Annotated in this window: 36 protein-coding genes, 1 tRNA gene and 2 pseudogenes; 31 read left to right on the top strand and 8 right to left on the bottom strand. The window is 62.8% G+C overall.

Annotation, left to right across the window (positions count from 1 at the left end; translation table 11 throughout):
• Positions 1–102: 102 nt before the first annotated feature.
• Entirely contained in the window at positions 103–321 is a 219-nt protein-coding gene (locus ACFDR9_RS10055; protein WP_409030903.1) for a hypothetical protein, read from the top strand.
• Positions 322–388: 67 nt separating this feature from the next.
• On the opposite strand, the gene ACFDR9_RS10060 is transcribed toward ACFDR9_RS10055, so the two are convergent.
• Complete coding sequence (locus tag ACFDR9_RS10060) at positions 389–1,447, bottom strand: LacI family DNA-binding transcriptional regulator (protein WP_017877138.1); 1,059 nt, start codon at positions 1,445–1,447, stop codon at positions 389–391.
• A 220-nt stretch (positions 1,448–1,667) separates the two neighbouring features.
• Here ACFDR9_RS10060 and ACFDR9_RS10065 point away from each other — a divergent pair.
• Positions 1,668–2,930: pseudogene (locus ACFDR9_RS10065) on the top strand (malic enzyme-like NAD(P)-binding protein); the annotation flags it as partial.
• Between the two features lie 338 nt (positions 2,931–3,268).
• Entirely contained in the window at positions 3,269–5,044 is a 1,776-nt protein-coding gene (locus ACFDR9_RS10070; RefSeq protein WP_409030904.1) for a methyl-accepting chemotaxis protein, read from the top strand.
• Positions 5,045–5,075: 31 nt separating this feature from the next.
• Here the strand turns inward: ACFDR9_RS10070 and ACFDR9_RS10075 are convergent, their stop codons facing one another.
• Entirely contained in the window at positions 5,076–6,611 is a 1,536-nt protein-coding gene (locus ACFDR9_RS10075) for a diguanylate cyclase (protein ID WP_409030905.1), read from the bottom strand.
• A 173-nt stretch (positions 6,612–6,784) separates the two neighbouring features.
• Here ACFDR9_RS10075 and ACFDR9_RS10080 point away from each other — a divergent pair, with 173 nt between their 5' ends.
• The 5 genes from ACFDR9_RS10080 (at position 6,785) to ACFDR9_RS10100 (ending at position 12,233) form a co-directional block, all read left to right on the top strand.
• Positions 6,785–8,005: an O-antigen ligase family protein gene (locus ACFDR9_RS10080; RefSeq protein ID WP_409030906.1), complete on the top strand. Its 1,221-nt coding sequence runs from the start codon at positions 6,785–6,787 to the stop codon at positions 8,003–8,005.
• Positions 8,006–8,028: 23 nt separating this feature from the next.
• A complete protein-coding gene (gene msbA / locus ACFDR9_RS10085; RefSeq protein WP_409030933.1) occupies positions 8,029–9,762 on the top strand; it encodes a lipid A export permease/ATP-binding protein MsbA in 1,734 nt (577 codons plus the stop codon).
• 38 nt (positions 9,763–9,800) lie between these two features.
• Positions 9,801–10,904 carry a glycosyltransferase family 9 protein gene (locus ACFDR9_RS10090; RefSeq protein WP_409030907.1) on the top strand — a complete coding sequence of 368 codons (1,104 nt, stop codon included), beginning with the start codon at positions 9,801–9,803 and terminating at the stop codon, positions 10,902–10,904.
• Positions 10,901–11,887 carry a glycosyltransferase family 8 protein gene (locus tag ACFDR9_RS10095; protein WP_409030908.1) on the top strand — a complete coding sequence of 329 codons (987 nt, stop codon included), beginning with the start codon at positions 10,901–10,903 and terminating at the stop codon, positions 11,885–11,887. The genes ACFDR9_RS10090 and ACFDR9_RS10095 overlap by 4 nt, the downstream gene beginning before the upstream one ends.
• Positions 11,888–12,002: 115 nt before the next feature.
• Positions 12,003–12,233, top strand: a complete 231-nt coding sequence (locus tag ACFDR9_RS10100) for a DUF6139 family protein (RefSeq protein ID WP_409030909.1) — start codon at positions 12,003–12,005, stop codon at positions 12,231–12,233.
• Between the two features lie 107 nt (positions 12,234–12,340).
• Here ACFDR9_RS10100 and dnaE read toward each other — a convergent pair whose 3' ends face one another.
• A complete protein-coding gene (gene dnaE, locus ACFDR9_RS10105) occupies positions 12,341–15,889 on the bottom strand; it encodes a DNA polymerase III subunit alpha (RefSeq protein ID WP_409030910.1) in 3,549 nt (1,182 codons plus the stop codon).
• Between the two features lie 122 nt (positions 15,890–16,011).
• Here dnaE and ACFDR9_RS10110 point away from each other — a divergent pair, with 122 nt between their 5' ends.
• From ACFDR9_RS10110 to ACFDR9_RS10150, 9 genes are all read left to right on the top strand, one after another.
• Positions 16,012–16,905, top strand: a complete 894-nt coding sequence (locus ACFDR9_RS10110) for a sulfurtransferase (protein ID WP_409030911.1) — start codon at positions 16,012–16,014, stop codon at positions 16,903–16,905.
• A gap of 368 nt (positions 16,906–17,273) precedes the next feature.
• Positions 17,274–18,629, top strand: coding sequence for a hypothetical protein (locus ACFDR9_RS10115; RefSeq protein ID WP_409030912.1), 1,356 nt, complete (start codon positions 17,274–17,276; stop codon positions 18,627–18,629).
• Entirely contained in the window at positions 18,610–19,827 is a 1,218-nt protein-coding gene (locus tag ACFDR9_RS10120) for an oligosaccharide flippase family protein (protein WP_409030913.1), read from the top strand. The genes ACFDR9_RS10115 and ACFDR9_RS10120 overlap by 20 nt, the downstream gene beginning before the upstream one ends.
• A gap of 104 nt (positions 19,828–19,931) precedes the next feature.
• Positions 19,932–20,720, top strand: coding sequence for a glycosyltransferase family 2 protein (locus ACFDR9_RS10125; protein WP_409030914.1), 789 nt, complete (start codon positions 19,932–19,934; stop codon positions 20,718–20,720).
• Positions 20,681–21,826, top strand: a complete 1,146-nt coding sequence (locus ACFDR9_RS10130; RefSeq protein WP_409030915.1) for a glycosyltransferase — start codon at positions 20,681–20,683, stop codon at positions 21,824–21,826. Before ACFDR9_RS10125 ends, ACFDR9_RS10130 begins: the two co-directional genes overlap by 40 nt.
• Positions 21,827–21,914: 88 nt before the next feature.
• Positions 21,915–23,066, top strand: coding sequence for a glycosyltransferase family 4 protein (locus ACFDR9_RS10135; protein WP_409030916.1), 1,152 nt, complete (start codon positions 21,915–21,917; stop codon positions 23,064–23,066).
• 144 nt (positions 23,067–23,210) lie between these two features.
• Positions 23,211–24,143, top strand: a complete 933-nt coding sequence (locus ACFDR9_RS10140; RefSeq protein ID WP_409030917.1) for a UDP-glucose 4-epimerase family protein — start codon at positions 23,211–23,213, stop codon at positions 24,141–24,143.
• Positions 24,144–24,151: 8 nt separating this feature from the next.
• Entirely contained in the window at positions 24,152–24,712 is a 561-nt protein-coding gene (locus ACFDR9_RS10145) for a sugar transferase (protein ID WP_409030918.1), read from the top strand.
• Positions 24,713–24,794: 82 nt separating this feature from the next.
• Positions 24,795–26,753, top strand: coding sequence for a polysaccharide biosynthesis protein (locus ACFDR9_RS10150; protein ID WP_409030934.1), 1,959 nt, complete (start codon positions 24,795–24,797; stop codon positions 26,751–26,753).
• A 513-nt stretch (positions 26,754–27,266) separates the two neighbouring features.
• Here ACFDR9_RS10150 and ACFDR9_RS10155 read toward each other — a convergent pair.
• Positions 27,267–28,934, bottom strand: coding sequence for a DEAD/DEAH box helicase (locus ACFDR9_RS10155; protein WP_409030919.1), 1,668 nt, complete (start codon positions 28,932–28,934; stop codon positions 27,267–27,269).
• Between the two features lie 393 nt (positions 28,935–29,327).
• Between ACFDR9_RS10155 and ACFDR9_RS10160 the strand changes: the two genes are divergently transcribed.
• Entirely contained in the window at positions 29,328–29,522 is a 195-nt protein-coding gene (locus tag ACFDR9_RS10160; protein ID WP_409030920.1) for an oxidoreductase-like domain-containing protein, read from the top strand.
• Here the strand turns inward: ACFDR9_RS10160 and ACFDR9_RS10165 are convergent.
• Positions 29,519–31,199, bottom strand: a pseudogene (locus ACFDR9_RS10165) (methyl-accepting chemotaxis protein). The gene ACFDR9_RS10160 and the pseudogene ACFDR9_RS10165 sit on opposite strands and share 4 nt — an antisense overlap.
• Before the next feature lie 202 nt (positions 31,200–31,401).
• Here ACFDR9_RS10165 and ACFDR9_RS10170 point away from each other — a divergent pair.
• From ACFDR9_RS10170 to ACFDR9_RS10180, 3 genes are all read left to right on the top strand, one after another.
• On the top strand, positions 31,402–31,785 hold the full coding sequence (locus ACFDR9_RS10170; RefSeq protein ID WP_409030921.1) for a nuclear transport factor 2 family protein: 384 nt from the start codon (positions 31,402–31,404) through the stop codon (positions 31,783–31,785).
• The gene (locus ACFDR9_RS10175) at positions 31,782–32,342 is read left to right on the top strand and encodes a GNAT family N-acetyltransferase (protein ID WP_409030922.1); all 561 of its coding nucleotides are present in this window, start codon (positions 31,782–31,784) and stop codon (positions 32,340–32,342) included. The genes ACFDR9_RS10170 and ACFDR9_RS10175 overlap by 4 nt, the downstream gene beginning before the upstream one ends.
• A gap of 176 nt (positions 32,343–32,518) precedes the next feature.
• The gene (locus ACFDR9_RS10180; RefSeq protein WP_409030923.1) at positions 32,519–33,190 is read left to right on the top strand and encodes a hypothetical protein; all 672 of its coding nucleotides are present in this window, start codon (positions 32,519–32,521) and stop codon (positions 33,188–33,190) included.
• Between the two features lie 51 nt (positions 33,191–33,241).
• Here the strand turns inward: ACFDR9_RS10180 and ACFDR9_RS10185 are convergent, their stop codons facing one another.
• The gene (locus ACFDR9_RS10185; protein WP_409030924.1) at positions 33,242–33,838 is read right to left on the bottom strand and encodes an IMPACT family protein; all 597 of its coding nucleotides are present in this window, start codon (positions 33,836–33,838) and stop codon (positions 33,242–33,244) included.
• Between the two features lie 217 nt (positions 33,839–34,055).
• Between ACFDR9_RS10185 and ACFDR9_RS10190 the strand changes: the two genes are divergently transcribed.
• The 10 genes from ACFDR9_RS10190 (at position 34,056) to ACFDR9_RS10235 (ending at position 41,606) form a co-directional block, all read left to right on the top strand.
• On the top strand, positions 34,056–34,229 hold the full coding sequence (locus tag ACFDR9_RS10190; RefSeq protein WP_157406645.1) for a hypothetical protein: 174 nt from the start codon (positions 34,056–34,058) through the stop codon (positions 34,227–34,229).
• A gap of 686 nt (positions 34,230–34,915) precedes the next feature.
• On the top strand, positions 34,916–36,307 hold the full coding sequence (locus tag ACFDR9_RS10195; protein ID WP_409030925.1) for a tyrosine-type recombinase/integrase: 1,392 nt from the start codon (positions 34,916–34,918) through the stop codon (positions 36,305–36,307).
• Between the two features lie 116 nt (positions 36,308–36,423).
• Positions 36,424–37,080 carry a hypothetical protein gene (locus ACFDR9_RS10200; RefSeq protein ID WP_409030926.1) on the top strand — a complete coding sequence of 219 codons (657 nt, stop codon included), beginning with the start codon at positions 36,424–36,426 and terminating at the stop codon, positions 37,078–37,080.
• A gap of 159 nt (positions 37,081–37,239) precedes the next feature.
• Positions 37,240–37,449 carry a DNA-binding protein gene (locus ACFDR9_RS10205; protein ID WP_409030927.1) on the top strand — a complete coding sequence of 70 codons (210 nt, stop codon included), beginning with the start codon at positions 37,240–37,242 and terminating at the stop codon, positions 37,447–37,449.
• Entirely contained in the window at positions 37,449–37,811 is a 363-nt protein-coding gene (locus tag ACFDR9_RS10210; protein ID WP_409030928.1) for a hypothetical protein, read from the top strand. The genes ACFDR9_RS10205 and ACFDR9_RS10210 overlap by 1 nt, the downstream gene beginning before the upstream one ends.
• Positions 37,747–40,272: a phage/plasmid primase, P4 family gene (locus ACFDR9_RS10215; protein ID WP_409030935.1), complete on the top strand. Its 2,526-nt coding sequence runs from the start codon at positions 37,747–37,749 to the stop codon at positions 40,270–40,272. The genes ACFDR9_RS10210 and ACFDR9_RS10215 overlap by 65 nt, the downstream gene beginning before the upstream one ends.
• Before the next feature lie 157 nt (positions 40,273–40,429).
• A complete protein-coding gene (locus ACFDR9_RS10220) occupies positions 40,430–40,825 on the top strand; it encodes a VRR-NUC domain-containing protein (protein ID WP_409030929.1) in 396 nt (131 codons plus the stop codon).
• On the top strand, positions 40,822–41,247 hold the full coding sequence (locus ACFDR9_RS10225) for a DUF5681 domain-containing protein (RefSeq protein ID WP_409030930.1): 426 nt from the start codon (positions 40,822–40,824) through the stop codon (positions 41,245–41,247). The genes ACFDR9_RS10220 and ACFDR9_RS10225 overlap by 4 nt, the downstream gene beginning before the upstream one ends.
• Positions 41,234–41,431, top strand: a complete 198-nt coding sequence (locus ACFDR9_RS10230) for a hypothetical protein (RefSeq protein WP_409030931.1) — start codon at positions 41,234–41,236, stop codon at positions 41,429–41,431. Before ACFDR9_RS10225 ends, ACFDR9_RS10230 begins: the two co-directional genes overlap by 14 nt.
• Positions 41,418–41,606 (top strand): hypothetical protein, encoded by a 189-nt coding sequence (locus tag ACFDR9_RS10235; RefSeq protein ID WP_409030932.1) that lies wholly within the window; start codon positions 41,418–41,420, stop codon positions 41,604–41,606. The genes ACFDR9_RS10230 and ACFDR9_RS10235 overlap by 14 nt, the downstream gene beginning before the upstream one ends.
• A 265-nt stretch (positions 41,607–41,871) precedes the next feature.
• Here ACFDR9_RS10235 and ACFDR9_RS10240 read toward each other — a convergent pair.
• Positions 41,872–41,950 (bottom strand) — tRNA-Ile (locus ACFDR9_RS10240).
• Positions 41,951–42,051: 101 nt separating this feature from the next.
• Complete coding sequence (gene rpoD, locus ACFDR9_RS10245; RefSeq protein WP_017877186.1) at positions 42,052–44,259, bottom strand: RNA polymerase sigma factor RpoD; 2,208 nt, start codon at positions 44,257–44,259, stop codon at positions 42,052–42,054.
• Positions 44,260–44,881: the final 622 nt, after the last annotated feature.

Consider the following 44,881-nt stretch of genomic DNA (forward strand, 5'->3'; position numbering starts at 1 on the left):
GGCGGGGCGGTTTTGGTGGCATGCACGCATGATGCGTTATCCACGATTCGTTTACAACAACTTTCTACGCTGTACGCTCAGGCTGAATAGTCACAGCAAAACTTGCGCTGCCTGATCAATGCGACCAAGGTATACAACATCCAGTTCGGCCATATCCCCGAGGAAGTGTGGCGGGGGGAGACGTTTTCCAGCGCGCAAGAGTTCCAGGAGTGCCATGTCCGCTGCATGCCAGATCAGGCGCTGAGCGATGATGTTCAGTTCACGACGCTGCATTTCGAACTGCGCGAGGTGTTGGCGGAAGCGGCAAAACGCGCGGGGTGAATGAAGCGGCCCGGCAACGCCGAAAAGCCGGCGGGGTAACGCCGAAGCCCCCTCCCCGTACCCTCCGCTACACCAGATGCGCGGCGGCCCGCTCGCCGCTGTCGAGCAGCGGCGCCGCGCTCGACTCGCGCACCACCAGCTCCGGCTTCAGGCGGATGTCGAGCACCGGCGCGTCGCGCGTCTCGATCCTCTGCAAGATCAGGCGCGCCGCCTCCACGCCCATGCCGTGGTGGCGGATGCGCACCGTCGTCAGCGGCGGGCGCACCATGTCCATGAAGGGCACGTCGTTGTGGCCGACCACCGAGACGTCCTGCGGACAGCGCAGGCCCAGTTCGGCGAGCGCGTCGTAGCAGCCGATCGCCAGCAGGTCGTTGCCGGTCACCACCGCCGTGGTCCGCGGCGCGCGCCGCATCAGCTCCAGCAGCGCCGCCTTGCCGCACTCGCGCGTGTGGCCGCTGCTCTCGCACACCGTCACCCCGGCCGCGTCGATGCCGCTGGCCTGCACCGCCGCGACGAAGCCGAGCCGGCGGAAATGCCCGGTCGACAAGGCGTCCAGCCCGGCGATATGGCCGATGTGGCGGTGCCCCAGCGCCAGCAGGTGCTGCACCGCCAGGCGCATGCCGTGGCCGTCGTCGCTGATGACGCAGGAGGCGATGCCGCTCTCGTCGCGCCGGTTCACCGTCACCAGCGGCACCCGCTGCTCGACGCACATCTTCACCACCGGGTCGTGGCGCCGCGCCGTTGCCAGGATCAGGCCGTCGACTTGCTGCCCCAGCAGCAGGTTGATGACGAAGCGCTGCTCTTCCTCGTCGGCGCCGACGTTGGCGACGATGGCCTGGTAACCGTGCTTGCGCAAGCCCTCCTCGATGCCGGTCAGGATGGGCGGGAAGACCGGGTTGGTGATGTCGGGCAGCACCACGCCGATGATGTTGGACTTGCGCGTAACCAGCGTCGAGGCGGCCCGGTTGGTGCGGTAGCCGAGCCGGCGCGCCTCCGCCAGGATGCGTTTTGCCACCTCGGCGCTGACCTTGCCGCGGGTCTCCGGATTCATCACCCGCGAGACGGTCGACAGGTGGACGCCGGTGGCCCGTGCTACATCGTTCAACGTGGCGGCTTTGGTTGTCATGTGCCTTTCAAACTGCAATAAAGTGGCCGGAACCGGCAAAAACGCCCCGGCCGCGCGGCGGCCGTCCAGGCAAGCGTTTGCGTAACACGCGGCAAAAAATGAATTTCTTTTCCGCCATTATCTGGTAAATTCCATGTTACACGGCGTGCAAACGCTTGCATAAAACGCTGCAAAACCATTCATTTTAACCCGGCCGCGCGCCGCTTACCAATATTCTCCTATGCCTACATCGAACACCCCGCTGCACGCCGTTCCCGCCGCCGACAAGCTGTCCCTGAAGGACGCCGCGCTGGCCTACCATGCGCTGCCGCGCGCCGGCAAGATCTCGGTGGTGCCGACCAAGCCGCTGGACGACGCGCGCGCGCTGACGCTGGCCTACTCGCCCGGCGTCGCCTACGCCTGCGAAGCCATCGTCGAAGACCCGCGCGCGGCCGGGCGCTATACCTCGCGCGGCAACCTGGTGGCGGTGATCACCAACGGCACCGCCGTGCTGGGCCTGGGCGACATCGGTCCGCTGGCCAGCAAGCCGGTGATGGAAGGCAAGGCCTGCCTGTTCAAGCAGTTCGCCGACGTCGACGTGTTCGACATCGAGCTGGCCGAGAACGACCCCGACCTGTTCATCGACACCGTCTGCCGCATGGAGCCGACCTTCGGCGGCATCAACCTGGAAGACATCAAGGCGCCGGACTGCTTCTATATTGAACAGCAGTTGCGACTGCGCATGAACATCCCGGTCTTCCACGACGACCAGCATGGCACCGCGATCATTGTCGCCGCCGGCATCCTGAACGGCCTGGAACTGGTCGGCAAGGAAATCGGCGCGGTGCGCGTGGCGGTCTCGGGCGCCGGCGCCGCGGCGATCGCCTGCCTCGACCTGCTGTGCTCGCTCGGCCTGAACAAGCAGTTGCTGAAGGTCTGCGACAGCCAGGGCGTCATCTACCCGGGCCGCGACGCCGACATGGAGCAGAACAAGGCGCGCTACGCCAACGACACCAGCGACCGCTCGCTGGCCGACGCCATGGTCGGCGCCGACGTCTTCATCGGCGTCTCCAAGGGCGGCGTGGTCAGCGCGGCGATGGTCGAGTCGATGGCCGGCCACCCCTTGATCTTCGCGCTGGCCAACCCGAACCCGGAAATCTCGCCCGAGCTGATCCACGCCACCCGCGGCGACGCCATCGTCGCCACCGGCCGCTCGGACTATCCGAACCAGATCAACAACGTGCTGTGCTTCCCCTACATTTTCCGCGGCGCGCTCGACGTCGGCGCCACTACCATCAACGAGGAAATGAAGCTGGCCTGCGTGCGCGCGATCGCGCAACTGGCCAAGGAGCCGCTGCCGGGCCAGACCGAGAGCGCGCTGACGCCGCTGCAACTGATCCCGTCGCCGTTCGACCCGCGCCTGCTGCACCGGGTCGCGCCGGCCGTCGCGCTGGCCGCCGTGTCCTCGGGCGTGGCAACGCGTCCGATGGTGACGGTGCCGGCGCTGTAAGCGCTCCGTCCCGACCCAGGGCGTCACCCCGGGGCCAGACCGGAAGAGCTCTGGCCTTCGCGCCGCGGCGCCGGCTGCCCGCCCCCGGTTTCCCGCTGCCGTCCCCGGCACTTCATTTTCTTCCCCTTTTCCGGCCCGTTTGCAACAGGCGCGCCGGCTATCTGCTGCAAGCTTGAGCCACATCTGATGGGCCCGCCGCCGGCGTTGACAGCGGCGTACGCCGATGCGACTCTAAAAATCCTCTAGGAAATATTTGATGCGGGCGGCCGGGTGCGCCCGCGCCCCCGTGCGCGCGGCGCGCGGCCCGACGCTGGCCATTGGAGAAAAACGATATGAGTGCTGCAAAGATGAAAGTGGCGACCCGCCTGGGCATCGGCTACGGCCTGGTGTCGCTGTTGCTGGCCACGGTGACCTGGCTCGGCGTGAACCGCATGGGCGCCATGCGCGAGCAGATGGACGAGATCACCAAGGTCAACGCGGTCGAGTCCCGGCTGGCGGCGACGATGGATTTGACGGTGACCGAGCGCGCGCTGGCGCTGCGCAACCTCATTTTGCTCAAGGACGCGGGCGAAATCCAGGTCGAACTGGCGCGCATCGACGTCCAGGCGAAAGCCTACGCCGCCGCGCAGGAGCAGCTGAGCCGGATGTTCGCCGCCCGCTCCGACAGCGCCGCCGAGCGCAGCGCGCTGCTCGACAAGGTCAAGCTCGACGCGGCGCTGGCGGCGCCGTTGATCGTCAGGGCCGCCGAGCTGGGGCAGGCGCAGCAGGGCGAGCAAGCCTACCAAGTGCTGCGCAACGAGTTGCGGCCGGTGCAAAAACGCTGGTGGGAGTCGCTGCGCGCGCTGGTCGCGCTGGAAGACAAGATGAGCGCCGACGCCGCGCTGGCGGCCGAGCGCACCTACACCGGCGCGCGCGCGCTGATGCTCGGCTTCGGCCTGCTGGCCCTGCTCACCAGCGTGCTCGCCGCGCTGTGGGTCAGCCGCAGCCTGTTGCGCCAGCTCGGCGGCGAACCCGACTACGCGGCCGAGATCGCCGGCCGCATCGCCGGCGGCGACCTGGCGGTGCAGATCAGCACCGCCCGCGGCGACCAGTCCAGCCTGCTGTTTGCGATGCGCGCGATGCGCGACAGCCTGGCCCACATCGTCGGCCAGGTGCACGGCGGCACGGCGGCCATCGCCACCGCCTCGCGCCAGATCGCCTCGGGCAATATGGACCTGTCGGCCCGCACCGAGCAGCAGGCCAGCTCGCTGGAGGAAACCGCCTCGTCGATGGAACAACTGACCTCCACCGTCAAGCAAAACGTCGACAGCGCGCGCCAGGCCAACGCGCTGGCGCTGTCGGCCTCGGACGTGGCGGTCAAGGGCGGCGCCGTGGTCGGCCAGGTGGTGCAGACGATGGGCTCGATCAACGCCTCGGCCAAGAAAATCGTCGACATCATCGGCGTCATCGACGGCATCGCCTTCCAAACCAACATCCTGGCGCTGAACGCGGCGGTCGAGGCGGCCCGGGCCGGCGAGCAGGGCCGCGGCTTCGCCGTCGTCGCCAGCGAGGTGCGCAACCTGGCGCAGCGTTCGGCCGCCGCCGCCAAGGAGATCAAGACCCTGATCAGCGACTCGGTCGAGAAGGTCGAGGTCGGCAACCGCCTGGTCGAGCAAGCCGGCGCCACCATGGACGAGGTGGTCTCCAGCGTACGCCGGGTTACCGACATCATGGGCGAAATCATGGCCGCCAGCCAGGAGCAGGTGGCCGGCATCGAGCAGATCAACCAGGCCATCACGCAGATGGACGGCGTGACCCAGCAGAACGCCGCGCTGGTCGAGCAGGCCGCCGCCGCCGCCGAGTCGCTGCAGGACCAGGCCGGCGCGCTGGCGCAGCTGGTCAGCGTGTTCCAACTCGACGAGGCCAGCGCCGCCGCGCTGGCGGCCCCGGCCGCGCCGGCGCCCCGCCCGGTGCGCCAGGGCAACGCCGGCGCCCATGCCGCGCGCGCCGCCGCGCCGGCCGGCGCAGCCGAGGCCCGCGCCGAGTCGCGCCACGCGCCGGCGGCGCCGGCGCCGAAGCGCTTGCTCAACGCCGCGGCGGCCGCGCCCGACGACTGGGAAGAGTTTTAAGGCGTCCCGGGTCGACGGCCTGCGCCTAGGCCTACGCGCAGGCCGGCGCGGCGGCGGCGGCGCAGACGCGGTTGCGTCCGCCCAGCTTGGCCGCGTACAGCGCCTTGTCGGCCGCCTCCAGCAGGCGCGCCGGCGCGCCGGCTCCGCGCCGCGGCAACAGCGCCGCCACCCCGGCGCTGACGGTGACGACGCCGGCCGGGCTGCCGCGGTGGCCGATGCGCAAACCCTCGATCGCCGCGCGCACCCGCTCGGCCAGCGCCAGCGCCTCGTCCAGCCCGGTGTCGGGCAGTAAAATCCCGATTTCCTCGCCGCCGTAGCGCGCCGCCAGTTCGCCGCGCCGCCCCGGCATCAGCGCGACGATGCACTGGCTCAGCGCGCGCAGGCAGGCGTCGCCGGCGATGTGGCCGTAGTGGTCGTTGTATTGCTTGAAGCAATCGACGTCGAGCATGATGAAGGCCAGCGGCGCGGCGGCGCGCCCGGCCAGGCTGAATTCCCCGGCCAGCGTGGCGTCGAACTGGCGCCGGTTGGCCAGGCCGGTCAGGCCGTCCTGCAACGCCAGCTTTTCGAGCTGGCGGTTGAGGCTTTCCAGCGCGTCGCGCGCGCCCAGCAGTTGCGCCTCGGCCTCCACGCGCAGGCCGATTTGCTGGACCAGGCGCTTGCCGAACAGCCCCAACAACGCCGCCAGCAGCAGCACGCCCAGCGAATGCAGGAAGGTGTCGCGGCGCCAATTGGCCAACTGCTCGTCCTTCGACAGCGCGGCCGTGGCGAACAGCGGGTAGTGTTGCAGCGCGCGGTAGCTGTTCAGGCGCACCTCGCCGTCCAACGGCGACTCCAGGAACACGCTGCCCACCGGCCCGGCGCCGCGGTAGGCCAGGTACAGCGCGCTGCGCGCCATGCTCATGCCGATGGTGGCGTCGTCGAACGGCCGGCGCAGCAACAGCGTGCCGGCGTTGGTGGTCAGCGCCACCGCGCCGCGCTGGCCGATGTCGAAACTCTGGTAGAAGCGCTTGAAATAGTCGACGTCGATGGTTGCCAACGCCACCCCGGCGAAGCCGCCGTCGGCGCGGTTGATGCGGCGCGACACCGGAACCACCCACTTGCCGCTGGAGCGGCTGACCACCGGCGTGCCGATGTGGGCGCCGCGCGCCGGGTCGGCGCGGTGGAACTGGAAGTATTCGCGGTCGGCGTTGTTACGCTCCCGCAGCGGTTCCGGGCGCGAATTGACCAGCCAGGCGCCGTCGACGTCGTAGACGAACAGGCCGTTCAACTGCGGCAGCTCGGCGACGTGACCGCGCAGCACCCGCTGCAGGCGCGCCAGCGCCGGCGCGGCGGCGCCGTCGACTTCGATGCGCTCGACGATGTCGGCCAGGCTGGTGTCGGCCGCCTTGATGGTGTCGTCGGCCTGCTGGGCCATGGCGCGCGCCAGGTTGGTGGCCGAGCGCTCGACCTCCAGCAACTGCTGCGTGCGCGCGTTCCAGCTGCGCCAGCCGTCGATGGCAACCAGCGATAGACAGACGACGGCGACAAAAACAGTGGCCCAAAATGTGATGGGGCGGCGCTTCGACATAGATACCCGGAAATTGTTTATTTGCTTTATACAGTAAAACGACGCCGCCGGCGCGCTGAACGCCGGGTCAGTGGCTGGTTTAGTTTACAATGCCCGACTTCTATAACTTCTCTGATTTTGCGGTTTGGCTAGAATAAGTCTCTACCGGGTTGGATACTTCAAGGAATCATTTGATGGTCGGTTACAACTCCTTAGCCGTGTTTCTTTTTTCCGCGCTGGCGCTAGCGCTGGGCGGCGGCTACTCAATTGGGGCCACCATGCTCTTTGTCGGCAGCGCGGCGCTGCTATGGAAACGGCCGGTGCTGGCCTTGAAAAAAGCCGACTACCTGTTGATCGGCACACTGTTGCTGTACTTCATCGTCCGATCGGCGATCGTCGCCTTCCATGCCGACCCGGGCAGGGAATATGACGCGCCACTGAGGTTCCTGCTGGCCGTGCCGGTGTTATTGTTGTTGCTCGCCTATCCGGCCAAACCGTCATCGGTGTGGGCCGGCTTGGCCGTGGGCGCCATTGGCGGCGGTGTATTTGTCGGTTGGCAACTTCTTGCGCAAGGGATTGTGCGCCCGGGCGGCACCACCAATCCCATCCAATTTGGCAATATCAGCATGTTGCTGGGCATTTTGTGCATGTCCGGCCTGGGCTGGGCGTTGACGCAGCCGCGCCGGGCCGCCTGGACGGTCCTGCTTCTGCTGGGCAGCGTCTTCGGCATGGTCGGCTCCATGCTAACGAGCAGCCGCGGCGGCTGGATTGCGATGCCGGTCTGCGCCTGCGTGTTATGCCTGCATTACGCCAACATGCACGGCCGCCGTTATTTATACGCCGGCCTGTTGACGCTGGCGGCGCTGATCGCGGTGGCGTATGCGATTCCGCAATCGACCGTCAAGGCGCGCACCCTGGCTTCGCTACAGGAGGCGCGCGATTTTTCCCGCGCCGTCAATACCGAAACCTCCCTCGGCCAGAGACTGGAAATGTGGCGCAACGCGATTGTCATGACGCCCGCCAAGCCGTTGCTGGGATGGGGCAAGCAGGGTTTCATGGACCAGAAGCTCGCACTGATCCACCAGGGCAAGGTGCCGGCCTCGATCGGTGAATATACCAATGTGCATAACGAATACCTCGACGCGCTGGTCAAACAAGGCGTGTTCGGCCTGGCCGCCGTGCTGGCCCTGTTCCTGCTACCGCTGACGCTGTTTGCGCGCCGCCTGAAAAGCAGCGACCGCCGCGTCCATCCCTACGCGCTGGCCGGCGTCTCGCTGGGCATCAGTTACATGGTGTTCGGCCTGACCACCACTTTCCTGACGCTCAACATCGGCGTCATGATGCTGGCGTTCCTGACGGTGATCCTGTGGTCGGGTTTGCGCGCCGCAGGCCGTACCCCGGCCGTCCCCCTCTGACCGCAGTTGCAAGGAACCCCATGATGCTGCCGCCCGACATGCAACGCCTGACCGCGCTGCACGCGCCGTACAAAAAACACCTGGCGCTGGCCTTCCTGGCGATGATCGTCACCGCCGCCACCGAGCCGCTGCTGCCGTACGCCTTGCAGCAACTGCTCGACAAGGGCTTTTCCGGCAAGCCGGCGTTTTCCTACTGGGTGGTGCCGGCCGCCGTGATGGGCATGTTCCTGGTGCGCGGCCTGGCCACCTTCACCAGCTCCTACCTGATGACCTGGGTCTCGACGCGCATCCTCAACGAGTTGCGCCGGCAAATGTTCGCCAGCATGCTGAACCTGCCGATCGACTTCTACGCCACCAACACGGTCGGCAAGGTCATCAACTCGATCATGTTCGAGGTCCAGCAAATCATCGAAATGGTCACCAAGGTGTTCACCTCGATCGTGCGCGCCAGCCTGACCGTGCTCGGCCTGCTGGCCTGGCTGCTGTACCTGAACTGGGCCCTGACCATCGTCACGCTGGTGCTACTGCCGTTGATCACGCTGGTGGTGCGCACCACCGGCAAGCGCCTGAAAAAACTCAACAAGGACTCGCTGGCGGTGAACGCCGAACTGACCCAGGTGATCGAAGAGACCACCCGGGCGCAGCAGGTGATCAAGATCTTCGGCGGCCACGACTATGAAAAGGCGCGCTTCCAGCAACGCGCCGACAACCTGCGCCGCTACACCATGCGCATGACCAGCACCTTCGCCGCCACCGTGCCGATCACCCAGCTGATGACGGCCGCCGCGGTGTCGGTGGTGGTGGTGATGGCGCTGTCGCAGCACGCCGCCGGCCAGATTTCGGTGGGCGGCTTCGTCTCCTTCATCACGGCGATGCTGATGCTGCTGGCGCCGCTCAAGCAACTGGCCGAGGTCAACGGGCCGCTGCAGCGCGGCCTGGCGGCGGCCGAAGCCGTCTTCAGCCTGATCGACAAGACCCCGGAACGGGTCGGCGGCCAGGTGCTGGCGCGGCGCAGCGGCGGCCGGGTCGACTTCGTCGGCGTCGGCTTCCACTACCCCGGCCAGGCCGAGCCGGCGCTGCGCGGTATCGACCTGAGCGTGGCGCCGGGCGAAACGGTGGCCTTCGTCGGCATGTCCGGCGGCGGCAAGTCGACGCTGGTGGGCCTGCTGCCGGGCTTTTACCCGGTCAGCAGCGGCCGCATTCTGCTCGACGGCCAGAACATCGACGACATCGCGCTGGCCAGCCTGCGCGGCCAGATCGCCATGGTCAGCCAGAACGTGGTGCTGTTCGACGACACGCTGGCGGCCAACATCGCCTACGGCGACGCCGCGCCCGACCGCGCCCGCGTCGAGGCGGCGCTGGCGGCGGCCCACCTGGGCGACGTGGTGCAGGGCCTGGCGCAAGGCTTGGAGACGCCGATCGGCGACAACGGCGCGCGCCTGTCGGGCGGCCAGCGCCAGCGCGTGGCGATCGCCCGGGCGATCTACAAGGACGCGCCCATCCTGATCCTCGACGAGGCCACCTCGGCGCTCGACACCGAGTCCGAGCGCGCGGTGCAGGCGGCGCTGGAGGGCTTGATGCGCGGGCGCACCACCTTCGTCATCGCGCACCGCCTGTCGACCATCGAACGGGCCGACCGCATCGTCGTGCTGTCGCACGGCCAGATCGTCGAAACCGGCAGCCACCGCGAACTGCTGGCGCGCGCCGGCGTCTACGCCAATTTGCACAGCCTGCAGTTTTCGCAGCAAGCCGCCTGAACCCAACCCCTTCCCTTACCACGGCCGCCAGAGCACCCATGACGCACACACTGATCCCCGCCGACCTGCTGCGCAAGTCGGACAAAATCCTCTTCATCGCCCACCTGGCGCTGGGCGACTTCACCTACCTGCAAAACTGCTTCCGCGCCTTCAAGCAGGCCCACCCGCACCTGCAGGTGCACCTGTGGGTCGACGAGGTGCGCCGCACGGCCGACGCGGCCCAGTGGGACGGCTTGAAAAAATACTCGCTGTACGACTGGGTGCGCGCCTGCGGCTGCTTCGACAAGGTCTACAGCGACACCTACAGCCCGGCGCTGTACCAGCAGTCGATCGCCGCCGCGCAGCGGGAGAACTACCCGCTGGTGGTCTCGCTGGCGACGCTGCGCCCGCACCTGTACGCCGGCTTGGCGCGCGCCGTCAGCCCGCGCGCCCTGGTGGTCGGCATGAAAAAAACCGTCGGCTTCTTCCAGCCGCACCACCACCTGGCCTACCGCAAGCTCGACGCCGCGCTGGCGCCCTACGACGCCGGCCGCGACGGCCCGCGGCACATCAGCGACGTCTACGCCGACTGGTTCCGCCAGTTGTGCGGCCTGGACCTGGCGCCGGCGGCGCGCTTCCCCTTCGTCGACATTCCCGAGCGCTGGCACGAACAGGCGCGCGCGCGCCTGGCCGGCTGGGGCTTCGCGCCGCGCAGCGGCAAGCTGGTCTTCGTCAACCCCTTCGCCAAGACCCACAAGCGCTGCTGGCCGCTGGAGCGCGTCGCCGAGCTGATCGCCGCGATGCGCCAGCGCGACGGCTGGCGCGACGCCTGCTTCATCGTCAACGCGGTGCCGTCGGAACTGGCCAACGCCCGCAGCGTGATCGCCAGCTACGGCCTGGAACGCACCGAGTTGTTCAGCGCCGAGGAGAATTTCTTCCAGCTGCCGGCGATGCTGGCGCAGTGCGACCTGATCGTCTCGGTCGAGACCGCGGTGATGCACCTGGCCAACGCCGTGCACGTGCCGGTGGTGGCGTTGATGCGCCAGAAGAACCCCGAATGGGTGCCGCTGGACCAGGCCAACAGCAGCGTCATCACGGCGGCGCGGCGCAGCGATTGGGTCAAGGCGATCCCGGTCGAGCAAGTCATGAAAGCCCTCCCGTGAGCGGCGCCGTGGATACCGGCGCGCCCGCGCGCGGCGCCAACGGCCTGGCCTCGTTCCACATCGCCTTTTGCGTCGACAACAACTACTGCCGGCCGATGGGGGCGACGATCGCCTCGATCATCGCCAACAATCCCGGGCAGCACTTCACCTTCCACGTGCTGACGCTCGACCTGTCGGACGACAACAAGCGGCGCATCGCCGCGTTCGAGCAGCTATACCCGGTGCGCACCCAATTGCACCTGCTCGAGCCGGCCTCGTTCAGCCAGTTCGCGCACTTCCTCGGCCATTCGCACTACTCGCTGTCGATCTTCACGCGCCTGGTGATTCCGACGGTGCTGGGCGGCCAGACCGACCGCGTGCTGTACCTCGACGCCGACATCCTGTGCGTGGCCAGCATCGCCGAGATGATCGCGCTGGAGCTGGGCGGCGACATCGCCGTGGTGGTGCCGGACGCGCCGGTGACGACGCGGCGCCGGGTGGCGGCGCTGGAGTTGGCGCACAACGAGTACTTCAACGCCGGCGTGCTGCTGATGAATTTGCAGCCGTGGATGGACGCCGACATCAGCGCGCGAACGCTGGATACGCTAATGCACGGCACCAAGGACATGCGCTTCAACGACCAGGACGCGCTGAACATCGTGCTCAACGGGCGCGCCCGCTACGTGTCGCCGCGCTGGAACTATTTGTACGACCTGATCCACGACCTCGACGTCAACAAGACCGCCATGCGGCCGGTCGGCAAGGCCGTCTTCATCCACTTCGCCGGCGCCGTCAAGCCGTGGACTGACTGGAGCGGCCACGACGCCCGCCTGCTGTTCCGGCGCTACCTGGAATTGTCGCCTTGGGCCGGCATGCCGCTCGACCCGGCGCCGAAGAACACCAAGGAAATGCGCATGCATTCGCGCTTCCTGTGGCGCCGCAGCAAGCCGCTGCAAAGCCTGGCGTGGTTCCTGCGCTACCTGCGCAAACGCGCCGCCAAATAAGCGCGGCCGCGGCGAACGCCGCCTCCGCGGCAATCGTGCCATACTTGCCAGCAAGCGCCGGCTGGCGGCCCTCACCGTCCCATAGCCGCGGCGCCCACCGCAAGGAGGCAACATCATGCGTATCGATATCTACCGCCGTGCCGAGCAGGACGGCGTTTTTTCGTATCTGGCGGTGCCGGAAGGCAAGCCGATCCCGCAGGAGGCAATCAACACCGACTGGCTGCCCGAGGCGCGCGCGGTCGAGCTCGACGAGGGCGCCGACGCGCTGCCCGACTACAGCATCGCGCATACGCAAGAGCAAATCGCCGCCAAGGGCTACGCGATCACCAGCGTCAACGACGTGTAACAGCGTGTAAAAGGGGACAGACCACGTGTAAAAGGGGACAGACCACGATTTTCGAAAGAGTTTCTCGAAAATCGTGGTCTGTCCCCGGTTTTCTGTCCCCGGTTTTATCAATACTCGACGGCGACCTCCTGCGCGCCCAGCTGTTGCTGCAAGGCCAGTTGCAGCTCGTCCGACGGCGCCACCCGCCACTCTTCGCCGAACTGCAGCGTGCAGGCGACGCCCTGCGGCGCCACGCGCGCGGCGATCAGCAAGCCGTTCTCGGCGCGGTGCGGCAGCAGCACCTCGCGCACCCGCTTCGAATCGAGCGTGGCCGGCAGCGCCAGGCCCAGCTGGCGGCCGTACTGGATGCGCGCGGCGACGATGTCGAACGCCTTCTCGGCGGTGATGCGCAAGCCGCCCGAGAAGCGGTCCTCCGACACCTTGCCGACCACGGCCAGGAACTCGTCCTCCTTGAAAATCTTCTTGTTCTGCTCGAACAACTCGCTGTACACGGTCACCTCGACGGTGCCGCTCTTGTCGTCGAGCGTGACGATGATGATCTTGCCGCGCTGCGTCAGCTGGGTGCGGATGCCGGTGATGACGCCGGCCATCATGCGCGGCTCGCGCGACGGGTCGAGGTCGGCCAGCTTGGTGCGGGCGAAGCGGCGCGCCTCCGGCGCGTACGAGTCGAACAGGTGGCCCGACAGGTAGAAGCCGAGCGCGATCTTTTCCTCGGTGAGCTTTTGCTTGTCGCTCCACGGCGCCACCTTGACGTACTCGGGCGGCGCCACCATGTCGCTGTCGTCGCCGCCGAACAGGCTGACCTGGTTGGCCGCCTTCAGGCTCTGCTCGGCGCATTCCATGGCGAAGCCGACCGAAGCTTGCAACACCGCGCGGTCGACGCCGAAGCAGTCGAAGGCGCCGCCGCGGATCAGCGAGTCGATGGTGCGGCGGTTGATCTGGCGCTTGTCGACGCGCTGGCAGAAGTCGAACAGGTCGGTAAACGGGCCGTCCTTCTGGCGCGCCGCGATGATCGCCTCGATCGCGCTCTGGCCCGAGCCCTTCACCGCGCCCAGGCCGTAGCGGATCTGCGTGACGCGCTTGCCCGACACCGACGGCGCCGGGCCGTCCGGCGTGAAGCGGTAGTCCGACAGGTTGATGTCGGGCGCCAGCAAGGTCAGGCCGCAGACGTCGATGGCGTCCTCGACCAGGATCTTGATCTTGTCGGTGTCGTCCATCGCCAGCGACAAGTTGGCGGCGATGAAGGCGGCGGTGTGGTGCGCCTTTAAATAGGCGGTATGGTAGGACAGCAGCGCATAGGCGGCGGCGTGCGACTTGTTGAAGCCGTAGCCGGCGAACTTTTCCATCAAGTCGAAGATCTCGTCGGCCTTTTGCTCCGTCAAGCCGTCCTTGGCGGCGCCGTCGCGGAAGATCTGGCGGTGCTCGGCCATTTCCTCGGCTTTTTTCTTGCCCATGGCGCGGCGCAGCATGTCGGCGCCACCCAGCGAGTAGCCGCCGACGATCTGCGCCATCTGCATCACCTGCTCCTGGTAGACCATGATGCCGTAGGTTTCGGACAGGATGGACTCGGTGCGCGGGTCCGGGTAGTCGAAGCGCTCGCCGTGCTTGCGCTTGCAAAAGTCGGGGATCAGGTCCATCGGACCCGGGCGGTACAACGCCACCAGCGCGATGATGTCCTCGAAGCGGTCGGGGCGGGCGTCCTTCAACATGCCCTGCATGCCGCGCGACTCGAGCTGGAACACCGCCACCGTCTTGGCCTTGGTCAGCAACTCGTACGAGGCCTTGTCGTTGAGCGGCAACCTGGCCAGGTCGAAGTCGGCCTGGGCCGGGTCGAGCTGCTTGATGTAGCGCACCGCGCGGTCGAGGATGGTCAGCGTGGTCAAGCCCAAAAAGTCGAACTTGACCAGGCCGACGGCCTCGACGTCGTCCTTGTCGTACTGCGACACCACGCCGCCGTCGCCGCCCTGGGTGTAGAGCGGGCAGAAGTCGGTCAGCTTGCCCGGCGCGATCAGCACGCCGCCGGCGTGCATGCCGATGTTGCGGGCGATGCCCTCGACCTGCTGGGCCAGGTCGAGCAACTGCTTGACCTCTTCCTCGTTGTCGAGGCGCTCGGCCAGCAGCGGCTCCTCCTTGATGGCGTCGGCGATCGACACCGGTTTGCCCGGCTTGAACGGGATCAGCTTGGAGATGCCGTCGCAGAAGTTGTAGCCGAAGTCGAGCACCCGGCCGACGTCGCGGATGGCCCCCTTGGCGGCCATGGTGCCGAAGGTGGCGATCTGCGACACCGCGTCCTTGCCGTACAAGTCCTTGACGTGCTGGATGACGCGGTCGCGCCCCTCCTGGCAAAAGTCGATGTCGAAGTCGGGCATCGAGACGCGTTCGGGGTTCAGGAAGCGCTCGAACAGCAAGTTGTAGGCGAGCGGGTCGAGGTCGGTGATCAGCAGCGAATACGCCACCAGCGAGCCGGCCCCGGAGCCGCGGCCCGGTCCGACCGGCACGCCGTTTTCCTTGGCCCAGCGGATGAACTCGGCCACGATCAGGAAGTAGCCGGGGAAGCCCATGTTGCTGATGGTGTCGGTCTCGAACTTCAGCCGCTCCTCGTAGCGGGCGCGCTGCGCCTCGCGCCTGGCCGGGTCCGGGTACAACTGCAGCAGGCGCTGCTCCAGGCCGGCCTTCGACTCGGCGACCAGGAATTCGTCGATCGTCATGCCGGGCGGGGTCGGGAAGTTCGGTAGTTGCGGCTTGCCCAGCACCAGCGTCAGGTTGCAGCGTTTGGCGATCTCGACCGAGTTAGCCAGCGCCGCCGGCAGGTCGGCGAACAGCGCCGCCATCTCGGCCTGGGTCTTGAAGCACTGCTCGTCGTTGAAGCGCTTGACGCGCTTGGCGTTGGCCAGCATTTCGCCCTCGGCGATACAGGTGCGCGCCTCGTGGGCGATGAATTCGTTGCGGTCGATGAACTGCACCGGGTGCGTCGCCACCACCGGCAGGCCCAGCTTGGCCGCCAGCGCGACCGACTGGCGCACCTGGCGTTCCTGATTGGGCTGGCCGCCGCGCTGGATTTCAATGTAGAAGTGGCCGGGGAACACCCGCGCCCAGCGCTGCGCGCTGCGCTCGGCCAGCGCCAGGTTGGCGTTCTCGATGGCGATGCCGACGTCGCCGAAGTGGGCGCCGGACAGCACGATCAGGCCGTTGGCCGGGCTGGTGTCGGGCAGCAGGCTCAGCGGCGTGCCCGCCAATGCTTCCAACCACTCCGGCCGCACCTCGGCGCGGCCCTTGTGCTGGTTGGTCAGCCAGGCCTTCGACAACAGCTCGCACAGTTGCAGGTAGCCGACGCGGTTCTTCGCCAGCAGCAGCAGGCGCGAGGGCTTGTCGCGGTTGTCGTCGTTGCTGATCCAGACGTCGCAGCCGACCACCGGCTTGACGCCCTTGCCGCGCGCCGCCTTGTAGAACTTGACCATGCCGAACAGGTTCGACAGGTCGGTGACGGCCAGCGCCGCCTGCCGGTCCTTGGCGGCGGCGCCGACGACGTCGTCGATGCGCACCAGGCCGTCGACGATCGAGTATTCGGAGTGCACCCGCAGGTGCACGAAGGCCGGTCCCCGCGGCTGGGCGGCGTGCGCCTGCGCGGCGGCGGCGTCTTGGGTAAGCATTTCCATCCTGTGTGCCAATCTTTTGCAAATTCAATTGGCGCTATTTTACCGTGCCCCGGCGCCCCGCCCCGGAGCGGGCCGCGACAAAGTTTATAATATCGCCTGTTCCGTCTTTTTTGATCGCCACCATGCACGCCACACCCCACTCCAGCGCAGCCGACCAGGCCAGGCAGGCCAGCGCCGCCGCCCACGTCAACATCGCCGCCTACAAATTCATCACCGTCGACGACACCGAGGCGTTGCGGCCGCGATTCCAGGCCATTTGCGCCGAGCTGGGCCTGAAGGGCACGATCCTGTTGACGCCCGAGGGCATCAATATGTTCCTGTCCGGCCCGCGCGCGGCGGTCGACAACTACCTGGCCTGGCTGCGCGCCGACGAGCGCTTCGCCGACATCGAGGTCAAGGAAAGCTATTCCGAGGAACAGTCGCACAAGCGCATGCTGGTCAAGCTGAAAAACGAGATCATCACGATGCGCATGCCGCTGATCAAGCCGGAGCTGGGGCGGGCGCCGTCGGTCGACGCGCGCACGCTCAAGCGCTGGCTCGACAGCGGCGTCGACGACGCCGGCAAGCCGGTGGTCATGATGGAAACGCGCAACGCCTTCGAGGTCGACGTCGGCACGTTTAACAACACGCTCGACTACCGCATCGACAAGTTCACCGAATTCCCGGCGGTGGCGGCGGCGCACAAGGACGAGCTGGCGGGCAAGACCGTGGTGACCTTCTGCACCGGCGGCATCCGCTGCGAAAAGGCGGCCATCCACATGAAGGAGATCGGCTACGACAGCGTGTACCAGCTCGACGGCGGCATTTTGAAGTATTTCGAGGAGGTTGGCGGCGAGCACTACACCGGCGACTGCTTCGTGTTCGACTACCGCACCGCGCTGAACCCGCAGTTGCAGCCGACCGAGACGGTGCAATGCTTCGTCTGCCGCGCCGTCGTCACGCCGCGCCAGCAATTGGCGCCGGAATACGTGTACGAGGTGTCGTGCCCGCATTGCCACGAACGGCGCGACAACTAAGCGCGGCACGCCGCATATTACTCAGCAGGACATGGCAGCGGCTCGACCATACCGATAACATTAACGTTATGACATTAATATTCCCGGCAATGGCGCTTGTACTTGAAGCGCGATATTTCTCAATTTGAACGGCCTTCCCGTCCATTTTATTCGTTTGCGTCCCAAGCGACGCTGGCGAATTTCCTCGGCTGCCGCAGGCAATAAAAAATAATATGCGGGGATTGTCAAAAATTGTCGTAATAACATGCAGACATCGCATAAACCCGTGAAATCTTGTATTGTTGCGTATTAGCGATGACAACTCTGCGTTGCCCTGCCCGCAGAATTTTTGAACACGTACATACACCGACGTGTTCAACTTGGATAGATTGGACGAAATAGTGTACTCAATTTCAAATGGATTTTTTTTGCTGTTTATAGCTTTTTCAATGCTAGGCACTGTAAAGATATACATTGGAGGCAACCTCAACTGGGTTATCTCTCTGCTGCTACTAATTTCGGCCGTATGCTTCGCACTCACCACGACGCCCTTAACGCGTCGCCTCGCATCACTGATTGTTTTGGTCAAGCCCTACAAGCCGATGCTTCTAGGCTGGATGCTGTTCATGACAGGCATTGCGATCTCGGGCGCACTGCACAATGGAACCGGACTCTACACCATAGCGAAATATGTAGTTATTTTGCTGGTCTTGCTACTCCTGCTGCTGCTGGGCACCACCTCCGCCCAGCTGGAAAAAGCACTGACGCTTGCACTCGTTGTTTCCGTTATTCCCCTGATTTTCTTCATTGTTTTCCGTTTTAACAACGCGATGGTGATTTTGGGCGACGGGCGCATGGGTTGGCTTGCAATCTGGCCGGGCGTGCTATGGAAAGCCGGCGCTTATATGTGGCCTTGCGCGCTGTGGCATCATGTCAAACGACCGACCTGGACGACCGCGGGCCTGGCGGCCTTGTCCATGCTGGCGATGGCGCTGGACGGCAGCCGAACCTCCGTTCTATGGCTGGGCGTGACGTGGGCCGCGCTGGCGGCATGCGGCGTCTGGCTGAAGGTGCCCGGCCGCGGCCTGCGCGCCCACGCCGGCCTGATGGTCTTGGCCGCGTTGCTCTTCACTCTGGCCCAACCCGTCATGCTCACCTGGGTCGAAGGCCGCTATGACACGCAGATCGTCAGCAGCATCGAAAAAGTGAAGAGTTTTTCGTTTAGTTTCCGCGCGAACCCGACGCCGCAAGCCGGTGCCGCTACGACGCCCGCCACCATACAGTCGCCGGCGGATGTGATCGCGTCAATCGAAAACAGCGCCCGCTCGTCGCGCCTGGTGAAAGGCAACGTTACGACCCGCCAATTCATGTTGCAGGATGGCTGGAGGCAGGCCCTCGCCCAATTCCCTTGGGGTTGCGGATTCGGCTGCACCACCATCGAAGAAAACGGTGAACGAACCGTGATCCACATGACCTATCTACAGATACTCGGCGACGAAGGCATTATTGCGCTGGCCGGTTACATGTTGTTCATGTTGTTCCCTCTGTATCGGGCGATACAATACCTGGTCGAACGGCCCGCAGTCCTGGCCGAGCGCTTCGATTTGATGCTGGCGCCCGTATCGATCCTATCTCTGTATTTGTTGACCGGCTTCCTACACCCGCTGAGCAACGAATTGACGGAATGGGCCCTGGTGGTGGGCGCGATTGCTAGTGTGATGATTCATGTCAAGCGTAGCGATTAATGCAGCCTGGCTGTTGTTGGCCCAGATAGGCGGCCTGCTGATACCGCTCATCGAACTTCCGATCCTGGCCCGAGCTCTGGGGCAGCAAGGCTACGGGGAAATCATGTACGCCTTGGGCATCGCGATGACGGCGGCCGTCTTTGTCGAATTTGGCTTTAGCTTCAGCGCCGCCCGCAGAGTGGTCGGCGCCAACGGTGACCGCGCGGCGCTGGGCCAGTTGGTGGCCGATGTACTGTGCGCCAAACTGATGCTGAGCGCGGCCGTGGGTGTCGTCATTGCCGCCATTATGCTTTTCGGCACTGGCGCGACTGCCCTTCCCAGCCATTGGTTCATTTGGATCGCGATGTTTACCGTGGCGTTCGGCTTCAGCCCGATATGGTATTATTTCGGCACGGAAAAACTGATGTTGCCCGCAATGCTAGATTTTGGTTTGCGCGGAACAGGATTGCTGCTTGTCATTCTTACGGTCTCGACGCCCCAGCACACCGAGCGAGTATTGCTTATCCAGGCTAGCATTGGCGTCCTCAACACCCTGGTCCCCACGCTCGCCATGCTGCGCCAAACCGGCATCGGCCGCTTTGAGGTCGGAGGTGGATGGCGGGTGTTGCGCGAAAGCTGGGATCTGTTCCTGTATAAAGGCGCGCAAGCGGTCATGGGTTCGGTCGCCTCGACCATGTTAGGCGGGCTGGGCGGAGCACGTGCCGTGGGCACGTTCGTTCCGGCGGAGAAACTGGTGCGTGCCGCCACCGGTCTGGCGGGACCGTTACTCAACGCGGCGTTCCCGCATCTGGTCAGAATGCAGTCAACTTCGCAGAGCGAAGCAAAGAAGAGCGTCGGGATCTGGCTGATCGCGCTGGCGCTGGCCACCGTTGCCTTCGCTGCGACAACGACCGTGCTCGCCCCATGGGTGGTGCATCTGGCGTTCGGCCCGGGCTATACTGACGCGGTGCCTCTGTTACGCATGCTGGTATGGATCGTGCCAATGCGCGTCTGTAGCATGGCGGTGGGCATTCTCTGGTTCATCCCTACCGGTCGGGAACAGCTTGCCAGTCGCGTCATGATTATGAATATCGGCGTGATCTGCCTGTTGGCGCTGTGGCTGGTGCCAACGCTGGGTGCCATCGGCATGGCGGCGGCGTTTTTTTGCGCCGAGGCAATGAGCTGCGTCGCGCTAGCCTATTTTTTTGCGAAGAAATAGACTGTATTGGCCCGAAGACAGCAAGGCTTTGATAGATAAACGGAAGCTCCTGGCTTGCTCGTCTTGGCGCGTGACAGAACAACACATTAACATAGGTTCATAGAATGATTACCGTATTGACCCCCACTTACAACCGCGCCTACATCCTGGAGCGGGTGTTTCAATGCCTACAGCAGCAAACCGACAGGCAGTTCGAATGGCTGGTGGTGGACGACGGCAGCACCGACGCCACCGAGGAGTTGGTGCGGGGATGGACGGGGCAAGCGGATTTCAGCGTGCGCTACGTCCACCAAAAAAACGGTGGCAAACATATCGCCATCAATACCGGCGCGGTCCAGGCCGCCGGCGACTGGGTCTTAATTCTCGACAGCGACGATGCGCTGAGCGACGACGCCATTGCCGCCATACGCCTGGCCATCGCCGACCACGCGGCGCCCGACTTGGCCGGCGTGTGTTTCCGCAAGTCACACTTCAGCGGCGGCCTGATTGGCGAAAGCAAGCCGTTGGAGCCCAAACAATTCCTGCATCCGACCGCCGCCGGGCACCTCCTGAAGGGAGATCTTGCTTATGTGTTCAAGCGCTCGTCGTTACTGGCCCATCCGTTTCCGGTCATCCCAGGTGAACAATTTGTTCCCGAACTATACATATGGAACAAGATCGGAGACGCGGGCAGAATCTTGTTCATGACGATGCAATCCATCTATTTGTGCGATTACCTTCCCGACGGCTATTCGAAAAACTTCCTGCAGAACTTGCGGCGTAATCCGCAGGGCTTCCTCACGTATTACCGCTCACAATTTTCCCGCGAAAAAATCGGCTTGCAAAAATTAAAGTGCGCCGTCAGAAGCTTACAATGCCTATATTACGCGCTGATGAAAAAAAACAGCGTATGAAAATATTGTTTGTTATTACCGGCCTGGGCGTCGGCGGCGCCGAAAGCCAGGTCATTGACCTTGCCGATCGTTTTGCCCAGCGCGGTGCGACCGTGGTGCTCGCGTATTTAACCGGTGAACCCGGCATCCTGCCCCGCCATAGCGCAATACAAGTGCGCGGCTTGGGCATGACGCATTCGTTCGCCGGCATGGCCTGCGGCTACCGCGCCCTGCGGCGCCTGATCCGCGACTATCAGCCCGACGTGGTCCACAGCCATATGGTGCATGCCAATTTGCTGGCGCGCCTGGTGCGCTTGACCAGCAAGGTGCCGCGCTTGATTTGCACCGCACACAGCACCAATGAAGGCGGCAGGCTGCGTATGCTGGCCTACCGTTTAACGGACCGTTTGGGCGACCTGTTTACCAACGTCAGCGGCAACGCCGTGGCCATGTTCGAGGCAAAGGGCGCCGCACCCAAGGGCCGCATGCTGGCCGTCACAAATGGCATCGACACCGACAGATTCCGCAGCGACGGCGCGGCGCGTCAGCAACTGCGCGCGGCGGCCGGGCTGGCCGTCGATACCCGCCTCGTCCTGGCGGTGGGCCGCCTGGCCGAGGCGAAGGATTACCCCAACCTGCTGCGGGCGTTTTCCAGCGTCGACCAAGGCGCGCGCAAGACGGTGCTGTGGATCGCCGGCGCCGGCGCGCTCCTTCCCGAGCTGCAAGGCTTGGCGGCCCAACTGAACTTGCAGGACAACGTTACCTTCCTCGGCGTGCGCGCAGATACCGAGGCGCTCTACAACGCCGCCGACGTCTTCGTCCTGTCCTCGCGCTGGGAGGGTTTCGGCTTGGTTGTGGCGGAGGCGATGGCGAGCGAAAAAGTGGTCGTGGCGACCGATTGCGGCGGCGTGTTGGAAGTGCTTGGCGACTGTGGTTTACTGGTCCCTCCGCAAAATTCCGAACGCCTTGCCGGCGCGCTCGAGCAAGCATTGGCCATGGGCCCGGCGCAGTCGGCCGGGCTCGGCGCGCGGGCGCGCCAACGGGTACTGACGCGCTATTCATTACAACAAACCGTGGCGACCTGGGAGGCTCTTTACCGACGTGGGCGCCTGCCCCAGGAGGCATGAGAGGCCACGCCCCATGCCCGTCCAACCAGAATTTTAGAAGAGTGAAACAATGCGGTCGAACCCTCCCGTAACAACAGAAGCTTACAAATTGGCCTTAGTTTCCAATCAAGCATTTTCAATTTTCAATTTCCGCGGCCCGCTGGTGGCCGAAATGATTCAACGCGGCTGCACCGTATATGCCTTGGCGCCCGATTACGACACCGCCAGCCGCGCCGCAGTGCGCGCATTGGGCGCGATACCACTAGACTGCTCGATGTCGCGTACCGGCATGAACCCGGTCAGGGATCTGTTGGACTTGCTGCGCCTGGCGTGGCTACTGCGTAAATTGAACGTGGACGCGAGTTTTACCTATTTTATCAAGCCGGTGATCTACGGAACCTTGGCCGCGCGTCTTGCCGGCGTGAAAAAGAGATATGCCATGATTGAAGGAGCTGGCTACGTGTTCATTGACGAAGCCGCGCCAACCAAGCGCCGACGTTTGTTGCGCGCCTTTGTGACCCGGCTCTACCGAGCCGGTTTGAGCCAGGCCGACCGGGTATTCATGCTCAACGGCGACGACAAACAGCTGTTCGTCGACGAAAACATGGTGGACGCCGACAAGGTTCAGTTATTGAATGGCATCGGACTCGATCTGCGGCATTTCCAGACGACGGCACCGGCGTTGCCACCATTCACCTTCCTGCTAGTCGCCAGATTATTGCGCGAAAAGGGCATCTACGAGTACGTGACGGCGGCGCGCGAAGTGAAGGCACGACACCCGGCGGCGCGCTTTATTCTGGTCGGAAGCATAGACTTGAATCCCGGCTCCATCGCCGAATCCGAGGTGCGCGCCTGGGTTGCCGAAGGGCTCATCGAATGGCCCGGACAAGTGGCGGACGTACGCCCTTGGATAGCGCAGGCCAGCGTGTTTGTTTTGCCGTCCTACCGCGAGGGGTTGCCCCGTAGCACGCAGGAGGCGATGGCGATGGGCCGTCCGGTAATTACCACAGACGTCCCGGGTTGCCGGGACACGGTGGCGGATGGCGTTAATGGATTCATCGTGCCGGCCCGCGATGCCGGCGCACTGGCGGGGGCAATGCGGCGTTTCATCGACCAGCCCGAACTGGTGCCGTCGATGGGCAAAGCCGGACGCTGTGTGGCAGAGCAAAAATACGACGTCCACACAATAAACGCTGTTATTTTAGATATAATGAATATTAAGCCTGAATTAAAAATTCCGGCCCATTCGCTTAGCCAGTAAAATTCCCGCCCTTCGCGTCGACTGGCCGGCATGGCGACAATAACATGCTTACTGCAACTAAAAACAATATATTTATATTTATCAAGAATAATTCGATGCAGCCGCAATGCATTGTCCCCAGGCTGAAGAACAGGTGCCAAAAAAATGAAAATTCTCGTGACAGGCGCTGACGGCTTTGTCGGAAAGGCGCTGTGTGACGCTCTTCACACGCGTGGCCTCGCCGCAGTGCGCGCGGTGCGAACCGGGGGCAATGGTAAAGTTGGCGTTGGCAATTTATCCACGACGACCAATTGGCAAGCCGCATTGGCCGGATGCGACGCGGTCATTCATTTGGCGGCGCGGGTGCATGTCATGAACGAACAAACCCATGCGCCCCTGGCTGAGTTTCGCGCCATCAATGTGGACGCGACGATGAATTTGGCAAGGCAGGCCGTCGCTGCGGGGATTCGACGCTTTGTTTTCGTCAGCAGCGTCAAGGTCAACGGGGAGGAAACGTTTGGCGCCCCGTTCACGGCATTTGACGTAGCCGCGCCGCAGGATGCGTATGGGCAGTCGAAATGGGAGGCCGAGCTTGGCTTGCGCGCCCTGGCACAGGAAACCGGGCTTGAAGTCGTGATCGTGCGCCCACCGTTGGTTTACGGGCCCGGCGTGCGCGCAAACTTCCTTAATTTGATGCGACTGGTGCAAACCGGACTGCCCCTTCCGTTGGGAGCCATTCACAACCGCCGCAGCATGGTTGCGCTAGAGAATCTGGTGGATTTGTTGATACTGTGCTGCCAGCACCGCCAAGCGGCGGGGCAGGTTTTCATGGTGTCGGACGGTCACGACGTCAGCATGACTGAGTTGCTGCGCCTGCTTTCCGGCGCAATGAAACGTCGCCTCTGCTTGCTGCCTCTACCGGCCAGCATCATTTCCGGATCAGCGCGCCTGCTCGGAAAATCCGCCGTGGCAAGCCGCTTGCTAGGCTCCTTGCAGGTCGACATTACCCATACACGGAACACCCTTTCCTGGCGGCCCGTAGCGACGATGCAGGAAGCGCTAGGCAAAACCGCAGTTCATTTTTTGTCACACCGTTGACGGTTTTTATGAAAAAAATATTTGATGTACTATCAGCCTTGTTCGCCCTGTGCATTTTTTTAGTGCCAATTACCGTTGTCGCAATATTGGTCAAAATTACGTCCTCAGGCCCGGCGATCTACTGGTCGGACCGGGTCGGACGGAACAACCGTATTTTTCGGATGCCGAAATTTCGTACGATGCGGGTTGGCACCCCTGCGGTGGCGACTCATTTATTACAAGATCCTGACAGCGTCTTGACGCCGATCGGTTCTTTTTTGCGCAAATCCAGTCTCGATGAATTGCCCCAATTGTGGAGCATACTGCGCGGCGACATGAGCGTGGTCGGTCCGCGCCCCGCGCTGTTTAACCAGCAAGATTTGATCGAGCAACGCACTGTCTGCGGTGTTAGCGGAATGCTGCCGGGCCTGACTGGCTGGGCCCAGATTAACGGCAGGGATGAATTGCCGGTGCCTGACAAGGTTAAATTGGATCTGGAATATATGACCAGACAATCCTTTGTCTTCGACCTTAAAATCATTCTACTAACCATATTAAAAGTGGTCCGCCGCGATGGAATCGTCCATTAAGCATCGCCCCCCCCCCTTATGATTTACAGAAATGCAACGGACGACGCGCCATGTATTTGATTGCACCAGCCCCCAAGGAAAAATGAGTCCTCTTAGCACTTTATCGCGCCTGCGCAAACAAATCATCGCGGCGACGGCCGACTTCATTCTGTTGCCGCTGACGTTCACCGTGGCTATTTTGCTGCGCTATGACATGGTCGACAACCTGGTATTCAGACAATATTTTTGGTTGATTCTGGCGGTACCCCTGATTTCGCTGCCGATTTTCTACGGCCTGGGCCTGTACCGGGCGGTGATCCGTTTCGTCGACCAGAAAATCGTCTATGTAGTGATCATGGGGGTAACGATTTCGGTGGTGGTCCTGGTCGCGCTGGCCGCCTTTCTCACCCATATGGAAGGATTTTCGCGCGGCGTGTTTGGTATATATTGGGTCAGCGCCATCACCTATATGGTCGCAAGCCGCTTTGTCACCCGTAATTTCTTGCTGCTGGTGCGGGGCCGTTACGAACAGAACGCGGTCAGGGTGGCCATTTACGGCGCGGGCAAGGCCGGCACGCAATTGGCCAGCGCCTTGCGCGCGGGCCATGAATACCTGCCGGTTGCCTTCATCGACGATATGTTAGAGCTGCGCGGTGCGAGCATCGGCGGGATCAAGGTACACCCCTCCTCCGAACTGTCCGACATCATTGCGAAATTTGAACTGAGCGAAATCCTGCTGGCGATGCCGTCGCTGTCGAAGAGCCAACAGAAGCGCATTCTCGACAGGCTCGAGGTGTTCAAGGTGAAAATCAAGGTCACCCCACCGGTCGAGAGCCTGGTCAGCGGCGAGCTGAGCCTGCAAGACGTGCGCGATATCGAGATCGAGGATCTATTAGGACGCGACCCGGTGGCGCCCAATCTGGGCTTGATTGCCTCTTGCATCACTGGAAAATCGGTCATGGTGACCGGCGCCGGCGGATCGATCGGTTCGGAACTATGCCGGCAGATTATTCGTTTGCGCCCAACCCGGCTGATTCTACTTGAGATGTCCGAGTTCGCACTCTATTCCATCAAGCAGGAACTAAAAGGACTCAACTCCAGTTGCAATTTGCAGGTTGAATTGCGGCCATTCTTGGGTTCCGTGCTCGACAAGGAAAAATGTAAACGCATCCTCGATACTTTCAGTGTCGATACGATCTACCACGCCGCCGCCTACAAGCACGTCCCCCTGGTGGAACACAATCCGATCGAGGGTGTCCGCAACAACGTATTTGGCACTCTCAGCATTGCCGAGGCGGCGATCGCCGCCAAGGTAAAGTGTTTCGTGCTCATATCAACCGACAAAGCGGTGCGCCCGACCAACGTCATGGGTTCGACCAAACGCTTTGCCGAACTGATTTTGCAGGCTTTCGCCCGAGAGCAATCAAAAACCCGTTTTTGCATGGTGCGTTTTGGCAATGTACTGGGTTCGTCTGGCTCAGTGGTGCCACTGTTTCACAAGCAGATCATGACGGGCGGACCTATCACGCTGACTCATCCGGAAATTACCCGCTATTTCATGACCATACCAGAGGCGGCACAACTGGTCCTACAAGCCGGGGCCATGGGCGAAGGCGGCGATGTGTTCGTGCTTGACATGGGCGAGCCGGTAAAGATCATGGATCTGGCCGAACGCATGATTCATTTGAGCGGCCTGGAAGTGCGCAGCAAAGCCGCGCCGGACGGCATCGAGATCGAACATGTCGGGCTGCGGCCAGGCGAAAAGCTGTACGAGGAATTGCTGATCGGCGAAAACGTCGAGGGCACAGAGCATCCCTTGATCATGCGTGCCCAGGAATCAAAAATTCCTTGGCCTGCATTACAGGCGCTGCTGAGCGACCTCGACAATGCTTGCAACTCGTTCGATCATGAAGGGGTGCGCGCCTTGCTGTTACGCGCCGTAGTCGAATATGCGCCGCAATGCGACATCGAAGACTTCCTCTGGGTCGAAAAGAACAAGCGCTTAGATGCAGTGCCGGGTAAAACACTGAAGACCATCCAACCGGTCAAAAACATACGTTGAGAGCCTGCGGCGGCAGGCTGCACGGGGCGACATACCGCTGCTTGCCGTTTTTGTTCGATGCATTTCCGGATCGCCGGCATGTTCCGGTTCTTGGTCGAACTTGGCGCCGCGATCAGGGCGTCCGCGAAGCGGCCTTTTCTCGTCAACAAACGGCGATCGATGAGCATCGGATCATCTCCACGAGTATGGCCCGGGGCGAGCCATTCGCTTCGAGCAAATGGCGAAACCCCATCCGGCACCCCTGTGTGATCGGCCGGCGTCCGCGCTTGCGGCTCTTCGAATAACCATGCTCGAGCATGTCGATCGGCGTACCCCGCAACACAATCTGCACAATCTTCGCCAAGAAGATATCGCCTCGTGCTTGCCGGGAAAAAATGACTTGGTTTGATGCCGCCGGTTTCATCCGGTGGATGTGACAGGGGACAAGCTTATAAAACGTTCAAGGACGCCACCCGGTTGCGAACCGGGCGTATAAATCCGCGCTTCCCTCGCGTCCTGAATGTATTTCCAATCTTAACTCTTCCGCAAACCACCCAGCAGCGCCGCGACTTTTTGCTTCGGCTTGGCGACGGGCAGCGTGCTGACAGGCGCCGGCGCGGCGGCGGCCGGCTCGTACGGCTTGGAAAACCACGGATCGGCCTTCTCACGCCGCGGCAGCGGACCGTTGCTGGAGCGGCCGCGTTCGCGCTCGGGCGGACGCATCGACGAACGGATCTCGTCGCCGCTCGAGGCGGCTTGGCGCGGCGGGCGCGCCTCGGCGGCGTCGAAGGACGGGCGCGGACGCCGGCTGTCGCCGCGCTCGCCCCGTTCGGCGCCGGCGCCGGCGCGCACGGCGGTCGGCGTGAAACCGGCCAGTTCGCCGCGCGTGATGGTTTGCTTGATCAGCTTTTCAATGTCGAGCAACAAGCGCTCGTCCTTGTCCGAGAAGATCGAAATGGCGTCGCCGGAGGCGCCGGCGCGGCCGGTGCGGCCGATCCGGTGCACATAGTCCTCGGCGTTGTAGGGCAGGTCGAAATTGATCACGCACGGCAGGTCGGTGATGTCGAGGCCGCGCGCGGCGACGTCGGTGGCCACCAGCACGTCGATCTCGCCCTTTTTAAACGCCTCCAGCGCCGCCATGCGTTCCTGCTGGGTCTTGTCGCCGTGGATCGCGGTGCATTTGACGCCCTCTTGCTCGAGGCTGCGCGCCAGGCGCGAGGCGCCGATCTTGGTGTTCGAGAAGATCAGGATTTGCTTGAGGTCGCGGCCGCGGATCAGATGGGCGACGACGTCGCGCTTGTGCTCGTCGGCGACCTTGTAGACCACCTGGGTAACCTTGTCGGCAGTCTGGTTGCTGCGCGCCACCTCGATCAACAGCGGATTGTTGAGGAAACTACCGGCCAGCTTCTTGATCTCGCCCGAAAACGTCGCCGAGAACATCAGGTTCTGGCGCTGCTTCGGCAGCATGTTGATGATGCGCTGCAAGTCGGGCAGGAAGCCCATATCGAGCATGCGGTCGGCCTCGTCCATGACGAGGATTTGCACCTGCGACAGGTTCAGCGTCTTTTGTTGCACGTGGTCGAGCAGGCGGCCGGGCGTGGCGATGACGATTTCAACGCCGGCGCGCAGCGCCGCCGTCTGCGGCGCCATGTCCATGCCGCCGAACACGACGGTCGAACGCAGCGGCGTGTGGCGGGCGTAGGCCTTGACGTTTTCGGCCACTTGCACCGCCAGCTCGCGGGTCGGCGTCAACACCAGCGCGCGCACCGGGTGGCGCGCCGGCGACATGCTGGAACTGGCGTGCGCCAGCAGCAACTGGATGATCGGCAGCGAAAAGCCGGCCGTCTTGCCGGTGCCGGTTTGCGCGGCGCCCATCACGTCGCGCCCTTGCAGCACGATCGGGATCGCCTGCGCCTGGATCGGCGTCGGATGGACGTAACCCTGGTCGTTCAGCGCGCGTAGGATGTCCGGCGACAGGCCGAAGTCGGCAAAGCGCACGGCCGCTTCGGCGGCGGGGACGGATGCGGGGGCGGCAGGCGCGGCGGCCTCGACGGAGGGTGCGGCAGCCGGTGCGGCGGCCTCGACGGAGGGTGCGGCAGCCGGTGCGGCGGCCTCGACGGCGGGCACGGCTGCCGGTGCGGCGGCCTCGGCGGCCGCGCCGGTCGGGATACTGGGCAAGGTGGTGAACTCGGTTTCGGACATAGGTATCTGGTGTGCCCCCGAACTGCGGGAGGCCGTGCTTTCTTCAATAAACTACATTTTCTGGGCGCAGGCGGCGTTTCGCATGGCTTCGTTCGCTCGCCAAAGATCATACCTCGTACCGCGCCTCTTTGCTCCGAGGCCATCTGCGTTGCGCGTGCTGGGAGCGGTGGACGGGTGCGGGGCGGCGACAACGCGGACCAGCCGCCATGAAGATCAAGCCTGGCATAGCGCGCGCAGACGAGGATACAATATCAGTGCCCTAAACGATACCCTAAATTAGCGCAACTGTACACGGAAACCGCGTTTTCCATGGAAAATATGTTGCAATTAGGCAATAATAGAGCCGAGCGAACGCGCCGCCGCCGGCACCCGATAACGACGATTACCACGACAATGACCACCATGCACACCGCCACGCCCCCGCCCGAGCCGCCGCCGACGCCGCCGCCCGAGCCAGACCCGAACTCATGCTGCAACAGCGGCTGCAACTACTGCGTGCTGGATATGTACCAGGACGAGCTGGCGCAATACCGGCGCGCGCTGGCGGTGTGGCAGCTGCGCCGGGGCGCCGCCGCGGACGCCGCTTAAAACGCCTCCCATTCGTCCTTGCCGGCGGCGGGCGCGGCCGCGACCCGGCGCGGCGCGGCCGGCGCGGCGACCGCCGGGCGCGCCCGCGCGGCCGGCTTGCGCGCCGCGCGCGGCGGCGCCACCAGCGTCTGGTCCAGCTTGAACACGCCGACCACCTCGGCCAGCGTCCTGGCCTGGTCCTGCATCGATTCGGCCGCCGCGGCCGCCTGCTCGACCAGCGCGGCGTTTTGCTGGGTCACCTGGTCCATCTGGGCGATCGCCTGGTTGACCTGCTCGATGCCGGCGCTCTGCTCCTGGCTGGCGGCGGTGATCTCGCTCATGATGTCGGTGACGCGGGTGATGCTGGCGACGATCTCATCCATCGTACTGCCGGCCTGGTTGACCAGGCGCGAGCCGGCGCCGACCTTCTCGACCGAATCGCCGATCAGCGTCTTGATGTCCTTGGCCGCCGCCGCCGAGCGCTGCGCCAGGTTGCGCACCTCCGAGGCGACCACGGCGAAGCCGCGGCCCTGCTCGCCGGCGCGGGCGGCCTCGACCGCCGCGTTCAACGCCAGGATATTGGTCTGGAAGGCTATGCCGTCGATGACGGCGATGATGTCGACGATTTTCTTCGACGATTCGTTGATCGAGGCCATCGTGCCGACCACCTCGCCGACCACCGTGCCGCCGCGCAGCGCGATGCCGGAAGCCGACGCCGCCAGTGTGTTGGCCTGGCGCGCGTTGTCGGCGTTCTGCCGCACCGTCGCGGTCAGTTGCTCCATCGACGAGGCGGTCTCCTCCAGCGAGCTGGCCTGTTGCTCGGTGCGCGACGACAAGTCCTGGTTGCCGGCGGCGATTTCGCTCGACGCGGTGGCTATCGTGTCGGTGCCGCTGCGCACCTGGCCGACCAGGCGCAGCAGGCTGGCGTTCATGTCCTTGAGCGCCTGCATCAGCTGGCCGGTCTCGTCGCTCGACGCCACCTGGATATCGGCCGTCAGGTCGCCGCCGGCCACCCGCCGCGCCAGGCCGACGGCGGCGTTCAAGGGCCGCGAGACGATGCGCGCGACCCACAACGCCAGCAGCATGCCGATCAGCACGCTACCCGCCAGCATGACAATGGCGCTCAGGCGCGCATTGCCGTAGGTGCGGTCGGCGGCCTCGCTGGCGGCGGCGCCGCCGTCGATATTCAAGGCTACCAGTTGATTGATCAGCGTCGACATCTGCGCCAGCATGGCCGAGGTGGGGCCGCTCAGCAGCGCGCGGGCCTCGTCCTTTTTCAACTGGCGCGACAAGTCGATCATCTTGTTGTGCTCGGGCAGATAGCTGTCGCTCAGCTTGACGAACTCGCCGTACAGCGCGCGCTCCTGCTGGCTACTGATCAGTTTGGCGTACTTGTCGCCGTCGAGCTTTAACTGCGCCAGGATCTCGGCCATGCGCTTTTCCGGCAGCGCCATGCCGGCCGCGTCCGGATAGAGCAGATGCGACAGTTCCCAACGGCGCAACTCGCCCAGGCCGGACTTGACCGTCAGCACCGCCTGCACGCTCGGCATCCATTTATCGGATAACTCGGCCGAGGCCGCATTGATGCGCGCCATCGACACGATGCCGGAGACGCCCAGCGCCACCGTCAATAGCAACACCGCGCCGAACGACCAGACCAGCTTGGTGGCAATTTTTTAAGTCGTAAAACCATTTCATCGTGTTTCCTCGGTGGGCGTGGGTGGAAGTGGCGTGGGGCGAACGGTGATTCTCAATGAAAATATTCTAGCACCGCATTCCGGCCCGGCAGAAAATATATGCGCCGCCTTGCATGCCGTACGGCGCCGACGCGGGCGGCCGCTGGACGCGGGCGCTTATTTGATATAAGTTAATTTTTTCCCTTACCCAAAATGGATCCCCGATGCCCCAGCAACAGCAGGCACCCGACCCGGCGACGGTCGTGCAAGCCCAGCTCGACGCCTACAACGCCCACGACGTCGAGGCCCTGCTTGCCGTCTACGCAGACGACGTGCAACATTTCCAGCATCCAGACACGCTGCTCGCCAGCGGCAGCGAGGCGATCCGGGCCCGCTTTACGGCCCGCTTCGCCAGCGGCAAGCCGCGCGCGGTGCTGCTGCACCGCATCGTCTGTGGCGACACCGTGATCGACCACGAAACCGTACATAGCAGCTCGGCCGACGGTCCCGTCAGCGTCGACCTGGTCGCCATCTACGAGGTGCGCGACGAGCGCATCGCCAGGGCCTGGTTCATGCTCGGCGCCCAGACACCGGCCGGCGCGCGGTGAGCGCCGCACCGGCGTTGCGCTTGGCGCTGCCGGACGACGTGGCGCGCATGGAGGCGCTGATCGCCCGTTCCGGCATCGAACTGAGCGCGGGTTTCTACAGCGAACGCCAGGCAGCCGCCGTCACCCGGCACGTCTTCGGCGTCGACTCGCAACTGATCGCCGACCAGACTTATTTCCTGATCGAACAAGACGGCGCCCTGCTCGCCTGCGGCGGCTGGAGCAAACGGCGCACGCTGTTCGGCGGCGACCGCGCCAAATCCGGTGCCGATCCGCTGCTCGACCCGGCGCTGGAGGCGGCGCTGGAGGCGGCGCGCATCCGCGCCTTCTTCGTGGCGCCGGACATGGCGCGGCGCGGCCTGGGCCGGCAACTGCTGCGCCACTGCAGCGAACAAGCGCTGGCGGCGGACTTCGACGCGCTGGAACTGGCCGCGACCATGCCGGGCGTACCGCTCTACCTGGCGGCCGGCTTCGACGTGGTTGAACGCTTCGAGCTGAGCCTGCCCGGCGACGTCAGCGTACCGCTGGCGCGCATGCGCAAACACATCGGCCCGCTCTGAGCGAACGCCGCTACGTTAGCGCCGCCGGCGCGCCGCTGTTGCGCTTCCGCATCAAGCGGCCTTATTGCTCTTGCGCAATACCCAGAGAACTCCTACCATCCCATGCAGCAGCGTGCCCGGCGACATCGACGGCGCCCCTTCCGCTTGGCGCGGAACCCTTCTCATGGAATAGTGAAATGAACATCAAAACAACTCTCTCGGTCCTGCTGGCGGGCGTATTCAGCGCCGGCCTGGTACAAGCGGAAACGGGCGTCACGGCCGAGCTGGGCAGCACTGGCGTAGGCGCGCACCTGAGCGTGCCGCTGCAGGCAAACCTGAACGTGCGCGTCGGCGCGAATTACCTGAACTACTCGTACAACGCCAATACCTCCGACGTCGACTACGACTTCAAGATGAAACTGCGCACCGTCGACGCCCTGCTCGACTTTTTCCCGATGAACAACGGCTTCCGCGTCAGCGCCGGGTTGGTCTACAACGGCAACAAAATCGACGCGCACGGCAAACCCACCGGCACCGGCACCTACACGATCAACGGCCACACCTACCTGGCGACGAGCGTCGGCACGCTCGACGGCAACGTCGACTTCCGCAAAAGCGCGCCCTATCTCGGCATCGGCTGGGGCAACGCCGCCGCGCCGGGCAAGGGCTGGGGCTTCTCCAGCGACTTCGGCGTGATGTTCCAAGGCTCGCCGTCGACTTCCCTGAAGAACAACCACTGCGTCGCCCCCACCCAGGTTTGCACCCAACTGGCGGCCGACATCGTCGCCGAAAACGCCAAACTGACGGACGAGGCCAGCGACTTCAAGCTGTACCCGGTAATCCGCTTCGGCGCCAGCTACCGCTTCTAGCACGTCCGCGCAAGTTAGCGCGCCGGCAGCGCTTGTACTTGCGCATAAAAATCACCCCTCCTCGACACCCAGCCAAGCAATGCGGCCATGACCGGCCTCGTCCAGGCGGGCCAGCAGCGCTGCGGCGGCCGCGTCGGAGAGACTGAAATCGAAGCGGACCTGCTCGCCATGCGCAACGTCCAGCAAAGTCGCCCCGGCAATCTCAAGCTCGCGCCGCATCAACCCTTCCAGCGCATACGGGAAGCCGCAGCGCAGCGTGCGCAACTTTACTATGGTGATTTTTTGCGCAAGCAAAAGCGCTTGCGCGACGCTGTCCGTATAGGCCCGCACCAAGCCGCCAGCGCCCAGTTTCACGCCGCCGTAATAACGCACCACCGTCGCCAGCACGCCGTCCAAGTCCTGATGGCGCAACACCTCGAACATCGGGCGGCCCGCCGTTCCGCCCGGCTCGCCATCGTCGACCGCCGCCGACTCTCCGCCGGCCAGCAAGGCCCAGCAGACATGCGCGGCGGCCGGGTGCTGCAGGCGCAATTGGGCGACGGCCTGTTGCGCCGCGGCGCGATCCGCGACAGGCTGGACGCAGCCGAGGAAACGGCTTTTTTTGATGAACAGTTCACTGTGGGCGGCGACGGAAATTGTTTGGGGCATCGAGGAGAAAGATGGTATTCCGGCTGGATACTAAGCTCCCAGCGTGATATTTGGTTATATTTCAATGTTGAATATTTTATACTTCCAGGCGTTGCTTAATGCTATATTTCCAGCACGCGCCGGACGCCGCTTAAGCGTTCTATTCGACTGCGCCCGACGCGCCTTGTTTCAAATCGGCTTTTAAATTTCACTCTTAACTTTGAAAAGTGGGGACGCAATGATTTCAATTAAAAAAGCACTGTTTGTATTCTGCATGGCACTCGGCCTGTCAGGTTCCATCGCCAACGCGACCGCCGGCCTCTACACCCAAGCCCAGTGCGACGCCTTGGAAACAAAATGCCAGAACGGCGTGCCGCGGGCCTGCGAATTGCTGGCGCGCCACTGCCCTTGATCGTGCCGGGTTGAAGGGCTGGCGTGTTCGCCAGGCATCAAGAAAAAGCACGCATCGTTTTCGCGTGCTTTTTTTCTCGACACGCCTCGCTACCGCAGTATAGCGGTCCCGGTCGCGCTTGGCACCGTCAAGGCGGGCGCCGACCCGGGATCAACTCACTCATGACCAAGGCGGTGGCGTCGGCGGACAGCGGCTGCTCGGTCTGCCAATGGTGCCAATAAAGCGTGAGTTCGATGGCTTGCGAGGGGGCTAGCCCAAGTAGTTTTCCGGACAATCCTCCAGTGGGGACCATAGCTTAAACTGCTGTTTCACATCGTGGGTCCACTCTATACGTCCCTTGAGTTGGAGAGCAACTGCACCTTCCGCGTCTGGCTACCGCACACAACCCCGGTCTGCGTGCCGGGCTTTCTTCATTTCGCTGGCGCTGGATGGCGCCGCGCGGCTGCCCTGCTGGGCAAAAATGAAAGTGGGGCACAGCAAAAAGAGGTTACGCGGAAAATCGCGTAACCTCTTGAATATACCGGATAAATTTGGTGGGCCTCCCGTGAGTCGAACACGGCACCAACGGATTATGAGTCGGCAAGAAATGACAATTATTGCCGTTGATTTGCATAGAGAAAAACCGACATTCCTAGGAAAATCAACTACTTACGCTATTCAATACGCTGCATTGCATTTGATTGAAGTTGATTGATATACTCAAACTTGGGTTACATTGCGGTTACATGGATTACACGGGGGAGTGTTCAGCGATGGCAAAGGTAAAATTTACGGCTGGTCGGGTTGAGGACCACAAGTGCGCAAATGACAAACCGCAAGCTTTCATATGGGATACCGAAGCGCCGGGACTGGGGCTTCGGGCAACACCATTTTCCGGGAAGCCAAAAGACGCCCCAAAGTCCTACGTGTTTCAATCCAAGTTGAACGGGAAAACGCTGCGCATCACTATTGGCGGCCGCAAGGCATGGGGAATCGACGCCGCGCAAGCCGAAGCCCGTCGCCTGAAAGTTCTTACTGATAACGGGATAGACCCGCGCCAAGTGAGGTCCGATGCAACCGCCGCACAACAGACCGCCAAGACCGCCGCCGCCGCCGCCGTGGTGCGCGACTCTATAACTCTGGGCGACGTGTGGCCGATGTACATTGCCGACAGAGCACCGCAATGGGGCGAGCGACACGCCGCCGACCATTTGAGGATGATAAAGCCGGGCGGGGAGCCAAGAACCCGCAGCAACAAGACGGTGACGGAACCCGCCCCGCTGGCATCGCTGGCCGGGGTGCGACTGGTGGAACTGACCGCCAAGCGCATCGAAGCATGGGCCAAGACCGAAGCCGCGACCCGCCCGACAAGCGCCCGCCTTGCATGGCGTATGCTCAAAGCCTGCCTGAACTGGTGCACGGAACATCCGGTGTATGGCGAAATCATCACGGCCAATCCGGCGCAAAGCAAGAAGGCCCGCGAGAGCCTGGGCAAGCCGAGCGTGAAAAATGACGTGCTCCAGCGCGAACAGTTGCCCGCGTGGTTCGCCGCCGTACGCCAGATTAGCAACCCGGTTACTTCAGCCTATCTGCAATGCTTGCTGCTGTCCGGTGCGCGCCGCGAGGAAATAGGCCGTATGAAGTGGGATGACGTGGATTTTCAATGGAAAAGCATCACAATCCGTGACAAGGTTGACGGCTTGCGCGTGGTGCCGCTGACCCCTTATATGGAACACTTGCTGGCCGCCCTTCCTCGCCGCAATGAATGGGTGTTCTCAAGTATGACCGCCGCCGATGGCTGCCTTGCCGACCCAACCGCGCCACACAAGAAGGCTTGCGCCATTGCCGCGCTCGACCTGTCATTACATGGCCTGCGCCGGTCCTTTGCCAGCCTGTGCGAGTGGACCGAGACGCCCGCAGGCATCGCCGCGCAAATTCAGGGACACAAGCCGCAAGGCGTGAGGGAGCAAAACTATATCCGCCGCCCGCTCGACCTACTGCGCATGTGGCACGTCAAGTTTGAAGCCTGGATGTTGGAACAGGCCGGAATCGACTTTGTGCCAGTCGCACCGGGCCTGCGAGTTATCACCGCCGCCTGACGGGTTCAGGCAACAGTTTAAAGCGCCAGTCTAGTTTTAGCGGACGAAAAGCCGGACACCTTCACCGGCCTGACTGGTGCCCCATTTCAAAACGAAGGCGCTTGAAGGAGCGTGTAGTGGGAACAAGACACAAGGAACGAGCCAAATTGCTATGGCTAAAGCGCCGGGTTGCACTGGATGAAGCGCCTTACCTCGTGATAGACAAACTTGACGGCATGTACGACGACGCTTTTTCATTGCTGCTAGAGGCTGTGAAGGACAAGCGCCTACCTGCTGAGATAAATCCAGAAACCTCATGGGATTTGCTGGACGGGGATGCCGAAATTATTGATTCTGTGGATGCACGGAAAACAACTGTGGCAACTGCTGATTTGTTGACGTGGTTAGAACCTATCATAAGCCAACTCGAGAGCCAAGCCGAAGCGCCGCAGGTATCGACGCCACATACAGCGCCAGCAAGTGACCCGTTGACGCCTGCCTCCGAACCTCTAGTCAACGGATTGACCACGGCGCAGATTGTCGAAGCGTTCGATGGCCTAGTTACTTTTAACTTGGCTAAGTCGATGACCGACAAGGCCGTGTGGACTCACGACGCAAGAATTACAAGCGGCACCAAAGGGGGGAGGTACAAGTCACTTTGGAACCCTGTGATAATGGCGACCGCGCTACATGAACGAAATAATGCACCAATGCCGAAGCTGAACCAAGCATTCAACTCCTGCACGTTCTTGGCCGACTGGCGGGAAGAATGGAACAGGTATTCGAAAATGTAGGGGCTTAAATGCCGGGGTGCAATGCCGGACAAATGCCGGGGCGCGGCTCGCAAACCTGCATAAATACTTGTTTCAAATGCCGGGGCATATAGTCGGGCGACCCCGGTAATTTTTACTGAATCATCTTAAACACGCAGCGATGCGAAAAGGTGATTCAAAATGAAAATCTCCCAACCCTTCCTCCCTCTCGACCAAGAGAACCGCAGCCACGTTGACACCGCGTGCGCTGCCTTTCACCTGACCCGCAAAGACCAGACATTGCGCGCCTGGGCCTGCCTTGAAAATGGGCCGCTGCGCCCTATCCGCATCATGGGCCGCCTTGCCTGGGCTACGGCTGATATTCGCCGCCTGCTGAACGGGGGGCTGTAATGGACAAGGGCCAATCCCCACTGTTTGCAGAATTGACCCTTGGCGCTGACACCCAAGATTTTACCGCACATGCCGCCCGCAAATTCACCGGCACAGATAACCCGCGACACCTGCGCGTGATTCATGCCCTGATGATTCGCTCAAGGAAGCGCGAGGAAATCGACCGCATTGCAGGTGCATCAAATGGGCCTGAGTTGATGGCCGAGTTGCGCCGCCGTGGACTGCGCGCACAGTGCCAGAGAACCCCCGCTATCGACCGCGACGGCTACCCTGTCAAGCCCGGCGTTTATGAGTTTGATGAAGACGACCGCCGCGCCGTCAATGTTTGGTTGCGCAAGCGCGATGCAAAGGCCACATCATGAGCCGCGCCGTTTTCAAACTGGCCTGCACGGTGGCATCGGCGCTGCCTTACCTGTCAATGCTGGCCGCGCTCTTTTGCGTGGTGGCCTGGGGGTGCGAATGGTAAGCGCCAACACGATTTTTTGCGCCTCGCTGCTGGAAGCATTCGCCAGTGTTTCAATGACCTACCCTGACACGGAGATAGAGCCGGGCAAGCTGGCGCGGTTCTCGACCAACGACAGGCCGCACGACAAGGCCGGATGGTGCAAGTTGTTCCCCGATGGCACGGGCGCTGCTTTCGGTTGCAATCGTGAAGGCTCAAAATTTAAGTGGCAACAACGCGACAACAACGCACCGCTGCCAACCAAGGCCGAACGCCAGGCCGCCCGCGCCAAGTCTGAGCAGGCAAGGCAACACGCCCAACGCGAGCGCGCCGCAGAGCACGCCGCCGCCGCCGTGACTGCCGCTCACGTCCTGCGCGATACGTTCGACCTCGACCCGAAGCACGGATACGCGAAGCGGAAAGGAATCACGCCGCATTGTGCCCGCCAGGATGCAGCCGGTTCCATTGTGCTACAGGTTCATGGTTCCGATGGCGCATTACAGAGCCTGCAATTTATTGGCGCGGATGGTGGCAAGCGGTTCCTGGGCAAAGCGAAAATGAAGGGTGGCCGGATGTTCATTGGCGCGCCTGTGAATGGCCTGCCGCTGGCGCTGGTGGAAGGATGGGCGACAGGTTGCAGCATTCACGATACGACCGGCGTCACCGTTGTTATTGGTTTTTCCGGTAGCAACCTGGACGACGTGGCCGCCGACCTGCGCCGCCAGTTCCCCGACTCACCGCTTCGTATTGCTGGGGACCTCGACGCGCACGGCAAGGGTTTGGAGTATGCCCAAGCTGCTGCTGCCGCTGGCGCTGGTGTGGTGGTTCTGCCGGTGTTTGCTGATGGCCGTGTCGCTGGCGACTTCAACGACTTGCACCAAGCCGAAGGACTCGACGCGGTACGGCTGCAACTGAGCGCCGCGCCTGATATGTCGTCCCGTGAAATTGCGCCATTCATGGAGCCTTGCTTGCCGAAGTGCGACGCCCGCGACGGCACACGCGACACTCGACCGCTCACCGAGTTAGGCAACGCTCACCGCCTGTTTGATGCCAATGGCGAGCGCCTAAAATATGTTCACGACGCGCAATCGTGGATTGTATGGGACGGGGCCGCGTGGGAATGGGATGCCGGTTCCGGCGTGCGCTCGATGGCCGCCCGGCTGCCAAATGCGATTTATGCCGAGGGTGCCGGGCACATCAATGACGCCGAACACTTCGGAAAGTGGGCGCGCAAGTCGCAAGAGCAACGCACGGTTAACGCTGCCGTCTCGATGCTGGCCGACTTCGCGCCGGTACGCCTGCCGCTGGCCTGCATTGATGCTGACCATTTCACCATCGGGTTCAATCAGGCCCGGCAAGTTATCGACCTGCGCAACGGGGCTACACGGGCCGCTGTGCCTGCTGACTACATCACAAAGAGCCTGAGTGCGGAAACCATCGGCAACGCCTCCAAAGCCGTGCGCTGGGTGCAATTTCTTGAACAGGTATTCAATGGCGACAAGGAGCTTATCGACTGGTTGCAACGCTTCACCGGGTATCTGCTGACAGGCTCGACGCGAGAGCAAATATTCTTGTTTTGCTTCGGGCACGGGGCAAACGGCAAGAGTGTCTTTATCGAAGTCCTAAAGCACATCATAGGCGACTACAGCCGCGCCATTGCATCGGAAACACTGAGTGAGTCCAAGCGCCAGGCCGGAGGCGCAACGCCTGACCTTGCCGCGCTAATCGGTGCCCGGCTGGTTCTGTGTTCTGAGACCGAGGACAACACGGCGCTTGCTGAATCACTGGTGAAAAGCCTTGTATCGGGCGATAGCATGGCCGTGCGCCAGCTCTACGCCGCGCCCGTACAGTTCACGCCCAATTTCAAGCTGGTCATGGCGGGGAACCACAAACCGATTGTGAGAGGCAACGACAACGGCATCTGGCGACGGGTGCGCCTGGTCCCGTTTGGCCGGACGTTCTCACCGGATGAGCGCGACCCGCAGTTACTCGACAAACTCAAAGCAGAGACGCCGCACATTCTGGCGTGGATGGTGGCCGGGTGCATCAAGTGGCAACGGCAAGGACTGGCCGACACGCCCGCAATGATTCGCCAAGCAACCGAAGCCTACCAAGTGGACCAAGACCTTACAGGCCGGTGGCTGGAAGAATGCACATCGTCAACCGCGCACGGCGAATCGTCAACGGGTGACCTGTACGCGAACTATAAGGCGTGGTGCCTCGATGGTGGCTTGAAACCGGCAAGCACAATTGTTCTTGGCCGCCGACTGAGCGAACGCGGGTACAACGTGCGCCAGTCAAGCGGTAAGCGAATCTGGTGCGGCTTGACCCTGACAGATTCGCGCCAAGACGACTACGCACGGGTGAAAGGTGGGTACTAATGCAAACAATCAACGTCAATCTATTGTCGATAGTGCGGATAGTGCGGATAAAGGGCTGTTTTCATAAACTCCCCCTATATTCGATTACTAGGAAAAGCTTTGAAAACAAGGGTTCATCCGCACTATCCGCACTTTGTTGCTTTGTGGAGGCTGCCGGATGACCAACAAAACGCCGTCACTTGATTTATTTGGCGACGACTTGCCAATCGTGCCGAGCACAAATGCCAGGCCCGAAGCCGCCGCCCTCGTGGAAGTCCTGCTGACCCTGCGAGCGCATCCGATGGTGGCGTGGGCCGAACGGATGAACAGCGGGGCCGCTCACATTGGCGGGCGCTTCGTGCGCTTCGGGTGGACGGGGTGCCCCGATGTGCTGGGGCAGACGAAGGACGGGCGATTGTTGGGTGTGGAGGTGAAGGCCGCGAAAGGACGGCTTCGACCTGAGCAAGGCGTGTTCCTGAAGCGCATCCGTGCTGCCGGGGGTGTGGCATTCATGGCGAGAGATTGCCGCGATGTATTTTTAAATCTTGATATTGCAGGAGGTAAGCAAGCATGACCGAACCGAAGAAGAAGCCCGGACGCTGGAAAGCGGGCGAGAGCGGGAACCCAAGAGGCAAGACGCCGGGAAGTGGCGAGCTTCAACGACTGCGCGCCGCCATTGGCGAGCATGTGCCGGAAATCATCACGCAACTGGTGGCCGCCGCCCGTGGTGGTGACATTCAAGCCGCACGGTTGATTCTGGAGCGCGTATTACCGCCCGTGAAGGCGATAGAGCAGGCCCAAGCTATCGACTTGCCGGAGCATGGGACGCTGACTGACCAAGGCCGCGCCGTACTGTCCGCCGTGGCTGCCGGTGAACTCGCACCGGGACAAGGCGCACAACTACTGGCCGCAATCGGCACACTTGGGAAAATTGCCGAGCTTGACGAACTGGCCGCACGCATAACCGCACTGGAGGGGAAACATGCAAAGCACTGAAAAACGCATTGCCGCGCTGGAGGCCGCCAGGAACGCTGCCGCGTTTCGCTGCATCCGGCTCCAATTGGGCGAGACTGAGCAGGAAGCGCGCCGCCGCTGTAACGTGGCCGACGATGTGACCGACATTCTATTTATTCGGCGCGTGATTATTCGCCCTACGGAGGAAAGCCATGCAAGCCATTGAAAAGCGGGTTGCTGCGCTGGAAGCCAAAGCCAACGAAGGAAATTCATCGTTCAAGCTGGTGATGGTTGCGCATGGCGAGACGCACGACCAAGCAATGACGCGGGAAGGCTTCGCGCCTGATGCTGCCGATGTACTGTGCGTGGTGTTCGTTTCGCCCACTGACGCTAGGCTATAGAGTCGCCAAAATAAATCATCCAAGCCCGGCCTAATCCGCTGGGCTTTTTTTCATTCGTGGGGCAATACGAGCGCACGCGCGAGGGGCTGAAAAAATATCAATTTCAATCAGATGTGCGTAACGCGACAGTGGCGACCGCGCAACAGACCCGGCTGTATTTATCAAATCGGGTTACACAGCGGTTACATGAGCGGAAGAGGGAGGCAGAAAACAAAAAAGACCCACAAGCAGAAGCGTGCAAGTCTTTGATTTTATTATATAAAACTGGTGGGCCTCCCGTGAGTCGAACACGGCACCAACGGATTATGAGTCCGCTGCTCTAACCAAGCATGAGCTAGAGGCCCAGTCTGCTGCACAAGCGCTGGGGCCGGCGATACCCGCCCGCGCGCACTTCGTGTAGAAACGAAGTGGCGAGGATAGGGGTTACGCCAACACTAGTCAAGTCTTAGTTGCCTTCCAAGAAGCTTTTCAGCTTGTCGGAGCGCGACGGGTGGCGCAGCTTGCGCAGCGCCTTCGCCTCGATCTGGCGGATGCGCTCGCGCGTGACGTCGAACTGCTTGCCGACCTCTTCCAAGGTATGGTCGGTCGACATCTCGATGCCGAAGCGCATGCGCAGCACCTTCGCCTCGCGCGGCGTCAAGGAATCGAGCACGTCCTTGACGACGCCGCGCATCGACGCGTGCAGCGCCGCGTCGGCCGGCGCCAGCGTGTTGTTGTCCTCGATGAAGTCGCCCAGGTGGGAGTCGTCGTCGTCGCCGATCGGCGTTTCCATCGAGATCGGTTCCTTGGCGATTTTCATGATCTTGCGGATCTTGTCCTCGGGCATTTCCATCTTGATCGCCAAGGTCGCCGGATCGGGCTCGGCGCCGGTTTCCTGCAGGATCTGGCGCGAGATCCGGTTCATCTTGTTGATCGTCTCGATCATGTGCACCGGGATGCGGATGGTGCGCGCCTGGTCGGCGATCGAACGGGTGATCGCCTGGCGTATCCACCACGTCGCGTAGGTCGAGAACTTGTAGCCGCGGCGGTATTCGAACTTGTCGACGGCCTTCATCAAGCCGATGTTGCCTTCCTGGATCAGGTCGAGGAATTGCAGGCCGCGGTTGGTGTATTTCTTGGCGATTGAAATGACCAGGCGCAGGTTGGCCTCGGTCATTTCGCGCTTGGCCTTGCGCGCCTTCATTTCGCCGGCCGCCATCTGCCGGTTGATGTTGCGCAGGTCCGGCAGCGGCAGCACCACGCGCGCCTGCAGGTCGATCAGGCGCTGTTGCAGCTCCTTCACCGTGGGAATGTTGCGGCCCAGGATGGTGCTGTAGGCGTGGCCGGCGTTGACTTCGCCGTCGACCCAGTTCAAATTGGTTTCATTGCCCGGGAACACCTTGATGAAGTGGGCGCGCGGCATGCCGCACTTGTTCACCGCGACGTCGAGGATCTGCTTTTCAATGTGGCGCACCTCGTCGACCTGGCCGCGCAGCGTGTCGCACAGCTTCTCGACGACCTTGGCGGTGAAGCGGATGCCCAGCAGTTCGTGCGAGATCGATTCCTGCGCCTTGACGTAGGATTTCGAGTTGTAGCCGTCCTTTTCAAACGCCTTGCGCATCTTGTCGAACTGCTGGGAGATGATGGCGAATTTTTCCAGCGCGTTGCGCTTCAGGGTTTCCAGCTGTTCGGCGGAGAAGCCGGCCGCGCCGGAGGCGTTGCTTTCCTCTTCCTCGCCCTCGGCCTCTTCCTCGTCCTCGCCGTCCTCCTCGTCGTCCTCGACCGGCGCCACCACTACCGGCGCGGCGTCCTCGTTCTGGTCGACCAGGCCGTCGACGACTTCGTCGATCTTGCTCTCGTCGTTGGCGATGCGGTCGGCCGCGGCGATGATCTCGGCGATCGTCACCGGGCAGGCCGAGATGGCCTGGATCATGTCCTTCAGGCCGTCCTCGATGCGCTTGGCGATTTCAATCTCGCCCTCGCGGGTGAGCAGCTCGACCGACCCCATTTCGCGCATGTACATGCGCACCGGGTCGGTGGTGCGGCCGAAGTCGGAGTCGACCGTCGACAGCGCCGCCTCGGCGGCCGCCTCGGCCTCGTCGTCGCTGGTGACGGTGGCGACATTGTCCGACAGCAGCAGCGTCTCGGCGTCGGGCGCGTGCTCGTAGACCGCGATGCCCATGTCGTTGAAGGTGCCGATGATGCCTTCGATGGCTTCCGGATCGACGATGTTCTCGGGCAGATGGTCGTTGATCTCGGCGTAGGTCAGGAAGCCGCGCTCCTTGCCGAACTTGATCAGCGTTTTCAGCTTCTGCCGGCGCCGTTCCAGTTCCTCTTCGCTGGCCTCGGTGTCGGACGAGAAGGCGTCCTTCAGCAGCGCCCGCTCCTTGGCCTTGCGGTCCTTGGCCTTGGCCTTGTCGACCGCCTTCAGCTCGGCGCGCTCGACCGCGTTCAGCGCGGCCACCTCGTCATTTTCGGGCTGGAATTCCTTCGGCTTGCGGCCGCGCCTGCCCGGCACCTTGACCGACGGCAGCACGTAGCCGGAGGTGTCGATGGCGGCCAGCGCGGCCGCGTCGGTGGTTTGGCTGACCACCGGCGCACTGGTGACGCGCGCTTCCGGCCTGTCGATCGCCTTTTCGGCTTTCGCGGTAACTTTGCTTGGCTTTTCAGCCACATTGGGTTCGGGTTTCTTGATTGGCACAGGCGCTTTCGATTACACAACGACTTGCTTTACGGTGGATTAGGATAAAGTTTGCTGCCGGCCCCGCCGGGGCCACCATCTTCGCAGCCGCCAACGACGCGGCTGCGACACTGCCCTACGTTACTTACACCTCGTCGGCCGCGATCCGCGTATGCCGCAGACAGTTCCACCACGGCCATACCCGGCCGTCTTCGGCGGAAATGCGGCTGCATCCGGCTGCGTGTGGGGGCGAGGGCCAAAAATGGCTGCGGCTGACGGCATGCTTGCCATCGGCGCAGACCACGCTGCGCCGCCGAAACCACCAGCTGGCCCTGGCCGCCGACGCCGTCCGTATGCGCCGATCAAGAGCCTAACTTACTGAAAACAAACACTATTTTCGAAACAATACTACCCTGCCAAAGCATAGAATACTTAGCATTTAATTATAGCACGGCCAAATTCTTTTTCCAGCCCGGGGCCGCCCCGGGGGGGGGGCGGGAGTTCCCCACCCGCGGGTTGGCAACTCCCCCCCCCCCCCCCCCAAAAAATGTGTTTGTGTCTCTCCCACTCCTCCTGGAACCAAAAACCCCACCTTTCTTTCTGTGCGGGGGGAAGG

It is taken from the genome of Janthinobacterium sp. CG_23.3 (assembly GCF_046115965.1).
Classification (GTDB): Bacteria; Pseudomonadota; Gammaproteobacteria; order Burkholderiales; family Burkholderiaceae_D; genus Janthinobacterium.

Excerpts from the sequence above, each read along its gene's own strand:
- ACFDR9_RS10230 (WP_409030931.1), top strand. The coding sequence starts at position 41,234 with ATGCAAAGCACTGAAAAACGCATTGCCGCGCTGGAGGCCGCCAGGAAC.
- ACFDR9_RS10225 (WP_409030930.1), top strand. The coding sequence starts at position 40,822 with ATGACCGAACCGAAGAAGAAGCCCGGACGCTGGAAAGCGGGCGAGAGC.
- ACFDR9_RS10210 (WP_409030928.1), top strand. The coding sequence starts at position 37,449 with ATGGACAAGGGCCAATCCCCACTGTTTGCAGAATTGACCCTTGGCGCT.
- ACFDR9_RS10205 (WP_409030927.1), top strand. The coding sequence starts at position 37,240 with ATGAAAATCTCCCAACCCTTCCTCCCTCTCGACCAAGAGAACCGCAGC.
- msbA (WP_409030933.1), top strand. The coding sequence starts at position 8,029 with ATGCTGCCGCCCGACATGCAACGCCTGACCGCGCTGCACGCGCCGTAC.
- ACFDR9_RS10090 (WP_409030907.1), top strand. The coding sequence starts at position 9,801 with ATGACGCACACACTGATCCCCGCCGACCTGCTGCGCAAGTCGGACAAA.
- ACFDR9_RS10080 (WP_409030906.1), top strand. The coding sequence starts at position 6,785 with ATGGTCGGTTACAACTCCTTAGCCGTGTTTCTTTTTTCCGCGCTGGCG.
- ACFDR9_RS10185 (WP_409030924.1), bottom strand. The coding sequence starts at position 33,838 with ATGCCCCAAACAATTTCCGTCGCCGCCCACAGTGAACTGTTCATCAAA.
- ACFDR9_RS10130 (WP_409030915.1), top strand. The coding sequence starts at position 20,681 with ATGCCTATATTACGCGCTGATGAAAAAAAACAGCGTATGAAAATATTG.
- ACFDR9_RS10110 (WP_409030911.1), top strand. The coding sequence starts at position 16,012 with ATGCACGCCACACCCCACTCCAGCGCAGCCGACCAGGCCAGGCAGGCC.
- ACFDR9_RS10145 (WP_409030918.1), top strand. The coding sequence starts at position 24,152 with ATGAAAAAAATATTTGATGTACTATCAGCCTTGTTCGCCCTGTGCATT.
- ACFDR9_RS10155 (WP_409030919.1), bottom strand. The coding sequence starts at position 28,934 with ATGTCCGAAACCGAGTTCACCACCTTGCCCAGTATCCCGACCGGCGCG.
- ACFDR9_RS10060 (WP_017877138.1), bottom strand. The coding sequence starts at position 1,447 with ATGACAACCAAAGCCGCCACGTTGAACGATGTAGCACGGGCCACCGGC.
- ACFDR9_RS10100 (WP_409030909.1), top strand. The coding sequence starts at position 12,003 with ATGCGTATCGATATCTACCGCCGTGCCGAGCAGGACGGCGTTTTTTCG.
- ACFDR9_RS10220 (WP_409030929.1), top strand. The coding sequence starts at position 40,430 with ATGACCAACAAAACGCCGTCACTTGATTTATTTGGCGACGACTTGCCA.
- ACFDR9_RS10140 (WP_409030917.1), top strand. The coding sequence starts at position 23,211 with ATGAAAATTCTCGTGACAGGCGCTGACGGCTTTGTCGGAAAGGCGCTG.
- ACFDR9_RS10150 (WP_409030934.1), top strand. The coding sequence starts at position 24,795 with ATGAGTCCTCTTAGCACTTTATCGCGCCTGCGCAAACAAATCATCGCG.
- ACFDR9_RS10170 (WP_409030921.1), top strand. The coding sequence starts at position 31,402 with ATGCCCCAGCAACAGCAGGCACCCGACCCGGCGACGGTCGTGCAAGCC.
- ACFDR9_RS10160 (WP_409030920.1), top strand. The coding sequence starts at position 29,328 with ATGACCACCATGCACACCGCCACGCCCCCGCCCGAGCCGCCGCCGACG.
- dnaE (WP_409030910.1), bottom strand. The coding sequence starts at position 15,889 with ATGGAAATGCTTACCCAAGACGCCGCCGCCGCGCAGGCGCACGCCGCC.
- ACFDR9_RS10075 (WP_409030905.1), bottom strand. The coding sequence starts at position 6,611 with ATGTCGAAGCGCCGCCCCATCACATTTTGGGCCACTGTTTTTGTCGCC.
- ACFDR9_RS10070 (WP_409030904.1), top strand. The coding sequence starts at position 3,269 with ATGAGTGCTGCAAAGATGAAAGTGGCGACCCGCCTGGGCATCGGCTAC.
- ACFDR9_RS10235 (WP_409030932.1), top strand. The coding sequence starts at position 41,418 with ATGCAAGCCATTGAAAAGCGGGTTGCTGCGCTGGAAGCCAAAGCCAAC.
- ACFDR9_RS10215 (WP_409030935.1), top strand. The coding sequence starts at position 37,747 with ATGAAGACGACCGCCGCGCCGTCAATGTTTGGTTGCGCAAGCGCGATG.
- ACFDR9_RS10125 (WP_409030914.1), top strand. The coding sequence starts at position 19,932 with ATGATTACCGTATTGACCCCCACTTACAACCGCGCCTACATCCTGGAG.
- ACFDR9_RS10120 (WP_409030913.1), top strand. The coding sequence starts at position 18,610 with ATGTCAAGCGTAGCGATTAATGCAGCCTGGCTGTTGTTGGCCCAGATA.
- ACFDR9_RS10180 (WP_409030923.1), top strand. The coding sequence starts at position 32,519 with ATGAACATCAAAACAACTCTCTCGGTCCTGCTGGCGGGCGTATTCAGC.
- ACFDR9_RS10190 (WP_157406645.1), top strand. The coding sequence starts at position 34,056 with ATGATTTCAATTAAAAAAGCACTGTTTGTATTCTGCATGGCACTCGGC.